Raw genomic sequence first — 57063 nt, 5'->3', positions numbered from 1 at the left:
GCCAGGACCGTGAGCCGTTCCACCTCCTTGACCCGGCGGAGCAGCCCCAGCTGCTCTTTCCCCGGTTCCGCCTGGGCCAGCGGCAGCGCGCCGTCGGGGGTCACCGTGCAGGGAAGTTCGACGACGGCGTCCGCCGGCGGCCCGGGAATGGCGGCCCGAGCGGGGGGTGCTTCAGCCGTAGCGGCGTTGGAAGCGGCGGGCAGGGAGTTGCGCGTGTTCAGGATCAGCTGGGTGTCCCCGGCGCCGGACAGGGCGCGCATTGCTGCCAGCGCAACGCGCTCATAGCCACCGCCGGCCAGGTCATCCTCGTCCCGCTGTTCGCCATTAGCCCGGGCCTCGGCCAGGTAGCCCTCCTCGCGCGAGCGGCGCGCCTCTTCCCACAGCCGGTACGCATCAGTGCCGGCGGCAGCCAGCCGCGGATACAGCTCCTGCTGCTGCAGGTGGATGGACTCCCCGCGCGTGACGGGCATGGCCCGCATCGCCCGCCGCGCGTCGTCCAGCCGGTAATAGTAGTAGAGGTACTCATTGGGAAGCGCGCCCAGCCCGGCCAGGAAGGGCTGCGGAAAAAGCCGGCCCTCCTCGAAGGACTGCAGCGCCCGGGGATCAGCGAGCAGGCCAGGCAGGACGTCGCGGCCGCCGGACTCCAGCCGGTACAGCCAGCCCAGGTGGTTCAGCCCGTAGTAGCCCACGCCGTCGAGCCGGCCATCCGGCAGCGCCACGCCAGCAGCCCGCGCCGCCCGCTGCACCAGCCCGCCCGCCGAATCGCAGATTCCGATGACCCTGGAACCGAGCACCGGAACCAGCGCTTCGGTGACCATGCCGGCCGGGTTGGTGAAGTTGATCAGCCAGGCCTCCGGGCTGTGTTCCCTCATCTGCCGGGCCAGCCCGAGCATGTGCGGAATGGTGCGCAGGGCGTAGGAAATGCCGCCGGCGCCCGTGGTCTCCTGGCCTAGCAGCCCGAGGTCCTGGGCCACCTTCTCATCCGCCACCCGGCCCGCGGTGCCGCCCGGCCGGACCGCCGCGAACACCATCTGCGTTCCGGCCAGCGCGTCCGGCAGGCTGGTGGTGGCACGGACCGGAGGGCCTGCCCCCGGTCCGGGCATGCTGCGGAGCACGGCGGTGACGGCGGCCAGGCGGGAGGGGTCGACGTCGTAGAGAACCAGTTCGCTGACCAGCCCGGCGAAACGGCCGGAAGCCAGTGCCCGGTAGACCAGCGGCACCCGGAACCCGCCGCCGCCGGCAATGAGGAGCCGCATACCCAGCAGTCTAGGCCTGCGCCCTCCCGCATCACCGCAGAAAGCCGGGCATCCCCTACCGGATGTCGGCGGCAGGGCGTATCGTGCCGGGCATGGACGCCATTCCTGCCCGCCCGTTCGACCCCCTGGCTGCCGTCCGGTCGCCCGATGAGCCGGGGTTCGACGTCCTCCTGGCCGGGACCGTCTTCCAGGACATCATCTTCACCGGGCTGCCGCACGGCCCGGAACCGGGCACCGAAATCTGGAGCGACGGCATGGGCAGCTGCCCCGGGGGCGTTGCCAACCAGGCCATCGCCGCGGCCCGGCTGGGACTCCGGACAGGCCTCGCGGCGGCATTCGGCGACGACGGCTACGGGGACTTCAACTGGAAGATCCTCTCCAGCCAGGAACACGTGGACCTCAGCCTGTCCCGGCGCGTCCCCGGCTGGCACTCGCCGGTGACGGTCTCGCTGTGCGTGGAAAAGGACCGGTCCATGGTGACGCACGGCCACGCCGCCCCGGTAACGTCCTCCGAACTGATCGGCACGCCGCCGCCGGCGCTCGCCGGCATCGCGGAGGTGGGCGTGGAGGTGGAGCCCTGGGCCAAGGCCGCGCACCAGGCGGGCGTCAAGCTCTTCGGTGACGTCGGCTGGGACCCCACCGGGGAATGGGCGCCGGTCCGGCTGGAGAACCTGCAGTATTTCCACGCGTTCCTGCCCAACCAGCGGGAGGCCATGGCTTTCACCGGCAAGGACGACCCGTGGACGGCGCTGTACGCGCTGGCGGACCGGGTCCCGGTTGCCGTGGTGACGCTCGGCCCGCAGGGTGCGATGGCGGTGGACTCGGAAACGGGGGAGGAGGAGTGGGTGCCGTCCCTCCCGGTCAAGGCCTACGATCCCACCGGCGCCGGTGACTGCTTTGACGCCGCGTTCATCGTGGGCAGCCTCGCCGGCTGGCCGCTGGGGAACCGGCTACGGTTTGCGAACCTGTGCGCCTCGCTGGCGGTGCAGGAAGTGGGCGGCTCGCTCGCCGCCCCCGGCTGGGGGGACATCGCCGACTGGTGGAAGCGTGCCAACGCGCGGCCGGAGCGGCAGATGAGCCAGTGGCTGCGCCGCTTCGGCTTCCTGGCGGAGATCGTCCAGGACGTCCCGCTCGCCGCCCAGCGCCGGGCCGCGGCCACCATCGCACACCTCTCGGACGCTTAGCGCCCGACGGCGGCGCACCGGCAGGTGCCCCGGCGCGCCAACGCGTTCCGGAAACCCTCGCGGTCCGCGTGATTATTCGGCCGGAACCGCCCGCACTAGAATCACTAAGGTGACTTACCCCGCAACAACCGGTGAATTCAGCGGTGCCCCCGGACCGGACCCGCACCACGAGCGGTCCGCCGTGATCGATCTGGACGCCATCCGGCACAACGTCCGCCGGCTCGCTGCCGCCGCCTCCCCCGCGAAGGTCATGGCAGTCGTCAAAGCCGACGCGTACGGCCACGGCGCCGTTCCCGTGGCCCGCGCAGCCATCGAAGCCGGCGCCTCCTGGCTGGGGGTGGCGCACATCTCCGAGGCCCTGGCGCTGCGGGCCGCCGGCATCGACGCCCCGCTGCTTGCCTGGCTGCACACGGTGGACAGCAACTTCGGCGCGGCGGTGGCCGCCGGCGTCGATATCGGCTGCTCCGGCTGGGAACTGGACCGCATTGTGGCGGCCGCCCGGGAGCAGGAACGCCCGGCCCGGGTGCATCTGAAAGTCGATACGGGCCTGGGCCGCAACGGCGCCACGCTCGACACCTGGGACCAGCTGGTGGGCGAGGCCATGGACTACCAGGACCAGGGCCTGCTGCGGGTGGTGGGCATCTTCTCCCACCTGGCCGTGGCCGATGAACCCGACCGGCCCGAAACGGACCAGCAACTGGCAGCCTTCCGCGAGGCCCTGGCCGTTGCCGAGGACGCCGGGGTGGACCCCGAGGTCCGCCACCTGGCCAACACCCCCGCCACGCTGTCCCGGCCGGACACCCACTTCGACCTGGTCCGCGCCGGCCTGGGCATTTACGGGCTCTCACCCTTTGAAGGCCAGACCTCCGCGGAACTCGGGCTCCGGCCGGCCATGACGTTCCGGACCCGCGTGTCCCAGTGCAAGGAGGTACCGGACGGCCAGGGTGTCTCCTACGGCCTCCGCTACCACACCACCGGCCGGAGCACCCTGGCCCTGATTCCGGTGGGCTACGCTGACGGCATTCCCCGCATCGCCACCGGCGGCCCCGTCCGCGTGGCAGGCCATACCTACCCCGTGGTGGGCAGGATCGCGATGGACCAGATGGTGATCGACCTTGGCGACACCGGTCCCGCCGGTGCCGCGCTGCTGGGCGCGGAAGCCGTCCTGTTCGGCAGCGGTGACGACGGCGGCCCCACCGCCGATGACTGGGCCCGCGCCGCCGGGACCATCAACTACGAGATCGTGACCCGGATCAGCCCCCGGGTGCCGCGGCGCTTCATCAACGAACAGGACACGTCCGGGGGCCGGCACGCGGCCGCCCTGCAGACCGGGGGAGCCGCGTGACCGCCGTCGAACAGGGCACTCTGCCCAACTGGGAGCAGACCTTCATCGCGGCGACGGCGGACCAGACCCATGAGCTAGGCGCCCGCCTTGCCGGGCTGCTGGAGGCCGGGGACCTGCTGGTGCTTTCCGGCGAGCTGGGTGCCGGCAAGACCACCTTCACGCAGGGCCTGGGAGAGGGGCTGGGCGTCCGCGCCGGCATCATCTCGCCCACGTTCGTCCTGGTCCGCATCCACCCCAACCTGCCCGAAGGCCCCCGGCCCGGCGGCCCGGACCTGGTCCACGTGGACGCCTACCGCCTCGGCTCGGCCGCGGAGATCGACGACATCGACCTGGAGAACACCATGGATTCGTCCGTGACGGTGGTGGAATGGGGGCACGACCGGGTGGAGCACCTGAGCGAAAGCCGGCTGGAAATAGACCTGCACCGCGCCATCGGGCTGGCTGCCCCGGGCCCCTCTACCGCGGAGGGCCTCGACTTCGACACAGACGACACGGACGAGCCGCGCACCATCGTCATGCGCGGATACGGCCCGCGCTGGCCGGCCCCGCCCGGGCTGGGCACCGCCGAAGGGAACAATTGATGCTGATCCTTGCGATCGATACCTCCGCCGTGGCCAGCGCCGCGCTCGTCTCCGATGACGCGCTGGAGGGCGTGGTGGCCAGTTTCTCCACCGAAGACACCCGCAGCCACGCCGAGGTGCTGGCGCCGGGGATCGAGGACATGCTTGCCACAGCCGGCGTCACCGGACAGGACATCGACGCCCTGGTAGTGGGTGTCGGGCCCGGTCCCTTCACCGGCCTCAGGTCCGGCATCGCGACGGCGCGCACACTCGCGTTCGTCTGGGGCAAGCCGCTGCACGGGCTGATGAGCCTGGACGCCGTTGCCCTGGAGGTGGCGGAATCCACCGCGGCCCCGGCCGAATTCCTGGTGGTGACGGACGCCCGCCGCAAGGAGGTCTACTGGGCCCGCTACACCCTGGTTGAGGGGCAACTGCCCCGGCTCGAGGACGGCCCGCACGTGGGCTTCGCCGCGGACCTGCCGGACCTGCCGGCCTTCGGCGCCGGGGCCGGCCTCTACGCGGACACCCTGCAGGCGGACCCGGATTTCGTGCACGAACAGCCGGACGCCCTGTACCTGGGCCAGTTCGCGCTGGCCCGGCTGGCTGCCGGCAACGGCCTCCTGGACTCCACGCCGCTGTACCTCCGGGAATCCGATGCCCAGGTCCCCGGACCCCGGAAGAGGGCCCTGTGAGCGCAGCCTCGGATCCCCGCTTGGACGGCATCGTCGTGCGTGACATGACGGTAGACGACGTGATCGCCGTCAGCGTCCTGGAACAGCGCCTCTTCCCGGTGGATGCGTGGCCGCTGCAGATGTTCTATGACGAGCTGGCCCAGCCGGAGACCCGCCGGTACTTCGTGGCCGAAAGCGAAGAGGGCATCGTGGGCTACGCCGGGCTCATGTGCATCGAGCCCATCGCGGACGTCCAGACCATCGCCGTCGTACCCGGCTACGAGGGGCGCGGCATCGGCAGCACACTGCTGACCGGCCTCATCGACGAGGCACGCCGCCGCAACGCGGCGGACGTCCTCCTGGAGGTGCGCGCGGACAATCCGCGGGCGCAGCGCCTGTACCTGCGCTTCGGATTCGAGCAGATCCACGTCCGCCCCCGCTACTACCGCGACGGCGTCGACGCCCTGATCATGCGGCTCCAGCTCATGGGCGACGAGGAAACACACGAAGGAAACCAGCCATGAACCGCACCCAGCCACTGGTCCTGGGCATCGAGTCGTCCTGCGACGAGACCGGCGTCGGCGTCGTCCGGGGCACCACCCTCCTGACCAACACCGTCTCCTCGTCCATGGACGAGCACGTCCGCTTCGGCGGCGTCATCCCCGAGATCGCCTCCCGGGCGCACCTGGACGCTTTCGTTCCGACGCTGGAACAGGCGCTGTCCGACGCCGGAGTCACCCTGCACGAGGTGGACGCCATCGCCGTCACCTCCGGGCCCGGCCTCGCCGGCGCCCTGATGGTGGGGGTCTGCGCCGCCAAGGCCCTGGCCGTGGCCACGGGCAAACCGCTGTACGCCATCAACCACCTGGTGGCGCACGTGGGTGTGGGACTGCTGGACGGCAAGGACGGCAAGGCGCCGCAGCTGCCGGAGAACCTTGGCGCGCTGCTGGTGTCCGGCGGCCACACCGAGATCCTGAAAATCAACAGCATCACCGACGACGTGGTCCTGCTGGGCTCCACCATCGATGACGCAGCGGGGGAGGCCTACGACAAGGTGGCCCGCATCCTGGGCCTGGGCTACCCCGGCGGCCCGGTCATCGACAAGGTGGCCCGCACCGGCAACCCCAAGGCGATCCGCTTCCCCCGCGGCCTCAGCCAGCCCAAGTACATGGGCACCGCGGACGAGCCGGGCCCGCACCGCTACGACTGGTCCTTCAGCGGCCTGAAAACCGCCGTGGCCCGCTGCGTCGAGCAGTTCGAGGCCCGCGGCGGGGAGATCCCGGTGGCGGACATCGCCGCAGCGTTCCAGGAAGCCGTGGTGGACATCATCTCGTCCAAGGCCGTGCTGGCCTGCCGGGAACACGGCATCAAGGACGTCCTGCTGGGCGGCGGGGTGGCGGCCAACTCACGGCTCCGGGAGCTGACCGGGCAGCGCTGTGCCTCGGCCGGCATCAGGCTCCACGTGCCGCCGCTGGATCTTTGCACGGACAACGGGGCCATGGTGGCCGCCCTTGGCGCGCAGCTAGTGATGGCGGGGATTGCCCCCAGCGGGATCGGCTTCGCCCCGGACTCGTCCCTGCCGGTGACCTCGGTGTCCCTCCCGGCCTAAAAGCATCACTTGCTCTATCAGTTGTGGTCCCTAAACCCGGGTTTTAGGGACCACAACTGATAGAGCAAGGGGTTTTGCCTGGGGCATCGGGTCAGGCGGTGGGGCCGTTCCGCATCTGCTTGACCAGGTCCAGGACCACGGCCTGGAGATCCCCGCCGTGTTCGGCTGCCACCCGGCGCTGGCGCTGGTAGCCGGCCCCGCGGCGGATGATCTTTTCAACGTCCGCCAGTTCATCCGAGCAGCGCAGCTTCGCTGCCACCGGTTCCAGCCGGTTCAGGGTTTCCAGCAGGTGGTCGGTCACCAGCTGCTCCTTGCCGGCGGCGTCCAGGATGATGATGGCGTCCATGCCGTAGCGGGCGGCCCGCCACTTGTTCTCCTGGACGTGCCACGGCGGCATGGTGGGAATGCTGCCGCCGTTGTCCAGGATGGTGGAAAATTCGTCCACCAGGCACTGGGTGAGCGCGGCGATCGCGCCCACTTCCTCCAGGGTTGCCAGGCCGTCGCAGATGCGCATTTCGATGGTGCCCAGGTTCGGCACGGGCCGGATATCCCAGCGGATCTCGGAGAGGGTGTCGATCACGCCCGTGGTGAACATGTCCTGGACGTAGGACTCGTATTTCTCCCAGGACGGGAACTGGAACGGCAGGCCGGCCGTGGGCAGCTGCTGGAACATCAGGGCACGCTGGGACGCATACCCGGTGTCCTCGCCGCCCCAGAACGGGCTGGACGCGGACAGTGCCTGGAAGTGCGGGAAGTAGTTGACCAGCCCGTCCAGCACCGGCAGGACTTTGCTCCGCCGGTCCAGCCCCACGTGCACATGCACGCCATAAATCACCATCTGCCGGCCCCACCACTGGGTGCGGTCGATCAGCTTGGCGTAGCGGGCCTTGTCCGTCACCGGCTGCAGCTGCGGCGGGCTGAACGGGTGGCTGCCGGCGCAGAACAGTTCCACGCCCATGGGATCGGTGATCTCCCGGACGGCGGCAAGGGACCGGCTCAGGTCCTCTTTCGCCTCGGCGGCCGTCTCGCAGATTCCGGTGACGAGTTCCACAGTGTTCAGCAGCAGTTCCTGCTTGATGTGCGGGTGCTCGTCGTCCTCGTTCAGTTCGGGATGGCGGTCCACCACACCGCGCAGCACCTCATTGGCGACGGATGCGAGCTCACCGGTTTTGCCGTCCACCAGCGCGAGTTCCCATTCGACACCGAGGGTTGACTGCCTCGATGAAGCGAAGTCAATCTTCACGCGTGTCCTTACTGTCCGGTGCGGGCGGGCGCCGCTCACGGCAGGCGAACGGGTGTTTCAAGTCTATAGCTCAGGGGTAGCCTAGTAATGATGTCCCCGTTTCAACGCCTGCGTGACAGTCCACACAAAATCCTCCCACTCTTAGCCGCAGTTTCTGTCGTAGCACTGGCCTCCTGCACCGCCGCACCCGGCCCTTTACCGTCGTCGGCACCTTCCACCTCGGCACCGTCCGCCACCGTGTCACCGTCGGCGCCAGCGGGTCCGACGACGGCGCCCGCCACGGCGTCCCCCGCACCCGACCCCGGTTCCCGGCCCCTGGGCTGGGGCCCGGAACAGCGCGACCAGGACGCCGCCGCCGCGGCTGTGGCGGGCATGACGCCTGAGGAAAAGGCCGGCCAGGTACTGATGCCGTTCTTCCAGGGCACCAATGCGGAGGCGCATGCCGGCACCATTGAGCGGCTGCACCTGGGCGGATCCATCATCATGGGTGACAACGTTCCCCGCGACCCGCAGGGGAAGGTGGACCTGGCCCGCATGGGCGCCATCAACCAGCGGCTGGCCCAGGCCACAGCGGCCGACGGCGACCCCTGGCCCGGGATGATCGGGGTAGACCAGGAAGGTGGCCTGGTGGCGCGGCTCGGCCCTCCCTTGACCGAGTGGCCCGCACCCATGAGCTACGGTGCCGCGGGCAGCGAAGGGCTGACCCGCGAGGCTGGGCAGGGACTGGCCGGGGAACTGGCGGGGCTGGGCTTCAACGTTGACTTCGCGCCGGACACGGATGTGACCATGGGGCCGACGGACCCCACCATCGGGGCGAGGTCCATGTCCGCGGACCCGGCGGCCGCCGCCGTGCACGGGACGGCGTTCTCGCAGGGCATGCTCGCCGCCGGAGTCCTGCCCGCGGTGAAGCACTTCCCCGGGCACGGATCCGTGACCGCGGACTCGCACCTGAGCCTGCCGGTCCAGCCCGCCGGCCTGGAGGAGCTCCGCGCGCGGGACTGGAAGCCCTTCCAGGCTGCCATCGCCGCCGGAACCCCGATGGTGATGACCGGGCACATTGCCGTGCCGGCGCTGGAACCGGGCGTCCCGGCGTCGCTCTCTGCCCCCACCTACGCAGCCCTGCGGGGGCTGGGCTTCGAGGGTGTGGCGGTGACGGACGCGCTGAACATGGGTGCGGTGACCAAACAGTATCCCGGCGGCAAAGCCGCCGTGATGGCGCTGGCCGCCGGCGCCGACCTGCTGCTGATGCCCGCCGACGTCGGACAGGCCCACGCCGCCATCGTCGAGGCCGTGAAGTCCGGGTCCCTTCCCGCGGAGCGGCTGGATGAGGCCGCCCGGCGCGTGGCCACCATGATGACCTGGCAGGGCCGGCGGGGTTCACCCGCAGCCGCGCCGGCGGGCAGCGCTGCACCGGTTTCGGCCCGGGTCTCGGCCTCGGCCGTAACAGTGGTGTCCGGTCCGTGCGGCGGGCCGCTTGTTCCGGGGGCTGTCCGGGTGGCCGGCGGAGGACCGGGGGACAAGGAACGGTTCGAGGCCGCCGCCGCCCGGGCAGGACTCAGCGTGGGAACCGGGCCGCTGGTCAACCTCATCGGGTACGGCGGGAAGCCCGCCGGCGGAGACATCGAGGTGGCGCTGGACGCCCCGTGGACGCTGCAGGCCTCCCCGGCGCCGGTCCGGCTGGCGCTCTACGGCCGCAGTGACGCCGCCTTCGACGCCCTCGCCGCCGTGCTGGCAGGAAAGGCGCCGGCACCCGGAAAGCTGCCCGCCGCCGTCGGGAATGTCCCTGCCGGAACCGGCTGCCCCGCCTGAGCGCGTTTAATAGTCAGGTGCCCATTCTGAATAAAGACATGACTCTCTGCATCTCGCTCTCGGCCCGTCCCAGCAACAACGGGACCAGGTTCCACAACCACCTGTATGACCAGCTCGAGCTCAATTGGATCTACAAGGCGTTCGCCCCCACCAACCTGGAGCAGGCCATCGCCGGGGTCCGCGGGCTGGGCATCCGCGGCTGCGCCATCTCCATGCCGTACAAGGAGGACGTCATCGCCCTTGTTGACGAGATGGACCCCTCCGCGAAGGCCATCGATTCGGTGAACACCATCGTGAACACGGACGGCCACCTCAAGGCCTACAACACCGACTACACCGCCATCGAGCAGCTGCTCGCCAGCAATTCCGTGCCCACAAAGTACTCCGTCCTGGTTCAGGGCGCCGGCGGCATGGCCAAGGCCACCGTGGCGGCACTCCGGGACGCCGGCTTCAAGGACGTCACGGTGATCGCGCGGAACGAGGCCACCGGGCGCGCGCTCGCCGGCCAGTACGGCTTCCAATGGCGGGCAGCGCTCGACGGCGGCACGGCGGACCTGATCATCAACGTCACCCCCCTTGGCATGGCCGGCGGGGCGGACGCCGAAACGCTGGCGTTCCCCGCCGAAGCCATCGACAGTGCCAGGATCGTCTTCGACGTGGTGGCGCTGCCCGCCGAAACCCCGCTGATCCGGGCGGCCCGCGCCGCAGGCAAGCCGGTGATCACCGGGGCGGAGGTGGCCACCATCCAGGCGCTGGAACAGTTCGTGCTCTATACGGGCGTGCGGCCCACCCCGGAACAAGTGCGGGCCGCCGAGGAGTTCATGCGGGCCCAGTAGCCCGCAGGGCTTGATAGCCGGCCGGCTCAGGTGCCGGTTGCCACCGGCTCCACCACGATGGCCACCCGGTCCTCCCCGATGCGGGTCAGGACCAGGGTGGCTGTTTTTCCGGCGCCCTTCTTACCGGCATTCCTGCCGCCGGGCAGCAGCTGCTTCCGCAGTTCCTCCGGGGTGACGGCAGTGCCGCGCTTCTTGATGTCCAGCACCGTGATGCCTTCCTGCTTGACCCAGGCCTTGAGCGCCTTGACGTTGTAGGGCATGACATCCAGCACTTTGTAGGCACGCGCGAACGGGGTGTCCGCCAGTGCGGGGGCGCAGATGTACGCGATGTGCTCGTCCACCAGGTGGCCGCCGAGCTCCTGCGCGACGTCGGCCACGAGGCCCGCCCGGATCACGGCGCCGTCCGGTTCGTAAAGGTAGCCCGCCACGGGACCCACCGGTGCCGCCGGTCCGGCACCGAAATCCGCGGCGCTGGCCAGCTCGGCTGCTCCGTTTGGCCCCAGCACCAGTGCTGAGCGGCGGACGTCGGCGCGGCGCACGGCATTGAACCACAGCGCCACCTCGGTGACGTCCCCGTTCACGGACACCCACTGGGCTTCGCAGCCCTGCGGCACGGATTCATGCGGCATGCCCGGGCCCATCTTCACGCCCACGGCCATGCCCGACTCCGCAAGGGACTCCACGAAGGACAGCGGCGGCGAAAAGGCCTCGGGGTCCCAGATGCGCGTGGTGCCGGAGGTGGAGGTGACCCGGCGGGCGGGGTCCAGCCACACGCCGTCGATCCCGTCCAGCGGGACGGCGGTGGCGTCCGCGTGGACCACGGTGGCGTTCGGGAAGGGGATGAGGTTTACGGTGGCGCAGGCGGCAGTTGTCTCGTCCTGTTCCACCGCGGTGACCGTGAGGTCAAGCGACGCCAGTGCAAGGGAATCAGCGCCGAGCCCGCAGCCCAGGTCTGCCACGTGGCTGACGCCCGCTTCGGCGAACCGCTGCGCGTGGCGGGCTGCAACGTTCAGGCGGGTGGCCTGCTCCAGCCCGGCCTGGGTGAACAGCATCTGGCTGGCAAACTCGCCGAACTTGGCCTCGGCCCTGGTGCGGAGCCGCGACTGGGTTAGGACGGCGGACACCAGCTCGGGGGAGTGCCCCGCCTTGCGCAGCGCGGAATTCAGCTCGAACGACGCGTCCTCCCGGTATGGACCCAGTGAGGCCAGCAGGTCCCAGCCTTCCGGGGTGAGCAGCGGCGCGATCTGGTCCTGGGGAGCGTTGGGCATGCGTTCCAGCCTAGTGGAGGAGCGTCCTGCGGGATGCCGATAGGGTTGAAAGCATGGAAGACAGCGCAGGCCCCCAGCAGTCCGGAGAACAGCAGCCCACGGACCGGGGTCCTGCCAGGTACGCCCGCCCGGCGCTGATCGCGGCGTCGGTGGTGGCCGTTGTTTGCCTGGCGCTGCTGGTGATCATCTTTTTCCTGGACACGTTCAACGCCACCGTCTACTCGGTAGGCGGCAACAACATCGAGGACGATACCCAGGAGGCCCGAGATATCCGCGGGCTGTATACCGGGGCACGGACCGGAAGCATCGTGTTCCTGGTCGCCTCGCTGTTGGCCGCGGCCGGCGCTGCCGCGGTGCTGTACCGGGGCAGGAATCAGGGGACGCGGGATTCCGACGGCGGCGAGGAAGTGGATTTCGAGGACCTGGGCCGCTGAGGCTGCTGCCCGGCGCTGGTGAGCAGTACGCCTGATATCACCAGGATGCCGCCCGTTACCTGCGCGAGGGTGATGGGCTGGCCCAGCAGCACCGTGATGACCGCGGTGAAGACGGCGATCAGGTTCAGGTAGTTGCCCGCGTTCGCGGCGGTGGTCCGTTTCAGGGCCAGGTTCCACAGCAGGTAGGAGCCCAGCGACGGGAACACCGCGATGAACGCCAGCGACCAGCTTTCCGCGGGAGTGGACGGCAGCCCCGCGCCTGCCACCGCGGCCACGGGGGCGAGGACCACGGCGGCCAGTGCAACCTGCACCGCGGTGGACGTGATGGCCGGCAGGGACAGCCTGCGGGCGATGATCGTGTAGAAGCCCCAGACCGTGATGGCAGCCAGGATCAGCAGTTCCCCGGTGTTGATGGAGAAGGTCAGCAACCGCTGCAGGTCACCGCCGGTGAGCACCAGGACGACCCCCGCCAGGCCCAGGCCGATGCCCAGCCAGCTCACCGGGCGGGGCCGGTCGCGAAGGAAGACGACAGCCAGCACCATGATCAGTGCCGGGTTGGCGGCGGTGACCAGGGACGCGTTCAGGGCCGAGGTGTGCTGCAGCGCGCTGTACAGCAGCAGGGTGTAGCCGCTCATCCCCAGCACGCTCAGCAGCAGCAGGACCGGCCAGCGGCGCAGCACCCCTTTCCAGTCCGGCCTGTCCACGAAGTGCGCCAGGAGGAGCAGCGGTGCGGCGGCCAGGACCCAGCGCCAGAACGTCAGCTGGAGCGGGTCCATCGTCTTCATGGCCGACTGCCCCACGACGAAGTTTCCGGCCCAGAACAGGTTCGCAAGGATCAGGTACACGGCGGCTCGCACCGCTTCAATGTACAGGGCGGATGTGTCCGCTGAAGACGAAACGCTGGCACTCGCCTTGACCGAGTGCTAACCCGGACATAGAGTCTTCATTAGCACTCTCCCTAGGAGGGTGCTAATACATGAAGAGCTGCCAGCCAGGCTGCTGCCGGCACCGCGACGACGGTTGCCAGCCAGGGCGGAAAGCTTTCCAAGTCCACGAATTTGCTGACGAAAAGGAGAGGTCCGAGTGTCGGTCTCTATTAAGCCTCTTGAGGATCGTATTGTTGTCCGCCCGCTCGAAGCCGAGCAGACCACGGCTTCCGGCCTGGTGATCCCGGACTCCGCACAGGAGAAGCCGCAGGAAGGCGAAGTTGTTGCAGTTGGCCCCGGCCGCTTCGAAGACGGCAACCGCGTACCGGTCGACGTAGCCGTGGGCGACGTCGTGATCTACTCCAAGTACGGTGGAACCGAAGTCAAGACCGGCGGCACCGAGTACCTCGTGCTGTCCGCCCGCGACGTCCTGGCGATCGTCGTAAAGTAACTTCCCGGATCCCCGTGCCGCTGGTCATGCCTTCTGCTGGCCAGCTGCGCGGGGTTCTGTCTTGAAAGGACAAAACCATGGCAAAGCAGCTTGCGTTTAACGACGCTGCCCGCCGGTCTCTTGAAGCCGGCATCGATAAGCTCGCCAACACCGTCAAGGTAACGCTCGGCCCCCGCGGCCGCAACGTTGTCCTGGACAAGAAGTGGGGAGCGCCCACCATCACGAACGACGGCGTCACCATCGCCCGCGAAGTGGAACTGGACGACCCGTACGAGAACCTTGGCGCCCAGCTGGCCAAGGAAGTCGCCACCAAGACCAACGACGTTGCCGGTGACGGCACCACCACCGCAACGGTCCTGGCCCAGGCACTGGTCAAGGAAGGCCTGCGCAACGTAGCTGCCGGCGCTGCTCCCGGCCAGATCAAGCGCGGCATCGAGGTTTCGGTTGAAGCCGTCGCCGCCCGCCTGCTGGAGAACGCCCGCCCCGTCGAGGGCACCCAGGTTGCCAGCGTCGCTGCCATCTCGGCACAGAGCGAAGAAATCGGCGAGCTCCTGGCTGAGGCCTTCGGCAAGGTGGGCAAGGATGGTGTGATCACCATCGAGGAATCCTCCACCACGCAGACCGAACTGGTCCTGACCGAGGGCATGCAGTTCGACAAGGGCTACCTGTCCCCGTACTTCATCACGGACGCGGACCGCCAGGAAGCCGTCCTCGAGGACGCCCTCATCCTGATCAACCAGGGCAAGATCTCCTCGCTGCAGGACTTCCTGCCGCTGCTGGAGAAGGCGCTGCAGGCTTCCAAGCCGCTGTTCATCATCGCCGAGGACGTCGACGGCGAGGCCCTGTCCACGCTGATCGTCAACCGCATCCGCGGCACCCTGAACGTCGTTGCCGTCAAGGCTCCGGGCTTCGGTGACCGCCGCAAGGCCATGCTGCAGGACATCGCCACCCTCACCGGTGCACAGGTTGTCTCCCCGGAGCTGGGCCTGAGCCTGGACACGGTTGGCCTGGAGGTGCTGGGTACTGCCCGCCGCATCACGGTCACCAAGGACAACACCACCATCGTGGACGGCGCAGGTTCAGCCGAGGACGTGTCCGCACGCGTTGCGCAGCTGCGTGCCGAGCTGGCCCGCACCGACTCCGACTGGGACCGCGAAAAGCTCCAGGAGCGCCTGGCCAAGCTGGCCGGCGGCATCGGCGTCATCAAGGTGGGTGCTGCCACCGAGGTTGAGCTGAAGGAAAAGAAGCACCGCATCGAAGATGCTGTGTCCTCCACCCGCGCTGCCCTCGAAGAAGGCATCGTGGCTGGTGGCGGTTCCGCCCTGATCCACGCCCTCAAGGCACTGGATGAGGACCCCGCCGTGAAGGCGCTGGAAGGCGACGCCGCCGCTGCTGTGGGCATCGTCCGCCGCGCACTGGTGCAGCCGCTGCGCTGGATCGCCCAGAACGCCGGCTTCGACGGCTACGTCATCACCTCCAAGGTCGCCGAGCTCGAAACCAACAACGGCTTCAACGCCAAGTCGGGCGAGTACGAGGACCTGATCGCTGCCGGAGTCATCGACCCCGTCAAGGTCACCCGCGCCGCCCTGCGCAACGCAGCCTCCATTGCTGCCCTGGTCCTCACCACCGAGACCCTGGTTGTGGAGAAGGCCGCTGAGGAAGACGAGCACGCAGGCCACAGCCACTAAATCCCCACCGGCTCCCAAATCCCGCTTCGCTCGACTTGGGTCCCTCGCCGGTGTGGGCCCTTGGCCCGCGCACACAAAAACCGGCCCGGCATCTGCTGGGCCGGTTTTTTCTCGCCTATTTCCGTACCGCGTAGCGCACGTGCGTGGCGAACGGCGAGCTGACGGTCTGCAGGATCTCAAGATTGACGTCCCGGTCGAAGCCGTCGAACAGCCGCTTTCCTGCGCCGAGGAGCACCGGGGCGGTGGAGAGCACCAGCTCATCCACCCGGCCGGCTGCCAGAGCCTGCCGGATCACGTCAGCGCCGCCGCCAACAGAGACGTCCTTGCCTCCGGACGCAGCGGCCGCCCGCTCCAGTGCCTCGTCCAGCCCCGCAACGAACGTGAACCCGGACTCCGGTGGAGGTTGGTCCGCCAGGCGGTGCGTGAGCACGACGAGCGGCCCCGGGAAGGGGTTGGTCCCGCCCCAGGCGCCTGCGGCGTCGTACATGCCCCTGCCAACGATTCCCGCTCCGGTGCCTGCCACGAGTTCGTCGTAGAACTCCTTGTCCGGCCCGTGCATGGCAAACTCGTGCCCGCCGTCGTAGGTCCAGGGGCCGCCCATCACCCAGTAGTGCAGGCGTTCGCCGCCCCTGCCCAGGCCGTAGCGCGGCCCGTCGTCAGGACCGGTGATGAAGCCGTCCACTGAGGTGGTGATGGATGCGATAACCCTTCCCATCAGGTTCCCGGCATGTCCTGGGTCTCGACTCCGCCCGCACGCTCGTAGACCAGCGACACCGCCCCTTTCGGAAAGGAGCGTGCCGGTTCGGCGAGGCGGAAGGTGGCGGGAATGGTCCCGGCGTCGAAGAGCCGCTTGCCCTGCCCGAGGGTGAGCGGATAGAGCCAGATGCGGAGTCGGTCCAGCACGTCCGCCTGCAGCAGGGAACGGATGAGGACGCCGCTGCCGAACATGTGCACCTCCCCGTACTCCTCGCGGAGCCTGCCCGCTGCCGCCGCGTCCGGCAGGACGGTGGTGCCGGCCCAGCCGGGGTCGGTCAGCGATCCGGAGACCACGAATTTGGGCACCCGGTTCAGCGCGCCGCCGATGTCGCCTGACTGGTGCGGCCAGTACGCGGCAAAGATGTCGTAGGTCTTCCGGCCAAGCAGGAGGGCGTCCATGCGGCCGATCCCGGCCTCGATGTCCGCTTCAGACTCGTCATCGGACACCGGCAACTGCCAGCCGCCGAAGGCGAAACCGGCCTCGGTGTCCTCCTCGCGGCCGCCGGGAGCCTGGTAGACGCCGTCGAGGGTCATGAACAGGTTTGCGACGATGATGCCCACCCGCCCATTGTGGAACTCCGCCCGGACCCTGTCCAGAGCCGGGAAGGTACCCTGTCCAGAGCCGGGAAGGTACCCTGTCCAGAACCGGGACGGCGCCTCGGCGGACAGCCGCCGGACGCCCGGAAGGGCCCGTGGCAGACTGGTGCCATGCTGCTCGACGAGCTCGTGAAAACCACTGATGCTGTCGCATCCACACGCTCCCGGCTCGCCAAGGTCGAGGCACTCGCCGGCCTGCTGCGCCGGCTTGAACCCGGGGAGATTGCCACTGCAGTCGGCCTGCTCATCGCAAAACCGCGGCAGGGACGGGTGGGAGTGGGCTGGAGCGGGATGCGGTCGGCCATGGGGGACCCGGCCGACGAACCCACCCTGACGGTCGCCGACGTCGACGCCGCCCTGGACCGCCTCCTCGGCACGGCCGGCACCGGGTCCGCAGCGGAGCGTGCCGCCACCCTCCGCACACTTCTGTCCACCGCCACCGAACGGGAGCAGGCGTTCATCGCCGGAGTCCTCCTGGGTGAGTTGCGCACCGGCGCCCTGGAAGGCGTCCTGACTGACGCCGTCGCCCGCGCCGGCGGGCGGCCGGTGGAGTCCGTCCGGCGGGCGGCGATGCTCTCCGGCGACCTCGGCGGCACCGCCCTGGTGGCGATCACCGGGACGGAGGAAGAGTTGGACGCGGTGGGCCTCGTCGTCGGCCGCCCCGTGCAGCCCATGCTCGCGGCAACGGCGTCCAGTGTTAGTGCGGCGCTGGAGACCACGGGGGAGGCCTCAGTGGAATACAAGCTCGACGGCGCCCGCATCCAGGTGCACCGCTCCGGCGAGCAGGTGCGCATCTACACGCGGACGCTGGCCGAGGTGACACACCGGCTCCCCGAGGTGGTGGATCTGGTGCGCACCCTCCCGGTACGCGACGTGATCCTCGACGGCGAGACCCTCGCCCTGGGCGAGGACGGCGCCCCGCGGCCGTTCCAGGAGACCATGTCACGGTTCGGGGCCGACCAGGCGCGCTCCACGCTGCTGCATCCGTGGTTCTTTGACGTGCTGCACCTTGACGGCCGCGACCTGCTGGATGAGCCGCTGGCCACGCGCCTCGACGTGCTCGAACGGATCGCTCCCGGCCACCGAATACCCGGCGAGATCACCGCGGACCCGGCGGTTGCCGAGAACGTCTCGCGGCAGGCGCTCGCCGCCGGGCATGAGGGTGTGGTGGTGAAGGCGGTGGGCTCGCTCTACGCTGCCGGCCGGCGCGGGTCCAACTGGATCAAGGTCAAGCCGGTGCTGACGTACGACCTGGTGGTGCTCGCGTGCGAATGGGGGTCCGGGCGGCGGACGGGGATGTTGTCGAACCTGCACCTCGGAGCCCTGGACCCGGCCGGCGAGTTCGGCGAACCCGGCAACTACGTGATGGTCGGGAAGACCTTCAAGGGCCTCACGGACGAACTTCTGCGCTGGCAGACGGAGCGGTTCCAGGAGATCGAGGTGCGGCGGACGGCAAACACGGTCTGGGTGGAGCCTGTCACGGTCGTGGAAATTGCGATCGACGGCGTGCAGCAGTCTTCGCGCTATCCCGGCGGCATCGCCCTCCGGTTCGCCCGCGTCAAGCGCTACCGGGACGACAAAACGCCCGCCGAAGCCGACACCATCCAGACGCTGCGCGCCCTGCTGCGTTCCTGACGAAGGCCGCTTGTGCCCGTGCCCCGGCGGGCGTACGGTGACGCTTAAGGACCGCCACTGCAGAAGCACGACGAGGGCGGGCCGGCTGGGCGGGGTATCCGAAAGGAGGCCAGGTGTCCACTGAAGCAGGTATTGACCAGGGCCGGGCTGCCTTCCGCGAGCACCGCTGGACAGATGCCTTCGAGAACTTCCTCGATGCCGACCGGCGGGGCGGACTTCCGGCCGCGGACCTGGAAAGGCTTGCCACCGCGGAGATCCTCACGGGCAACACCACCGCAGGCCTTGAGACGCTCACCAGGGCGCACGAGGAATTCCTGGAAGTTGGAGACGTGGCCGGCGCAGCCCGCTGCGCCGGCTGGATGGGCATCCAGCTGAGCAACCTCGGTGAGATGGCGCGTGCGGGCGGCTGGCTGGCGCGCGGGCAGCGGCTGGCGACGGAGCTTGACGAACTCCATGCGGTACAAGGGCTCCTGCTCATGCCCCAGGGGCTGGGAAAGCTCTATGGCGGTGACCCCGCGGGAGCCCTGGAGGTATTTACCCGGGCCGCCGAGATTGCCCGCCTGGCGCAGGACAGGGACGTGGCAGCCCTGGCACTCCTTGGCACCGGGCAAGCCAACCTCATGCTCGGCCGGCCAAACGAGGGCCTGAAGATCCTCGACGAGGTCATGGTGGCTGTCACCTCGGGCGAGCTGTCCCCGATACCCTCCGGCATCGGCTACTGCGCCGTCATCGGCAACTGCCATCTGGCCTATGACCTGGCGAGGGCCATGGAATGGACTATCGCGCTGGACCGCTGGTGCCAGGCCAGGCCCGACATGGTGGCGTTCAGCGGGCAGTGCCAGTCCCACCGGGCAGAGCTCTTCCGGCTGCACGGCGCCTGGGCGGAGGCTCTGAAAGCGGCCGCCGCTGCCCAGGACAGGTCAACCAGGGGTGATCCACAGGCGCTGTTCGGCGGCTGGTACGAGCAGGGCGAAGTGCACCGTCAGGCGGGCAACATCGCCGCCGCGGAGGTGTCCTACCGGAAAGCGGCAGAAAGCGGCTATGAACCCCAGCCCGGTCTGGCGCTGCTGACACTGGCACGCGGAGACGCTGTCCAGGCGCATTCGATGATCCGCAGGGCAGCAGGTGTTGCCGACACTGCCACCCGGCGGCACCTGCTGCCTGCCCTGGTGGAAATCGAGCTGGCCGCCGGGGACCTGGCAGCGGCACGCGGGGGAGCCGATGAGTTGGACGCCTTCGCCGGCGAATGCCCCATGCCCATGGTCACAGCCGTGGCCCGCCAGGCAAGGGGGACCGTCAATCTGGCAGAGGGCGAAGCGGCGGCGGCGTCACGCTTGCTGCGGCAGGCCTGGCGCCTCTGGTTCGAACTCGGGGTGCCGCACGAGGCCGCGCGCTGCCGGGTGCTGATCGCGTGCGCCTGCCGCGAACTGGGGGACGAGTCGTCCGCCGCGATGGACTTGGAGGCCGCCCACGCCGAATTCCTTGAACTTGGTGCAGCCCCCGCAGCGGCCTGGGCAGCGTCCTTGATGCAGCACCCGGCCAGTACTCAGGAGGGTCCCCTGACGGCGCGGGAGCGCGAGGTGCTCCGGCTCGTGGCGTCCGGAAAGGGAAACCGTGCCATTGCCGCCGAGCTGTACCTGAGCGAGAAGACGGTAGCCCGGCACCTGAGCAATATCTTCCTCAAGCTCGGCGTGACCTCCAGGGCGGCGGCCACCAGCTACGCCTACGAACACGGCCTGGCGGGATAAGCCCGCACCCCGGTATGGGCAAAAAGACCCATGCCGGCGGGCGTGAAGGTTGCATGATTTGGCCGACGCGGAGGCCCCGGGCGCGCCAATAGCCTCAGGACATGAACCTTCCCATGCTGGCCGGCACCCTCTCCACGGTGCTGTTTGCCGTTGGCATGCTGCCAATGCTGGTCAAGGCTGCCCGCACCCGGGACCTGGCGTCCTACAGCCCGGGCAACCTGGTGCTGAGCAACGTGGCGAACGCCGTCCATTCCGTCTACGTCTTCAACCTTCCCGCCGGTCCCATCTGGGTACTCCACCTGGCCTACGTCCTCGCGTCAGCGCTGATGCTCGTCTGGTGGATCCTCTACGGCCACGGCGGTCCGGTGACAGGACAGGCGCAGATGGGCGGAGCTGGGGGAGGTTCAGTCCAGGAAACCGCAACCAAGCAGGGAGTGAAACAGCCATGAACAACGAAGACAGCAGCACGAACGGGACCGGCACAGTGCTGGACACGCTGGTGATCGGGGGAGGGCAGGCAGGCCTCGCGATGGGCTACTTCTTGAAAGCGCAGAAGCGGAAGTTCCTGATTCTGGATGCAAGCCAGAGGGCCGGCGAGGCCTGGCGGCAACGATGGGACTCACTCCGGGTGTTCACCCCTGCCAAATATGACGGGCTGCCCGGCGCACCGTTCCCGGCGGACCGGCTGTCCTTCCCCACCAAAGATGAATTGGCGGACTACCTCGAATGGTATGCCGAGGAATTTGAACTGCCCGTGAACCACGGCGTCCGCGTGGAGCGCCTCTGGCGGGAAGCGGACCGCTACGTCGCCACCGCCAACGGCCACCGATGGGAAGCACGCAACGTGGTGGTCGCCACAGGCTCCACGCAGACACCCGAGGTGCCGGCCTTCGCAGCGGGACTGGCACCTTCCGTGAAGCAACTGCATTCCAGCCAGTACCGGAACCCGCAACAGCTCCAGGCGGGACCGGTTCTGGTTGTGGGGCTGGGGAACTCGGGGGCGGAGATCGGCCTCGAAGTTTCCAGGACCCGGCCGTCCCTGGTGGCGGGCAAGCCGACAGGCGAGATGCCGGTGAAGCATGGCAAAACCGCGGCACGCTACGCTTTCCCGATTGTGCGCTTCCTTGGCCTGCACGTACTCACGCTTGGCACACCGATAGGCCGCAAAGTGGCGCCGGCGCTTAAGGCGCACGCCGAACCTCTGATCCGGACGAAGACGAAGGACCTCGCCGCAGCCGGCGTGCGCGTCGTGCCGAGGGTCGCCGGAGTGGTTGACGGGATGCCTGTACTGGCGGACGGAACGCGCCTTGAGGTCTCGAGCGTGATCTGGTGCACCGGTTTCCGGGAGGATTTCAGCTGGATCGATCCGGCCCTGCTCGACGGCGGTGCTATGCCCCGGCAGTGGCGCGGTGTGGCTTTGGATTGCCGCGGGCTGTTTTTCCTGGGGCAACGGTTCCTGTACGCGGAAGCTTCGGACACCCTTCCGGGCCTCAGCCGCGACGCGCGCTACCTGGCCGCCAAAATTCCGGCTCCCGCCGTTCTCGGATCCGCTGTGGCTGCGGCCTGAGCTGACCCAACGCTTCGCCGAGAGGGCCGTGATGCCTGTTACCTTTCCCGGAAAATCCCCCGCGCCTCGGTAGAATTGATGCTTTGTCCGCCGCCGGAAGGTCTTTTTGTGTCGATAGCGAGAACCGCGGCTGCCTCCGGCCCGGAGCCGAAAGCAGCCGCCAAGAGCCGGAAACCGACATTCCGTCCCGAAGTCCAGGGCCTGCGCGCACTGGCCGTCCTGATGGTGGTGGCCTACCACGTGTGGCTTGGCCGGGTGTCCGGCGGCGTCGACATCTTCCTGCTGATCTCCGCGTTCCTGCTGACGCTCTCCTTCGTACGGAAGGCCGAATCGGGCAGGCCCTTCGGGCTGTTGGGGCACTGGCTGCACCTGTTCAAGCGGCTGCTGCCTGCCGCCGTCGTGGTCATCCTCGGCGTCCTGGCCGGCACCTGGCTCCTCCTCCCGCAGGGCCGGTGGCCGCAGGTGCTGGACCAGGCGTGGGCATCACTGCTCTACAGCCAGAACTGGCTGCTCGCCGACACCGCCGTGGACTACTACGCGCAGGACCACGCTGGCGCCAGCCCCCTCCAGCACTTCTGGTCCCTGTCCATCCAGGGGCAGGTCTTCATCCTGTGGCCACTTATTTTTGCCGGAAGCGCGGCACTGCTGGCGCTGCTGCACCGCATCACCGCGCTCCATGGATTGACCTACCGCGGACTGCTTGCCCTGGTGTTCGGTGCGGTGTTCGCCATCTCGCTGGCGTTCTCGGTGGAACAGACCGCCACCAACCAGGCGTACGCCTACTTCGACACCAGGGCCCGGCTCTGGGAATTCGCCCTGGGGTCCCTGCTCGCACTTGCCCTGCCCTACGTCAAACCCCGCCGGGCCCTGCGCCTGGTGCTGGGCTGGGCAGGCCTGGCGGGCATGGTTTCCGTGGGCCTGCTGCTGACGGTGGACCGCTCCTTTCCCGGCTTCGTCGCCCTGTGGCCCACGCTTTCCGCCTCAGCCATCATCGTGGCCGGGCAGACCGGGAGCCGGTTCGGGGTGGACCGTTTCCTGAGCAGCAAGCCCGCCGTGGCCCTGGGTGACAATTCCTACGCCCTCTACCTGTGGCACTGGCCCGTGCTGGTGCTGGCGCTCGCCGCCACCGGCGTGGAGGAGCCCAACCTTGTCCAGGGCCTTGCCATTGTGGGCGCCTCGATCGTGCTCGCCGTCCTCACCACCCGCTTCGTGGAAAAACCGCTGCGCGACTGGCACTGGCCGAAGCTGCGGGCCTGGCGCACCGCCGTCGTGATTGCCGCCTGCGGTGCGGTGCTTGCCGGTCCGGTGGCCATCTGGCAGACCACGCTCACAGCCGAGGAAGCCGCGACGGCGGCGCAGCCGCGGGAACTTACACCCGGGGCCGCGGCGCTCAGCCCGGAAAATGCCGGGGTGCCGGCACCCGAGGCCAAATTCATTCCCGGCCCTTCCGCCCTGGACCAGGACTGGGCTGGCATCCACGCCCCCTGCACCGGAGCAAACGCCACGGAGGACCCCATCCTGGAAGGGTGCCGGCAGGCCGTTCCCGCCGAGGGTGCCAGCAAGCGGATCGTGGTGCTGGGCGACTCGCACTCCCAGCAGTACCTCGGGGCGCTGGCACCGATCGCCGAGGCGAGAGGCTGGGAACTGGTCACCCTGCTGATGCCGGCCTGCCGGTTCGGCGCCGCGTCGGACACCCGCAACGCGGAATGCAATGCGTACAACAGCGCAGCCTCCGCCTACGTCCTGGAGCACCGCCCGGACGCCGTCTTCACTGTCGCATCACTGACGCACGAGGAGGCCCCCTTCGAGACCGAAGTGCCGGGCTACCTGGACGGCGTGCGCCCGTTTACCGAGGCCGGCATCGAAGTGGTGGGCATCCGGGACAACCCGCGCTTCACGTTCAACATGCCCGAGTGCGTGCAGCGGCACGGCGCCGAGGCCCCGGAATGCAACCCGTCGCTCAGCGAATCACTCGTTGATCCCTCACCCCTGGAGGGTTACCGGGGCAAGCTGGACGGGCTGCACCTGATGGACATGAGCGATTTCATCTGTGCCCGCGGGGTCTGCCCCGCCGTGGTGGGCAACGTCTACGTGTACAAGGACGACAACCACCTGACCAGGACCTATGTGGAGAGCATGATCCCCATGTTCGAACAACGGCTGCTGGCCGCCACCGGCTGGCGCTGACTCGGGCCGGGGGCAGTTCGTGCAGTTGCTCACATTGCACGCGTGGAATAGGGGGATCGGCGCAGAGGTTCTAATATTTACTCAATACTTCCTGCCCCCGGAACGCCGCATGCGGCGGTCCTGATCCCCTGCACAGGCCAGACCCGTAATGACGGGCTGGTCATCGGCTGCAACCCCTACCCGCCCAGCAACCAAGGTAAGAGGCGCACTCATGACCGAGCCCGAACACAACCCCTTTGGCTTCATCGGCCTGACCTACGACGACGTCCTGCTCCTGCCCGGACACACCGACGTCATCCCGTCCGACGCCGACACCTCCTCCCGGATCTCCAAGCGGATCACCGTCCACACGCCGCTGCTGTCCGCAGCGATGGACACGGTCACCGAATCCCGGATGGCCATTGCGATGGCGCGCCAGGGCGGCCTGGGTGTCATCCACCGCAACCTGTCCATCGCCGACCAGGCTGACCAGGTGGACCGGGTGAAGCGCAGCGAATCCGGCATGATCACCAACCCGCTGACCATCCGGCCGGAAGCGACGCTGCTTGAGCTGGACAACCTGTGCGCCCAGTACAGGGTCTCCGGCCTGCCCGTGGTGGACGAGGAAAACCGCCTCCTGGGCATCGTCACCAACCGCGACACCCGCTTCGTGCCGGAGTCCGATTACCCCATCCGGCTGGTCAGCGACGTCATGACCAAGATGCCGCTGGTCACCGGGCACGTGGGCATCAGCCGCGAGGAGGCCTCGCACAAGCTGGCCACCAACAAGATCGAAAAGCTTCCCCTCGTGGACGAGCAGGGCCGCCTCAAGGGCCTCATCACCACCAAGGACTTCACCAAGGCGGAGCAGTACCCGTTGGCCACCAAGGATGACGAAGGCCGCCTGCGCGTTGGCGCCGCCATCGGCTTCTTCGGGGACGGCTGGGAGCGGGCCATGGCACTCATTGATGCCGGCGTCGACGCCCTGTTCGTGGACACCGCCAACGGCCACTCCCAGGGCGTGCTGGACATGATCCGCCGGCTCAAGTCCGATCCGGTTGCTGCGCATGTGGATGTCATTGGCGGCCAGGCTGCCACCCGCGAAGGTGCCCAGGCCCTCATCGACGCCGGCGCCGACGGCATCAAGGTGGGCGTGGGTCCCGGCTCCATCTGCACCACCCGCGTGGTGGCAGGCGTGGGTGTCCCGCAGATCACCGCGATCTACGAATCGGCGAAGGCTGCGATCCCGGCCGGCGTGCCGCTGATCGCCGACGGCGGCCTGCAGTACTCCGGCGACATCGGCAAGGCACTGGTTGCCGGTGCCGACACCGTGATGCTGGGCTCGCTGCTGGCCGGCTGTGACGAGTCCCCAGGCGAGCTGATCTTCGTCAACGGCAAGCAGTTCAAGTCCTACCGCGGCATGGGTTCCCTCGGTGCCATGCAGTCCCGCGGCAAGAACACGTCCTACTCGAAGGACCGCTACTTCCAGGCTGACGTCTCCGGTGACGACAAGCTGATTCCGGAGGGCATTGAGGGCCGGGTGGCCTACCGCGGCCCGCTGGCCTCCGTGGCCTACCAGCTGGTGGGCGGCCTGCGCCAGACCATGTTCTACACCGGAGCGCCGACCATCCCCGAGCTCAAGGCCCGCGGCAAGTTCGTCCGCATCACCCCGGCCGGGCTGAAGGAATCGCACCCGCACGACATCCAGATGACGGTCGAGGCGCCGAACTACGGTTCCCGCTAAGGCACATAAAGCCGGGATGGGCACATCTGCCCATCCCGGCTTTTTGCTCCCATAAGTACACTTGTTTTACAAATTAGTTTTCCACGCTTTATGGGGGCCATGACGTTGGGCGATTTCTATGGTGCGGACGTGGCCCAGCTTCGGCAGCTTGCCTCGAGTCTGCGGTCAGCAGGACGGAATCTTGACGGGCAGCGGCAGGCCTTGAGCGCAGGCGTTGCGGGTACCCGTTGGCCCGGGCCGGACGCCCAAAGGTTTCGCCAGGCGTGGGACGCGAACCACAGCCGCTCACTGTCCGCCGCTGTGTCGTTCCTTGATGTTGCTGCCAAAGCCATCCTCCGCCATGCAGAGGAACAGGAGGCTGCGAGTTCGGCCGCCGCCACCCCCGGTTCACTATCCAGGCAGCACCCTCCCTCCCGCGGCGGGAGGCCGCACCCGGCTGACGTTGCCGGAAGGACCCCGGAAGAGATCCGGACCTGGTGGCTGGGCCTTACCGGCGCCCAGCAGCAAGACTTCATCCGCGAGCATCCGGGATTTGCCGGAAATACCAACGGGATTCCTTTCGGCGCGCGGATCGAGGCAAACCGGATCAACGCCCAGGCCCGGATTGACTGGCTGCGCACCAGCGACCCGGAACCCCAGTTGAATCCGTGGATCCTGGATTCGGGTTATCCCGCCCGCCACGCCGCCGAGCATGAGGCATGGCGAACGCGTCAGGACGGGCTGAAATACCTTCAGAAGGTTGTTGAGGGGAGGGTGCAGTTGGCAGCCTACGACCCCGCCGGACATTCCATCGTGGAGCTTCTTGGAACCTATGACGTGAACACCGCAACTGTCATCACCTACGTTCCCGGAACCACCACTAATGAGGCATCGTTCTATCAAGGCGGTCCGCAGGCTGTGGCGAGCCGCCTTGTCCAGGCGGACACATCGGGAAGCACAGCTGCTTTCGTCTACAGGGGTTCGGAGTTCCCGGATGGCGACTTCGTGGAGGCGTTCCTTGTCGAAGCCAAGAGCGATGAATTCGTAGCCGGCTCGGCCCCTGTTCTGGCCGGATTCCAGGCTGCGGTCGATCTCGAACGGTCCCGCGATACCCAGTCAGTTGGGATCGGCCACAGCTGGGGACTGCGAAATCTGACCGGAGCCGAAATAGAAGGTGCCCGGTTCAACAAGCTGATCGCACTCTCGGGTGCTGCCATGCCGCCGGGATGGCAGCCCTCGCCGGCGACTGACTACACGAGCTACACCTATCCGGATATCCTGCTGACGGCCGAGGCCAACGGGCTGGTGGGGGAGAACTATCCCATGCGGGAACCTGCGTTTGACAGGCATGTCTATGAACCGCCCGGCGGAATCTCACTTCCGGACCTGTACAGCATCGACAACCACACATTGATTGCCACCACGACCCCGGAGAACGAGAGAGCTCTTGAAGACATCCAATCGGAAATTCTTGAACGATAAACCCAGGCATCCGCAGGCCCTGCGCTTAGCGGCGATAGCAGCACTTACGGCAATGGTGGCCGCCTGCGGGCAGGCCGGAGAAGGAACGCATATGGACGGCAGCCTGGAATCAGCCAAGGACAAGGTCATGTCCATAGAGCAGGAGATCATTGGGCTGCTGCCTGCAGACAAAATAGTCTCCCGTTTCGCCCATGACACCTCTCCGCTGATGCTCTGCTCCGGCGAGCAGCGGAAATGGACCGGTGACGCCGAAGCTGAACTGGAGCCGGGCGTTGACCGTGATGCCTTCCTGGATGCCGTGGTGAAGTCCATGCAGTCCAAGGATGGTTGGCAGATTAAAGACGGCACGGCTGCGGGCGGCGAGCGGAGAGTGGATCTGCTGCACGGCGACGGCACCCACCTGCTGGTGTCTTTCCAGTCGGGTTCGGAGACCCTCCGGGTAGCCGGGTACAGTGCTTGCTTTGATTTCCCCGAGTACGAGTACGGTGAGGAATACTAGCTCCGCCCCTTCCGCCGGGCGGTAATAGGCTGGGGGCATGCCTCCGACTGGCCATCCGGCCGAACTGCAACCCAAACGCGATCCGCAGCGCCGGCTGGCCCTGCGCCCCTACGCCCGGGCTGTAGCCCAGGTCCTGCGGGTCAGCTTCCGCGCCTCTCCGGGCGCGGTCATCATGAAGGTGCTCGGCTCGCTGATCTCAGCGGTGCTGCCCCTGGTCACCACGTACTTCGCGGCCCTGACGACCACCGCTCTCGCGGCCGCCTACACGGGTGACGCCGGTGCCGGCCAGATGGCCATCGTCTACGTCATCATCACCGCCGCGCTGGGCCTCTTCTGGGGCGCCTTCACCAGCGTCGACCGCTACATCCAGCAGCTCATGAGCTTCAAAGTAGGCGCCATCGTGGGCGACCAGATGTACGAACGCTTCCTGGCCCTTGAGTTCTGGCGGTACGACGACAAAGAGACCGTTGACCTCTATGACCGTGCCAAGCGGTTCTCCGATTCCCATGCCCGGGTCCTTGACCGCATCGCCGGCATCTTCACCCAGCTCGTCTCGGTGATCCTGGCCGTAGGAGCCCTGCTGCTGGTCAGCTGGTGGATCGCGGTCATCGTCCTGGTGGCGATCGTGCCCAGCGTTTATTTGCAGTTCAAGCTCTCCCGCGAACAGATCGCGCACTGGAACACGCAGGTGGACTCCCGGCGGCAGCGCCGGATGATCGAGACCAACCTCCTGCGGCCCCAGCACATCGCGGAAATGCGGCTGTACGGAATCGTCGGTTTCCTAATGGATCTCCGGTCGAGGCTGCGGGACGCGGACGAGCGCCGCCGGCTCGATTTCCAGCGGCGGTACATCCCCAAGCAACTGGCTGCCGACGCCCTCCAGTACGGCGCCGAGGTGGTATCGCTGATCTGGGTGGTGGGGCAAATCATCGCCCGCGCCCAGCCCGTCGGCCAGTTCCTCTACGTCCAGCAGATCGTCAGCCGGGCCCTGTCCACCGCGAACAACCTGGTCTCCTCCCTCAGTTCCATCGATGAGGACCTGGCAAACCTCAAGGACTACGAGCTGTTCATGGTCCTTCCCGTGCACTCCGAGCACGCGCCGCCGCTGCTGGCCGCGCCCCGCGAAGTGGAGCTCAGGGACATCCGCTTCACCTACACCGGCAGCGACATCGAAGTCATCCGCGGGATCAGCATGACCATCCGTGAGGGCCAGCACATCGCCATTGTGGGGGAGAACGGGGCCGGAAAGTCCACCCTGATCCGGATCCTTGCCGGCCTCTACCGGCCGGACTCCGGGCAGGTAATGCTCGACGGCGTGGACCTCGCCGCCGTCGACGTCACCTCCTGGCACCGGCACCTGGCGGTGCTGAGCCAGGAGTTCCTCAAGTACGAGTTCGCCACTGCCGCCGAGAACATCTGGTTCGGCGACGTCGACTCACCCAGGGACGACGCCAGGATCCGCCGGGCCGCTGCCGACGCTGAGGCGCTCGACTTCATCAACAAGCTGCCCAACGGCCTGGACAACCACGTCAGCAACTGGATGGAGGACCCCCGAGGCCGCAAAGGCAGCGGACTGTCCGGCGGCCAGTGGCAGCGCCTCGCGATGGCACGCAACTTCTACCGCGACGCCTCGTTCATGGTCATGGACGAACCCACGTCAGCCATCGACGCGCTCGCCGAACACCGGATTTTCACCCGGCTTTTTGCGGACCGCAGCAGCACAATCATTGCCATCAGCCACCGGCTGGCCACCATCGAGAAGGCGGACATCGTCTACATGCTCGAGGACGGTCGGATCGTGGAGCAGGGCACCCACCGCGAACTGGTGGCTCTCCGCGGCCGCTACTTCCGCATGTTCGAATCCCAACTCCCGGTTGAGGAGGCAGGCGGAATCTAGGACTCCACCACCGTGGTCCGCACCCGCGCCAGGCTGGGCCGCGGCGGTACGCTGCTGAACCCGAACGTCACCGGCGGCTTGATGTCAGCCAGCGCCCCGGCGTCGTGCCCTTCCCAGCGCACGACGGCGGAGGTGACGTGGTGCAGGTCGCTCACCCCGTAGTACTCAAGGCGGCCGTTGCCCGCCGTTCCGAACGTCCGGGCGCCCGGCGCGGCGAAGGACGCCAGCGGGCTCACCGCACTCAGCCAGCGGGGATGCACCGCAAGCGGCCGGGGAACGGCCCGCAGCCCCTTCCCAAGCAGTGTCCGGGCACCGACGCGGGCGCGCAGGTGGAGGGGCCCGGCGTCAACGGCCAGGGCCCGGCGGGCAAGCACCACGGACACGTCCTGGACGCGGACCTCGTCAAAGCTGTAGGTGGCGGAGATGAAGCCGGCCACCTCGTCACTGGGAGCGAGCAGCAGCCGGTGGCCGGACTTTTGCTGGACCATGACATCCGCAAACGGCCCGAAAGGGGAGTGCTGCCAGACCCCCACGACGGCACGGAGCCCGGATGCGGTGCCAATACCGGCAATATGCCCCTCAAAAATCCACCGCCTGCCCATAAGGCCACTCTAGCCAAGGGCGGCACGCGGGCTGGGATAACCTAGAGCAGTGACTTATGAGATCGAGATCGGCCGTGGCAAGCGTGGGCGTCGTGCCTACTCCCTGGATGACATAGCAATCGTCCCCAACCGTCGCACCCGCGACCCCAAGGACGTCTCCGTCTCCTGGCAGATCGATGCCTACCAGTTCAGCATGCCCGTCATCGCAGCGCCCATGGATTCGGCCATGTCCCCGGCAACGGCCATCACCCTGGGCAAGCTCGGCGGCCTTGGCGTGCTCGACCTTGAAGGCCTCTGGACCCGCTACGAGGACCCGCAGGCCATCCTGGACGAGATCGGCGCCCTGCAGGACGAGACCAACAGCCCCGCCGTGACGCGGCGGATGCAGGAGCTGTACCAGGCACCTATCCAGCCCGAACTCATCACCACCCGCCTGGCCGAAATGCGCGACGCCGGCGTCACTGTTGCCGGCTCCCTGACCCCGCAGCGCACGCAGGAACACTACAAGACCGTGGTGGCCGCGGGCGTCGACATCTTCGTCATCCGCGGAACCACCGTATCGGCAGAGCACGTGTCCAAGGACCACGAGCCGCTGAACCTGAAGCAGTTCATCTACGAGCTTGACGTCCCCGTCATCGTGGGCGGTGCGGCCGGCTACACCCCCGCCCTGCACCTCATGCGCACCGGCGCGGCCGGCGTCCTGGTCGGCTTCGGCGGCGGCGCCACCACCACCACGCGCCGCGCACTGGGCATCCACTCGCCCATGGCCTCCGCCATCTCCGACGTCGCCGCAGCCCGCCGCGACTACATGGATGAGTCCGGCGGCCGGTACGTGCACGTGATCGCCGACGGCGGCATGGGAACCTCCGGCGACATCGTCAAGGCCATTGCCATGGGCGCCGACGCCGTCATGCTGGGCAGCGCGCTGGCACGTGCCGAGGAGGCACCCGGCAAGGGCTGGCACTGGGGGCAGGAAGCGCACCACCTGGAGCTCCCGCGCGGCGACCGGGTCAACGTGGGAACGGTCGGCCCGCTGGAGGAAGTCCTCTTCGGACCGGGTCACCACACCAACGGGACGTCCAACCTGATCGGGGCCCTCCGCCGTTCGATGGCAACCACGGGCTACTCGGACCTCAAGGAATTCCAGCGCGTCGACGTCGTCGTTTCACCCTACGAAGGGAACTGACCCGTCGGGGAAGGCCGGGGGCGGCGTCCGCCCCCGGCCTTCCTGCCAAGTGGGCGTCCAGCAAGTAGGGTGGTTCTACTACCGGCACTAGCGGCACTGGAGGCGTTCGATGAAGACTGTTCCTGCTCATGGCGGGGCGCTCGGTCCGGCGGCCAGGGAAGCAGCCATCCAGCGGCTTCGTGACACCTCACGGCCAGGCCAGGAACTGGACATCCTCATTGTTGGCGGCGGCATCGTCGGCACCGGAGCAGCCCTAGACGCCGTCACGCGGGGACTGAGCGTCGGCATCGTCGAAGCCAGTGACTGGGCGGCCGGGACCTCGTCCCGGTCCTCCAAGCTCATCCACGGCGGCCTGCGGTATCTCGAGATGCTCGACTTCGCGCTGGTCAAGGAAGCCCTGCAGGAACGCGGGCTGCTGCTCTCCGAGCTGGCCCCGCACCTGGCCCGGCCGGTGCCCTTCCTCTACCCGCTCACCAAACCCTTCATCGAGCGCCCCTATGTGGGCGCCGGCATCGCACTGTACGATGCCATGTCCATCTCCAGCGGACACAGCCGCGGTGTTCCGTTCCACAAGCACCTGTCGAAGCGGGGCACCCTGCGGGCCGCCCCGAGCCTCAAGAATGACGCGTTCGTCGGTTCCATCAGGTACTACGACGGGCAGGTGGATGACGCCAAATACGTCGCCAACCTTGTCCGCACCGCCGCCTACTACGGCGCCCATGCCGTCAACCAGATGGCGGTGGTGGACTTCCTCCGCGAAGGCGAACGCGTGGTGGGCGCCAAGGTGGTCAACCGTGAGGACGGCACGCAGTTCAACGTCCGCGCGAAGCAGGTCATCAACGCCACTGGTGTCTGGACCGACGAAACCCAGGCGATGGTGACCGAACGCGGCCAGCTGAAGGTGCGCGCCTCGAAGGGGATCCATCTGGTGGTGCCACGCGACCGTTTCCAGTCCACCGTGGGACTGATCCTGCGCACCGAGAAATCTGTGCTGTTCGTTATCCCGTGGGGCCGGCACTGGATCATCGGCACCACTGACACCGAATGGAACCTGGACAAGGCCCATCCGGCGGCCTCCAGCAAGGACATCGACTACATCCTTGAGCAGGTCAACAGGGTCCTCAAGCGGCCGCTGACCCGCGAAGACGTTGAAGGCGTCTACGCCGGACTGCGGCCCCTCCTTGCCGGCGAAAACGACTCCACGGCCAAGCTGTCCCGCGAACACGTGGTGGCGCACCCGGTTCCCGGCCTTGTCGTCGTCGCGGGCGGAAAATGGACCACCTACCGCGTGATGGCCAAGGACGCCGTGGACGAGGCCACCCGGACCATGGACGAGCGGGTACCGCCCAGCTGCACGGAAACCATCCCGCTGCTCGGGGCCAACGGTTTCCGTGCGGCCTGGAACCGGAGGAACCGGACCGCCGAGGAATCCGGCGTGCACGTGGCCCGCATCGAACACCTGCTCAACCGGTACGGGTCCCTGACTCCGGAGGTGCTGGCGCTCATTGAAGAGAACCCGGCGCTGGCCGAGCCGATCCCCGGCGCCGACGACTACCTCCAGGCCGAAGCCGTCTATGCGGCAACACATGAGGGGGCGCGGCACGTGCACGATGTACTCACCCGGCGGACGCGGATCTCGATCGAAGCGTGGGACCGCGGTGTGTCCGCGGTCCCGGTTGTCGCTAAACTGATGGGTGACGTCCTCGGCTGGAGCGACGCGCAGCGCGAAAATGAGGTGCGGCACTACATTGCGCGCGTGGAGGCCGAACGCCTCAGCCAGCAACAGCCGGACGACAAATCCGCAGACGCCGCCCGCCTGGGCGTGGAAGACATCGTGCCCTTGCGCTGAGGGGCCGGATGCCCCGTACTGCCGACTGAAGGGAAACGCCTTGGCGGAAGCACTTGACCCGTATGATGCCGACCTCACCACCCCAGAGATGGTCATCCTCGAAATGGAGGCATCGGACAAGGCCGACGCCGCAACCCAGCTTGCGGAACGGCTCTACGCCGCCGGACGCGTCTCGAACCTTGAAGGGTTCCTGCAGCACGTCAACGCCCGCGAGCACCAGCTGGCCACCGGACTTCCGGGCGGCATCGGGCTGCCGCACGCGCGCAGCGAGTACGTGACCCGCACGTCCATCGCGGTGGGCGTCGCCAAGTACGGCCACGCCCTGGACTTCGGCGCCGCCGACGGGCCCGCCACGCTGATCCTCCTGATCGCCACCCCCGCCAGCTCCTTCTCCGACCACCTTGAAGTCCTGGCGACCCTGGCCAGGTCCCTGTCCAAGGAATCATTCCGCGAATCGCTGCGGCGCGCCTACGACGCCGACATCATTGCCGAACTGATCAACTCCAGCCTGGTCTTCTTCGACCACTGATCCGGCGCACTCCGCAGATGCCGCCGGCGTCCGCGTTTAGTTGTTCTACAAAGGTACGAAGTACGGTTAAGACGTGTGGAAAACTGCCCTTAAACCCCGCTGGATCGCTGGATTTGTTTTTGCGATCGCCATTTCCGGGGTCTTCGTGCTGCTCAGCCAGTGGCAGTTCGGGCGCTCCACGCAGCCCGAAGCACCGGTCAACCCCGCCACCGAAAAGGTCCAGCCGCTGACCGGCACCCTCCAGCCGGGCGAGTTCTTCCACGGTACCGACGCCGACCAGATGGTCAGTGCCCGCGGCACCTATGATCCGGAGAAGCAGGTCCTGGTCCCGGACCGCCTGCATGACGGCAAACCCGGCTACTGGGTGGTTTCCGCCTTCGCCGTCGACGGCGCCCCGGCGCTGGCCGGCGCCGCGGCCTCGCCGCAAACCTGGATCCCCGTGGCCCGCGGATGGGTTGCCGACCCCGAAGACGCGCCGGCGCCGCCGTCGGGCGCTGTTGAACTGACCGGGCGGCTGCTGCCGTCCGAAGCCCCGCTCCCCAAAACTGCACCGCAACCGGGCCAGGCCACCGCCGTTTCCGTGGCCGAGCTCATCAACTACTGGGAAGTCAGCAGCTACCCCGGCTTCGTGGCTGCCACCGCCGAAGTGGCAGGGGGAGCTGATGTCAGCCCTGCGGCCGTGCCCGGCGACCTGCTGCCCCTGGAAATCGGGCCGCAGCCGCCCGGGCAGCAGATCAACTGGCTCAACCTCTTCTACTCGCTCGAATGGGTGGTCTTCGCCGGGTTCGCCCTGTTCATCTGGTGGCGGCTGGTGAAGGACGACTACCACCGCGACCTGGAAGAGGCCCTGGACGACGAACACCACGAGGCCGCTCCGGACCCCGGACAGCGGCCTGACCAGAACCAGCACCCGGAACCGAACCAGCAAAAGGTACAGCCATGATTGAACCGAAACCCGCCACCTCCGCAGCAGGCGGCAACACAGCCGGCAAGGCCGCAGGCAAGAAGCGGCGCTTCGGCGGCACCGAGGCGCAGATCCGCTCGGCCCTGAAGTTCTACAAGGTGCTGGCCTACCTCACCGGCGCCATGCTGCTGCTGCTCTGCGCCGAACTGATCGCCCGGTACGGCTTCGGGCAGTACCTGTTCGCCGGCGGCACCAATGCCGTCACGGGGCAGCCGTTCGGCTTCGGGTTCGCCGACGCCGAGCCTCCGGGAGTGCTGGACGGGGTCAACCTGTCCGTCACCGTCCTGATCGTGCACGGCTGGATGTACGTGGTGTACCTGATGTCCAACTTCCGGCTCTGGTCGCTCATGCGCTGGCCGTTCCTCAAGCTGATCCTGCTCGCCCTCGGCGGCGTCATCCCGTTCCTGTCCTTCATTGTGGAGAAGAAGTTCCACGCCGAGGTGGAGGCCGAGCTGGCCGCCAACCCGCAGGCGCCGCAGCGGTACTGACTTCCATGTTCGACGGCGGCCCGGCGCCCGGGCCGCCCGTCCGCCGTCGGACGTCTGCTGCGTCACAGCACCCCCTCTCAAGGTGCGCCGGTGCAACGGCGCAAAGTAGGCTATTACGGTGACTACTCCCACTGCATCCCAGACTTCCCAGAAGCCGGTGCTGGTAGTTGACTACGGTGCCCAGTACGCGCAGCTGATTGCCCGCCGCGTCCGGGAAGCGAATGTGTATTCGGAAGTGGTTCCGCATACCTACTCCACCGAGCAGCTCCTCGCCAAGAATCCGGCCGCCATCATCCTGTCCGGCGGGCCCTCCAGCGTCTACGCGGACGGCGCCCCGACCGTCGGTGCCGACCTCTTCGAGGCCGGTGTTCCGGTCTTCGGCATCTGCTACGGCTTCCAGGCCATGGCGAACGCCCTGGGCGGCAAGGTGGACAAGACCGGGCTGCGGGAGTACGGCTCCACGGAAACCACCATCCTGGGCGAGGGACGCTCCGTCCTGGAGGGCATGCCCCAGCACCAGAAGACCTGGATGAGCCACGGCGACTCCGTCCACCGGGCCCCGGAGGGCTTCGAGGTCCTGGCGACGACGGCGGGCGCCGAAGTGGCTGCCTTCGCCAACGAGGAAAAGGGCCTCTTCGGCGTGCAGTGGCACCCCGAAGTCAAGCACTCCGCCTACGGCCAGCAGGTGCTGGAGAACTTCCTGTTCAACTGCGCCAAGATCGAGCCCAACTGGACCACCGGCAACATCCTGGAAGAGCAGGTGGAGCGCATCCGCCAGCAGGTGGGGGACGCCCGCGTGATCTGCGGCCTCTCCGGCGGCGTGGACTCAGCCGTCGCCGCCGCCCTGGTCCAGCGCGCGGTGGGCGACCAGCTCACCTGTGTCTTCGTGGACCACGGCCTGCTGCGTGAAGGCGAAGCCGAACAGGTGGAGCGGGACTTTGTCGCCGCCACCGGCGTGAAGCTCTACGTCGCCAACGAGCAGGAGCGCTTCCTGTCCGCCCTCGCCGGCGTCAGCGATCCCGAGACCAAGCGCAAGATCATCGGCCGCGAGTTCATCCGTGCCTTCGAAGAGGCCGAACTGGCCATCATCGCCGAGGCCGCCGCGCACGGCGAGAAGATCAAGTTCCTGGTCCAGGGCACCCTGTACCCGGACGTCGTCGAATCCGGCGGAGGCGAAGGCGCTGCGAACATCAAGAGCCACCACAACGTGGGCGGGCTCCCCGAGGACCTGCAGTTCGAACTCGTTGAACCGCTGCGGGCACTGTTCAAGGACGAGGTCCGCGCCGTCGGCGCCCAGCTGGGGCTGCCGCAGGAGATCGTGGGCCGCCAGCCGTTCCCCGGACCCGGCCTGGGCATCCGGATCGTCGGCGAAGTCACCAAGGAACGACTGGACCTGCTGCGCAAGGCCGACGCCATCGCCCGCGCTGAGCTGACCGCCGCCGGACTGGACAACGACGTATGGCAGATGCCCGTGGTGCTGCTGGCCGATGTCCGCAGCGTGGGTGTCATGGGTGACGGCCGCACCTACGGCCACCCCATCGTGCTCCGCCCCGTCTCGTCCGAGGACGCCATGACCGCTGACTGGTCGCGGCTTCCGTACGACCTCCTGGCCAGGATTTCCAACCGGATCACCAACGAGGTGGACGGCGTCAACCGCGTGGTGCTGGACGTCACCAGCAAGCCGCCGGGAACCATCGAGTGGGAATAGCATCCTAAGTGGCCGGCCTCCTTCAACGGAGGCCGGCCACTCCTGTTTCCGGATCAAATCTCCGCAATTTCGGGCTCTCCAGTGTTGCGGTCTCTCGAGTCCGGCGCCGGAGCGGCTACGCTCGAACGTATGCCGGTATGGTCCAGGGCGTCACGCGCAAGCGCAGAAAAGAAGGCAGTAGTGTCAGTTGGTCAAGGCCACCCGGAAGGCTCGGAAGAGCTTCGCAAATGGCTGTCCGGGCTCAAACCCGTCACGGGTGCAGACACGATGCTGCGCTTCACCAAGACCCCTGAAGGCTCCATCGACCTGACCCACGCGCATCCGTCCGGCCTTGCCCAGCTCATGGCCGGGCGCCGCACCCGCCTCTCCACCCTGATCCGGGACCGGCAGCAGTACCTCGTGGCGGCACGGGCCTCGCGCAACATCCGCTCCAAGATCTTCGAGCTCGCCAACGACCGCGGGATCGACGCCGGCTACCTCTCGGCCGGCACCGTGGTGTGGACATCCGCCGTCGGGGGCAAGCCGCAGCGCATCTCGGCGCCCGTCATGCTCACCGCGATTTCCCTGACCGTCCGTCCGGGCGAAGACGACTACGAGCTTCAGTTGACCGAGCAGGCGCACATCAACCCGGCGCTGGTCCGGCACCTGAAAAACATCCACGGCATCGTGTTCGACGTCAATGCCGTCACCCGGCTGGCCTACAGCACCGCCCGCTTCGACCCGCAGCCGGTACTGGACCGGCTGGGCACCCTGATCCGGCCCATCCACGGCGCCGAGGCCCAGCACAACCTGCTTGTGTCCACCTTTGCTGACCTGTCCGGCAACCTGGATGACCCCTGGATCAACGATTCCAATCCCATCGTCTCTGCTCTGGCTACCGCTGCCGGGGGAGAAGTGGTGGACGTGGAGGAGCCGGATCCGTCCCGTTTCCCGCCGCTGGACAGCCGGCACCCCAAGGACGAACTGCTCCTGCTGGATGCTGACACGGACCAGCAGTACGTCATCGATGCTGCGCGTGCCGGCGATTCCCTGGTGGTCAGCAGCCCGCCCGGGACAGGACAGACGCAGACGGCGATCAACACCATCGGCGCCCTGGTGGATGCCGGCAAGACCGTCCTGGTGGTGGGGGACCGCCGCGCCAGCCTCAACGAGGTATCCGGCCAGCTGGAGTCCCTGGGCCTTGAATCCATCCTGTTCCAGCTCTCCGGGAACGTGACGGCCCAGCAGCTCAAAGGCCAGCTGGTCCGGGCCATCGTCCGCAACGAGAAGTCGCTCGAACCACAGCTCGGCAACCTCCACACCACCCTGACCGAACACCGCCACGCGCTGATGGACCACGTGGCCTCGCTGCACAACGTCCGGCAGCGCTGGGGATGCTCGCCCTACCAGGCCATGCAGTCGCTGGCGGAACTGACCTCCATCCACCCTGCCCCGGCCACCACCGTCAGGCTCAAGCGGAGCGTCCTGGACAGCATCCGCGACCGCGACGAACTGGCCGGAAGGCTCCGCCGTGCGGCCGAACTGGGCAGCTTCAGCAAGGCCGCCACCACCAGCCCCTGGCACGGCGCCCGGCTCCTCACCCGGAAGGAAACCGAGGAAGCCCAGGAACTGGTCCGCTCCGTGGCGAAGAGCCTGCCTGCCCTGCGGGAGCGCATGAACGCCGTGGCAGAGCACGCCGAGATCCGCCTCGGTGCATCCTTCGCCGAATGGGGCGAGCAGCTGGAACTGCTGGTGGCTGTCCGCGGCAGCCTGGACAAGTTCACCCCGGACATCTTCGACCGGCCGGTCACCGACCTCATCTCCGCCACCGCCCCCTCCTCCTGGCGGCGGGAACGCGGCATCGAGATGACCTCCATGCAGCGGTCCCGGCTGCGCAGGGTGGCCAAGGAATACGTCCGGCCCGGCGTCCACATCGCCGACCTGCACAGCTCGCTGGTGCTGGTCCAGGAACAGCGGGCCCTGTGGGCCGGCTACGCCACCACCCAGCGGCACCCTGCTGTTCCGTCCGGGCTTGCCGAGATGAACGCCATGTACCGGGAACTGGACCGTGAGCTCACCCAGCTGGGCGAGGCCCTGAAGCATACCGCGGCGGGCGGCGCGCTCTCCACCGTCAGGTACGAGGAGCTTATGGAGCGCCTCGAGCGGCTGGTGGCGGATACGGACACGCTCAAGACCCTCCCGGAACGGACGCTGCTGGTGGAGAACATGCGCGAGCACGGGCTGGGGGAGCTTCTGGCGGACCTGGCCGAGCGGGAAGTACCCGCCGCTTCCGTGGCCGCCGAACTGGAACTCGCCTGGTGGCAGTCGGCGCTTGAAGCGATGATCAGCGGCGACGACTACCTGGCAATGTCCGACGGCGACGCCCTCCGGCAGCTCGAAGCGGAGTACAGGCTCGCGGACAATGCGCACATCGCCAGCGGCGCGGCCCGGCTCCGCTGGGACCTTGCCGAGCGCTGGCGCGCCGCGATCGCAGACCAGCCGCGCCAGGCAGACCTCCTCCGCAGCCTGCTCAAGGACGGCCGCGTGTCCCTGCCTGCGCTGACCGCCCAGGCCCCGGACCTGATCGGGACCCTGGTGCCGGTGTGGTCCGTGAGCCCCTACCTGATGACCGGGCTGCTGCCCGCGGAGCAGCACTTCGACGCCGTGGTCATCCTCGACGCCGAAGCCACCTCGCTGCAGGCGGTACTGCCCTCCATCGCGCGGGCCCGCCAGGTCATTGCCTTCGGCGACGCCCGCATCGCCAGCCCGCGCACCTTCACCGTGGGTGTGGAGCGGCTGGCGCCCGGTGAATCGGCGCACCAGCGGGTGGAGAGTGCCTTCACCGCCCTGTCCGCCGTGCTGCCGGTGTGGCGGCTGAACTTCGTCTACCGCGCGGTGGACGAGGACCTCGTCCTGCAACTGAGCAAGAACTTTTACGACGGCGGGCTCCGCCGCCTGCCTGAAGGCCAGTCGGCCACGGGGCTGGACAGGTCCCTGCTGGTGGAGTACCTGCCGGATGGAACCGGTCTGCCCAGCGCCGACCACGAGGGCGTTGAATCCGTGGTCGCCGAGGTTAACCGGGTGGTGGAGCTGGTCTTCGAACACGCCCGCCTCCGTCCGCGCACTTCCCTGGCCGTGGTCACCGCAAGCCTGCGTCACGCTGCCCGGATCGGGGAGGCCATCAGGCTCCAGCTGCCCAACCATCCCGGACTCGCCGGGTTCTTCGGCGCGGGCCCGGAATCGTTCCGGGTGGTGGACCTGGAACGGGCCCAGGGCCTGGTGCGCGACCATGTCATTTTCTCGCCGGGCTTCGGCCGCACCCCGCATGGGCGTGCCCTGCACAGTTTCGGGCCGCTTTCTGCAGAGGGCGGGCGCGAGAAGTTCGCCCTCGCCATGACCCGCGCCCGGCGCTCGATGCACGTGCTGACGTGCTTCCGGCCTGAGGACCTGGACCATACGCGGCTGACGCACGGGGCAGTGGACCTGTATGCCCTCCTGGACCGGGAAATCTCGGGCAACACTGATCTCGGTACGCCGGCGTCCCGCGCTGCCGCCAGCGAACAGGCGCTCGGCGCCGACCCGCTCGTCGCTGACCTGGGCGACCGGCTGCGGGCGCGCGGGGCACGGGTGTGGCACCAGTACGACGGCGCCATCGACGTCGTGGCCGCCGCCGATCCGCTGAACACCATGGGCCAGGACGACGCCGATCTTCCGTGGCCCGTGGCTATCGAGTCCGACGGCACCGAACAGTACCGGACGATGAGCGTCCGGGAGCGGAGCAGGCTGCGTCCCCAGCTGCTCGAGCGGCTCGGCTGGCGGTACATGCCGCTGTGGACCATCGAGGTTTTCACCGACCCGTCCGCCTGCGCAGACCGGATCGCCAAGTACCTGGGACTGGAAAAGGTTGTCCTTCCGGGACGCGTGGCTTCCCCCGGATTCCTTGACGACGACGTCGATCAGGCGCTGAATGATATCGATGCCGCCGCGGACTCCGCCCCGGCATCGAACGTTACGCATTTCCCGGGCCCGGCCTCCGGACGTCGGGCCGGCATCGCGGGAGCACGTGCCGGCCATCAGGCAGTACCCGCCGCGGACCGGAAGGACAGCAAGGAGGCGGCCCAGGTGGGCAGCGACGAAAAGACCAACAGCACCAACAGCCAAGCACGGTCCACGGACGGTGGCGAGGCGGCGGAATCGCCTGCTCCGGACACGCGTGCAGGCCAGAAGCCGGCGGAGGCCATCCTGCCCGCCCGGGCTGCCGAGGATGATCCGCGGGCGTGGGGCGACCGCGAGGATGACCACGATGCATGGCTGAAGGAACAGAAGCCGCCGCACTGGGGCTGACATCCTGGCTTGCACTGGCGCTGCCTGAAGGAGGCAGCGGTCACGGCGGCCCCACCAGGACAAAGAACAGTTTGCCCTGCGTGGATGCCCCGGCCAGCCGGGCCGCCTGCTCAGGGCTGGCGGCGACGACGATCAGGCCGTCAGTCTCCTGCGTGCCAAGCCATTGCCCGCCCTGGCCGCCCGTTGCGGAGGTCCACAGCACGGGCACCGCTGTGGCCAGGACTTCGGACGGAGTTTGCTGGTCGAAACCGTTCGCCGCGGTCAGCACCACGTTGACCAGCTGCCCGGGGGATACCAGTTGGATGGACGAGGGGTCCGCCATCCGAAGGGGCACTGCAGCCGAGCCGGCGGGACTGCCGGTGAGGAGGCCGGGTCCCAGCAACTGGGCGTCCGCCAGCAGTTGGCCTTTACGCAACGGGGCCGCGAGCTGCCTGCCGGACGCTGCGCCGGGTTCGCGCAGGACCCCGTCTGCGAGCATGCCGGGCGGAACCTGGATGGGGGTTATGTCGGTGGCCGCGAGGGCAGACCCGGCAGGAAGGTCCCGGGCGGCGGCCAGTGCTGTGACGGTGTGGACCGGTGCCGGCGTGAGCTGGTGGACGGTGAGTGCCGCCGCCGCGCACAGCAACAGGGCAACGGCAAGCCGCCTGTTACGGATCAGCCAAGCGCGCAGCCTGGCGCCGGGACGTGCCGCTACGGAACGGCCGGCAGGAACCGGAGGGCGGGGACGCCGAAAAAATCCGTAAGCTTCCCGGCGGGCACTGAAGGAATAAGCAGGCATGCCGCCACGCTAAGCGCCCCGGATATGCAAAAGACAGCGGCCCCGCGCCTATGTGGACAACGTCCCATCGGCTGCAGGGCCGCCGTCGTAACGGCGAACGCCGGAAATCAGCTGGCGGCGGCCGCAGCTGCCGGAGCGGGAGCGGAAGGTGCCGCCGGAGCGGGCGTGGAAGACGCCGGCGCTGCGGAGACGGTGCTGCCCTTGGAGTCCCGGGAATCGGTCCGGTAGAAGCCGGAACCCTTGAACACGACGCCCACGCTGTTGAACTTCTTGCGCAGCGCGCCCTGGCATTCAGGGCACGACGTCAGTGAGCTGTCCGAGAACGACTGGACGATGTCGAAGGCGTGGCCGCAATCCTTGCAGGCGTAAGCATATGTTGGCACTGGTGCTCCTCCTCTTGGGCAAACGAGAGGTCCCGTGCTGCCACCTGGTAATCCATTAGCAGTCGCAGGGCCTGAGTGCTAATTCTATCATCCCGCTGCGGCCACCCCGCCTGACCCTAGGCGATCTTGCCCAACGGCCTTAGCCCGGACGGGACAAGGACGGCGGGGACAGGACGGTCGAACTCCTCGGCAGGAATCCGGCCCGCCGGGAGAAGTTCATCGTCATAGATAACAGCGGCCAGCGGGATTTCCTTCCCGGCGGTGGCGAGGTGGCCCAGGAACTTGTCGTAGTAGCCGCCGCCCTGGCCCACCCTGTTGCCGTCGAGATCCACGGCGGTGGCCGGGATGAACAATGCCGTGGCTTCCCCCGCAACATCGGGTCCATGGCGGGGCCCTGCCGGTTCCATGATGGGTGCGAACCTGCTGCGCTCAAGCGGGCTGTCCGGGTTCCAGAAAACCCAGCTCAGCTCGCGGCCCGGCTCGCAGACGGGCAGCAGGACCTTGTGGCCGTTGCCGTGGAGGGCCGCGATGAGCGGCAGCGTGGGCGGCTCCACGCCGGTGCCGAGATACACGCAGAACGTGGCGTGCTTTCCACCGGACATGGATTCGGCCCATGCGGCACCGTGCATCGCCAGGGCCGCGCCGGCGGCTTCCAGTTCGGCAGGGGTCAGTTCGGCCCGCCGCCGGCGGTGGGCTGTCCGGATGTCGTCCTTCACGGTGGCTTGCTGCTGGGCCATTGTGTCTCCTTATTACCCGCGTTGTGGCGGTTGATGGGCCGGTTCCGGGGCGGCTGCCCGCCGGTCCGTTGATTACTGAATGCTTGACGCTGACGTTAGATTAGTCCGGTGAGTACCAGTAACCCGAGAGTTCGCAAAGCCGTCATCCCCGCTGCCGGACTGGGCACCAGGTTCCTTCCTGCCACCAAGGCTATGCCCAAGGAAATGCTGCCCGTGGTGGACAAGCCTGCCATCCAGTATGTGGTGGAGGAGGCCGTGCAGGTGGGCCTGAATGATCTCCTGATGATCACCGGACGGAACAAGCGGGCCCTCGAGGACCACTTTGACCGGGTCCCGGCGCTGGAGTCCATGCTTGCGGACAAGGGGGACACCGAGAAGCTGGAATCCATCCAGGCGGCCAGTAACCTGGGGGACATCCACTATGTGCGCCAGGGCGACCCCTACGGGCTGGGTCACGCCGTCCTCCGGGCCAAGCAGCACGTGGGCGATGAAGCTTTCGCCGTGCTGCTGGGAGACGACCTCATTGATGCCCGCGACGAACTGCTCAGCACCATGATCGACGTCCAAGCAAAGACCGGAGGGTCCGTCGTCGCCCTCATCGAGGTGGAACCGTCCCAGATCAGCGCCTATGGCTGCGCGGACATCCAGGAGATCGACGGCGAAGGGTACGTGCGCGTCAACGGCCTGGTGGAGAAGCCGACCGCGGATGAAGCGCCGTCAAACCTGGCCATCATCGGCCGCTATGTGCTGCACCCGGCCGTCTTCGAGGTCCTGGAGCGCACCGCCCCTGGCCGCGGCGGCGAGATCCAGCTGACGGACGCCCTGCAGGAGCTTGCCACCGGGGAAGGCGAAGGCCGCGGCGTTTACGGTGTTGTATTCCGGGGACGCCGCTACGATACCGGCGACAAGCTCAGCTACCTCAAGGCATGCGTCCAGCTGGCCATCGACAGCGAGGACCTCGGCCCGGGCCTGCGGGAGTGGCTGCCGGGGTTCACCAGCGGCCTGTCCAAGTAGCAGCCGTGCGATTCGGCCCCATCTGGCCCGTAACTCTGGAGTGCGGTGACCTTGTCCTGCGGCCCATCAGGTACCGGGACAAAAAGGAGTGGACGGAGGTCAGGTCCCGCAACAGCGAGTGGCTTGCGCCGTGGGAGGCGTCCAACCCGGACCCCCGCGGAGGGCTTCCCGACTACCGGCAGATGGTCCGTTCGCTGAACGCGCAGGCTGCGCAGGCTACCGCCCTGCCCTTCGTCATCACGGAGAGGACTGCGGGCCTGCGGAATCCGCCGATCATCGGCCAGTTGACGGTCTCCTCGATCGTGTGGGGTTCGGCCATGATGGCCACTTTGGGGTATTGGGTGGACCAGGCCAGGGCAGGGCGCGGGATTGCCCCCACTGCGGTGGCCCTCGTGACGGACCATTGCTTCCAGACCCTCGGGCTGCACCGGATGGAAATCAACATCCGGCCTGAAAACGGGCCGAGCCTGCGGGTGGTGGAGAAGCTGGGCTTCCGGGACGAGGGCTACCGGCCCCGTTACCTGCACATCAACGGAGAATGGGCGGACCACCGGTCGTTCGCCCTCACGTCGGAAGAGGTTCCGGAAGGCCTGCTGACGCGCTGGCTTGCCGCCAGGCCGTCATAAATCCACTCATTTGCTGTCCGGGCTGCGACACACCGCGGCTAATGCGGCGGCAGGAGGCGTGATGCTCATACGGTTTTGAGTGTGGACTTCCCCCTTAGCAGCTCAGTGATCCTCGTGGTTGCCGTCGTGCTCTGGATTGTGTGGGTTGCCCCCTACGTCCTCCGGAACCGCCGGCACCAGTTCCAGCCAGCCGGCGATTTCCCGTCGGACGGCCCAGCCGAGGAAAAACCGGATCAGCCAGCCGGTCTGGTACTGAACGTCGCCGCCCAGCAGGAGAAGCCCATGGAAGCCAGGAAGAGCGCCGGACCCTCCGCCACGTCTGCCGGCCCGGCCCCCGCAGGCCGCCTTCGGATCCGTTACGGACGTACGGCACTGGCGCTTGCCGGACTCCTGGCTTTAATGACGGCGCTGGTGTCGGCGCTTCTGCTGCCTTTTGGCCTCGGCTCGCCATTCCTGCCGCCGGCCTGCGCTGCCCTGACGGCGGTGTCCGTGGCCATCCTGCGCTGGCTGGCAGTCCGCGACCGCAAGGCCAAGGTGAACGCGGCCTTTCGTGCGGCCATGAGCGCACCGCCGGTTAAGCACGTGTCCGAGCGGATTCCGCCGAAGCCGGAGTCCGCCCCCGTCCGCCGGGAAAGCCCGCTCTTTGACGCCGAGGCCCACCAGCCGAAAGTCCAGCAGCTGACAGCCCAGGAACTTCGCGAGGCAGCCCTGGCCGTTGCTGTGGCTGCGGGTGATCCGAGCGCAGCGGCTGCGGCGCAGGGCAAACCCGCCGGCACCCCTTGGGAGCCGGTAGAGGTTCCCAAGCCTGTATACGTTGACGCCGCCAAGGCCGAACGCCCCGAGCCTGAGCCGCTTGAGCTGCCGGCCGCCCCGAAGGCAGTGGGCAAGCCCTCGCTGAAGCAGGGTGCAGCAGGGGCGCCCGCCGCCGCGCCGGCTGCCGAAGCCCAGCAGCTCAGCAAGGCACAGAGCGCGTTGAGCAACCTCGACGACGTCCTGCAGCGCCGCCGCGCATAGCCTGGCCGGCGTACGACGGCGGCGCCCGCCTGCTGCTGGCCCCTCACCAGGGTGCCGATTGGCATTGGGGCGGGAAAATTTGTAGCCTAGGGTCACCGGTCCAGCACCTGCACCAGGCGGCCGTTCCGGGGCTATAGCTCAGATGGTAGAGCGCTTCGTTCGCATCGAAGAGGTCAGGGGTTCAAATCCCCTTAGCTCCACAATTGTGGCGGGTTTTAGATTCATGAATGATTCAGCTCATCGTCAACACCCCGGTCTTCGGACCGGGTGTTGTTCTTTCCGGGAAGCCAGGCCTACAGCCAGCCCTTCTTCTTGAAAATGCCGTACATCCCCGCGCCCACTGCCGCCATGAGGCCGATCGCCATCGGGTAGCCAAAGGCCCAGTGCAGCTCGGGCATGTGGTCAAAGTTCATGCCGTAGATCCCGGCCACGAATGAGGGCGCAAACAAGATGGCTGCCCACGACGAGATCTTCTTGACCTGCTCGTTCTGCGCGGCGCTGGCCTCATTCTGCCGGTTGGCCGTCAGGGTGCCGTCAAGCGTCAGGGCATTCTGGAGCAGGTCCCGGAAGGAATCTGCCCGGGAGATCACCCGTTCAACATGGTCCTCCACGTCGCGCAGGCTGTGCTGGAGTTCGCTTTCCACGCCGTACTTCGCGAAGCCGCGCTTGAGCTGGTGCATCATGTCCGGCAGGGGGTGGATGGCGCGCTGGAACTGGATCACTTCCCGGGCCAGTTCGTAGATCCGGCGGGAGACGGTGGAATCGCCGCTGAAGAGCTGGTCCTCAATCTCGTCGATGTCGTTCTCGAGCCCCGCCACCACTGGCGCGTAGTCGTCCACCACTGCGTCCAGGAGGGCGTACAGCACCGCCTCCGGGCCGTGCCGGAGAAGGTCAGGCCTGCCTTCAAGCCGCTTCCTGACGCGGGCCACACCGGCTGTCTCGGCATGCCGCACGGTGACCACGAAGTTCTTCCCGGTGAAGATATGGAGTTCCCCGAACTCCACTGTTTCACTGGCGTCCAGGTAGCGTGCCGGCCGGAGGACGGTGAAGAGGTTGTCCTCGTAGCGCTCCATCTTGGGGCGCTGGTGGGCCGAGATGGCGTCCTCCACTGCGAGGGCGTGGAGCCCGAACTCCGCGGCCACTGCGGTCATCTCCTCCGCGGTGGGACGGTAGAGCCCGATCCACGCCATCCCGCCGTGGTGGGCCAGCGTCTCGAACGTCTGCTCCAGGTTTTCCGGCTCGGCATGGCGGACGCCGTCAACGTAGACGGCATTGTCGATGATGGTCATGGGCGGGCGCCTTCGCTGTACGTGCTCACAATGGTCAGGACATCGCTCCAATAATGGCGCCGGACACGGCCATTGCCACCAGGTCGTGACCGGCGTCGATCACTGTCACAGCAGCCGGACGCCCTGCAAATCCGTTGTGGATTACGTGGCCTCCGGCACGGAAGACAAGTCCCAGCACCAGCGCGAACCAGGCTCCGGCCAGGGCATTGTCAAGCCCCAGCTTGCTGATGAGGACGGCCAGGAGGATGGCGGTCAGGGCCGAGGCCAGCATCATGGGAAGCCAGATCCCCGCCCCGCCTCCGATGTTCTTCAGGTCCTCCTCGGTCTTGCCGATGGCGGCCATCCACCGGTTGCCCAGCACGGCCGGCATGTACCACACGAAGCCGATGGCCATGCTGGCCACGAAAGCCAGCAGGACCGCGAGCCAGTTGATCTGTGAGACGTAAGAGAGCCAATCCATTCAAGAAATCCTAGCCGTCCGGGCCCGGCAGGCAGGGGAGGCCGGCCCCGGTACTCCGGGAGGGAATCCGGGGTCAGCCGGCGGTCGCCTTCGTGAGGCCGCTGATGAGGGGCTCGGTCCGGTAGGGAATATGGGTGTGCAGTGCCAGCACCGTTTCGGTCCGGATGACCCCCTTGATCCGGAGGACCTGCCGGAGCGATGCCTGCAAATTGTGGGTGTCCGTGGCCACCACCCGGCACCAGACGTCGCCGCGTCCCGAAATTTCATGGACTTCCAGGACCTGGGGGATCAGCCGCAGCGCGGCGATCACACCGTCGAGTTCCCGGTGTGTGACCTCGATGGTCACAAACGCCACCACGTCGTAGCCCACGGCCTCAAGGTCCACTTCCCGGCCGCCCGGGCGCAACACACCCGCCCGGATGAGCCGCCGGACCCGGGACTGGGCGGTGTTGCGGGCCACGCCAACCGATTCGCTGAGATCGCCGATCTGGATCCGGGGGTCGCGGATCAGCGCCAGGAGGATCTTGAGGTCGGTGGGGTCCAAATTATTCAAATGATCACTCTCCATCACTTGGGCATGAAACTTTTGATGAACTTGCTCAATTCTTTCACTGATTTCGCATCAAACGATCAGCCATGCCCCAATCTGGAACCATCGCACATCCACGCCGCGCCGGGCTCCCACAAGGATCACCTGCCGCGGCAAAACCAAAGGCGGCACCATGACGGTCTTCAGCGAGCTTCGGATGCGCCCGGCCCCTGCCACATCTGCCGGGTGGGACGCATCCACAACGGCACGGCTTGTGATGGCCGGTGCAGTCATTTTCGTCCTGCTGGTAGGCGCCAATCTCGCTACGCCGCTGTATCCGCTCCTGCAGGCGGAGCTGGGACTCACGCCGCTGGATGTGTCCGCAGCGTTTGCCAGCTACGTCCTCTCCCTGGTGGCCACCCTGATGCTGGCCGGGCACTGGTCGGACCACATAGGACGCCGCGCCGCGCTGCTGCTTGCCGTGCTGACCGGACTGGTGGGCGGCTGGGTGTTCGCCGGTGCGGACTCTCTCGCCGCACTCTGCACGGGGCGGGCACTGCAGGGCGTTGCCGTGGCACTCGCCACGGGCGCCAGTGCTGCCGCCCTGCGGGAGCTGCTGCCCTCGCGGCCGGAGTGGGCATCACGGTTCACGCTGCTGGCCTCCGCCGGCGGAGTAGCGGCCGGCCCTGTTCTGGGCGGGCTGCTGTCCCTGCTGCCTGGCGCCACCAGCGCCCCCTACACCGTGTACTCCGTGGTCCTCGCGGCGCTCCTGGTGCCGCTCTACCTGATCCGGGCGCGGCCGGCCATCATGCTTCCGGCCGTGTCCCGCCCGCTGCAGGTGCTGGCGCCGCGGCCCCTCGCCGTGCCGGGGAATGCCAGGGGCGCTTTTTGGCTGGCATCGGCCGTGGGCTTCCTCAGTTTCGCTGTGTTCGGCTTCTGCCTCTCCCTGGCGCCCGGCTACTTCGCCCAGGTCCTGGAGACGCAGTCCCGGCCGTTGATCGGCCTGCTGGCCGCCCTTCCGCTCGGTGCCTCCGCACTGAGCCAGCTGGTGACCCTCCGCGGGCGCTACACGGTCTCCGCGGGGCTGGCAGTGCTGGGCGGGTCCGTCTTCCTGCTGGGGGCAGCCGGCGCGTGGCATAGTCCGCTGCTGCTCGTGGTGGCCGCCGTCGCTGCCGGGGCCGGGCAGGGGCTGGCCTTCAGGACCACGTTCAACGAGGTCGCCGCCATGGTGGAACCCGTCCGCCACGCCCAGACTGTCAGCACGGTCTACGTCATCACCTATCTGGGCAGCGCCGTCCCGGTCCTTGGCCTCGGCTGGCTGGCCGGACTTGCCGGACAGGAGGCTGCGGTGGCCGGCTTCGTCCTTGCCTGCGGTACCGCCGCGCTTGTGCTGGCCGTCCTGACGCTGGTCCGGGCAGAGCGCCGGCACGGCCGGTCCCGTTAGTCCGGTACGCCGCCTTACTCCGGGAGCGGCCCGTGGTTGCCCTGGATGTGTTCGAACACCAGGGTGGTTTCGGTGTGCCCCACCACCGGGTCCGTGGCGAGGTTGTCCAGCACCCAGTCCCGTAGGTCCTCCGTGCTTCCGACGGCGATATGCAGCAGGTAGTCCACGGAACCCGAGGTGTGGAACGTGGACAGCACCGCCGGCAGGTGCGGAACGCGGGAAGTGAACCGGTCGATCTGGTCACGGTCGTGGGCGCGGAGCCGCACCGCAACAAGTGCCTGGACTGACCGGCCGATGGCGGACAGGTTGAGCTTCGCCTCGTAGCCCTGCACGATGCCCCGTTCGGACAAGGCGCGGGTCCGCATCAGGGCGGTGGATGGGGCGATCCCCACCAGTTCGGCGAGCTGCTTGTTGGAGATCCTGGCGTCGTTCACCAGGGCTTCGAGCAGCCGCTCGTCAATGGCATCCAGCGGCTCCAGGTGCGCTCCCGGCCTGATGTTCCTGGGATTGGTGGTCACTGCTGTTCCTTCCAACGGTCCTGCATTCATCCTAGACCGCTGAATCTGCGCCAAGATGCCCTTTCCTGCGGGTCCCGCCGAATATCAGCATCCGTAGCACGGCCGTCCCGAGCGGTTAATTCGCTGCCCCTTGAACCGGGCGCCGCGCATCCCGGCCGGTCAGCCGCCTGCACCTTGCGCGCGGGGATGTACGACGGCGACGGCGGCTGCGGTCAGGCAGGCAAGGACCATGACCCCTGCCGCGAGGGCCTGCCAGCCCAAGGACTGGAAAACGAGCCCGCCGGCCCACCCGATGACGCTTGACCCCAGGTAATAGGCCAGGTTGTACAGGGACGCCGCCTGCGCACGGCCGCTGCTGGCGATGGCTCCGGTCCAGCCGGCCCCGATGCTGTGCGCGGCGAAGAAGCCGCCCGTGAACACCACCAGGCCGGCGAGGATGAGCGGAAGGTAGGGAACAAGCGTCAGGGCGAGTCCCGCCGTCGAAAGGGCCAGCCCGGCCAGCAGGACGTTCCGCCGCCCAAAGCGTGTGGTCAGCCCGGCGGCCCAGCGTGAAGACACGGTTCCGGACAGGTAGGCCAGGAAGATGAGGCTGATCAGTGTGGCTGGCAGGCTGAAGGGGGCACCGGACAGCCGGAAGCCGAGGTAGTTGTAGACGGCCACGAAACCGCCCATCATCAGGAACGCCTGGACGTACAGGGCTAGCAGCCTGATGTTGCCAAGGTGCCCGCCGAGGGTCCTGAACGCACTGCCCAGTCCTGCCGCCGGTGACGAGACGAAGCCCCGGGCCCTTGGCACCAGGACCAGGAAGGCAACGGCGGCAAGGGTGGCCAGGATGGAAACGGCCAGCGCCGCGGCACGCCAGCCCCACAGCTCACCGGCCGGTCCCGCCACCAGGCGGCCGGCGAGGCCGCCGAGGGTGGTGCCGGCGACGTAGCTGCCCGCAGCCAGGGCGGCATGTGCCTTGGTCACTTCCTCGTTGAGGTAGGCGATGGCGATGGCAGGGATCCCGCCCAGGGCCATTCCTTCCAGCAGCCGCAGTGCAAGGAGCATTCCAAAGCTCGTGGACAGCGGCACCAGCAGGCCAAGAACCGTGGCGATGGAGATGCCCCAGGTCATGGCCTTGACCCGTCCGATCCGGTCGGCGAGGAAGGACCAGGGGATCACGGTGACGGCGAGGCCCACGGTGGCCAGCGAGATGGTGAGCGCGGCCTCGGCCGCGGTGATGCGCAGGTCGGCCGCCAGCAGGGGAAGGACGGCCTGGGTGGAGTAGAGCTGTGCAAAGGTCGCTACTCCGGCGAAGGACAATCCGGCCAGGATCCGGCCGTAGGCCCGGGACCCCTTGGCGTGCCCGTCCCAGCAGGGGAGTGGTGGGTTGCCGGTCACGCGTGCTTCACAGGCCATTTCCTAAGCCTAGGCCCGGCCCCATACATGCCTCCAATGCATAATTCGTGGGAAACTAATAGCAGAATCAGATTGAATTACGGTGGGTAGCGAGGGAGCCAGGGACATGCAGGCAGACCACAGGCAGCTGGTGCAGCTGCTTCCCCTCCTGCCCGTGCTCGCCGAGCTGGGCCGGACGGAGCACGTGACTGAAACGGCGGAACTTCTCGGAGTGCCCCAGTCCACGGTGAGCAGGGCACTGGCACGGGCCAGCGCCGCCGTCGGTACGGAACTGTTGGTGCGGGACGGCAGGGGAGTCCGGCTCACCCCTGCCGCCCGGACGCTCCTCCCGTATATCGAACAGGCACTCACCGAATTCCAGACCGGACTGGATCTGGTGCGGGAGGAATCGTCGGTGGTCCGGGGCAGGATCTCCGTGGCGTTCCAGCACACCTTCGGCGAGGCCACGCTGCCGCTGCTCATCAGCGCCTTCCGGAGCCGGCATCCCGGCGCTGTGTTCACCTTGAGCCAGGGTTCAAGGAATGCCTGCCTCGAGGAGCTGGCGGCCGGGGAGGCAGACCTGGCCCTCACGGCCCCGGTGGGTGCTGACGGCACGCACCTGCAGTCCGCGCCGCTGTATCGGGAACCGCTGCGCCTCGTGGTGCATCACAGCCATCCGCTCGCCGGCCGGCAGTCGGCGGCGTTGCCGGACATCAGGACGGAACCCTTTGTGGCACTCGAGCCCGGTTACGGCATGCGTTCGCTGACGGATGCACTGTTCCGTGAGGCGGGGTACCGGCCGCGCATTGCCTTTGAAAGCCAGGATTCGCACACAGTCCGCGGCCTCGTGTCCGCCGGGCTTGGCGTGAGCATCCTGCCCCCGGGAGGGGATGCGCCGGGCAGGACCGTCAGCCCGGAGACCGGAAACCTTGGCTGGGCGGAGGTTCCCCTCGATTCACCCCTGGCCTTCCGGGAAGTGGGCTTGAGCTGGCGCCGCAGGAAGACCGGCGCCGAACCGGTGCCGGTGCGGCTTTTCCGGGACATGGTGGTCGGCGAGGGACCCCAGCTGCTGGCAGGACTCGTCAGGCAGCGCACCGGCTGAGCCGGAGGGAGCGGGCACACCCACGACGCCCGGGCCAGTCCCGGCAGGATGGCAGCTGCGCCGGCCAGTAACCTTGTGACGTGACCAACACCGAAAACCCCTCCGCACTGCCCACCGACAAGACTGTGGCGTACGCACCCAACCCGCTCGCCGGCGTCGTGATTGGCCTGGATATCGGTGGAACCAAGACCCACGGCATCAGGTTCGAGGACGGGGTGCCTGTTGCGGACGAGTCCGCAGGCAGCTCGAACGTGCAGAACGTCAGCCGGGAGGAGGCCGCCCGCAACATCGCGGACCTCTTCGGCCGGATTGGCGGCGGAACCGTATCGCGGGTGTATGCCGGATCAGGCGGGATCGACACGGAAGAGGATGCGGCCGCCCTGGCATCGCTGATCCAGCCGCACGTCCCGGATGCCCTGGTCACAGTGGTGCACGACTCGCGGCTCCTGCTCGCAGCAGGCCATGCCAGCGCCGGGGTGGCAGTGATCGCCGGGACCGGTTCGGCAGCCTGGGGAAGGAACGCCGACGGCGGCGAGGCCCGGGCAGGAGGCTGGGGCTACCTGCTGGGTGATGAAGGCAGCGGGTACTGGCTGGGCCGCGAAGCCGTGCGGCACAGCCTCCGGCGGATGAACCAGGGACTCCCCGCGGACGAACTCACCACCGCCCTGCTGCAGTCCTGCGGAGTGGATCATCCCAACCGGCTCATCGCACTGTTCCACTCCCCGGAGACCGGACGCCGCTTTTGGGCCCAGCAGGCACGGCACGTGGTGGCGGCAGCAGCCGCCGGGCACCCGGGCAGCCAGGCCATGCTGGACCAGGCCGGCCGGGACCTTGGGGACCTGGCCCTGCAGGTGCTCCATCAGATCGGACTCGGCGGCCCGGTCATCCTGGGCGGCGGGCTGGGAATGAACGTGGAACCACTGCAGGATTCCTTCCGCCGGCACCTTTCCAGTGCCGGCGCCACAGATGTACGGGTCCTGGACCAGGAACCCGTATTCGGGGTGCTGCAGCTGCTGGCGGAGCCGGCCTGAGGCGGCTCGGCCGAATCAGACGGCCCGCTTCCGGGGAGTGAGCCGCACCGCCGGCAGCGGGGGTGCGGGGATGCGCCCGGCTTCGGCGCCCGCACCGGGTCCGTGGCCGGGCACCAGGCCGTACCTGGCGGACTGCGCGTCAGCTACAGACAATTCGGCCTGGGCTTCCCAGTCCTCCCGTGCCTGTTCCACCTCGTCGTGTGTCCGGCCCACGAAGTTCCACCACATCAGCAGTTCCTCCTCGAACGGCTCGCCGCCGATGAGCAGGAAGCGGGTGCCCGGCAGGGCCTGCAGCCGCAGTTCCTCCCGGCCCGTGCCCAGGTAGCCCAGCGGCCCGGAACGAAGTTCCTGCCCGTCCAGCGTCAGCCCGCCGTCGAGCACCAGGATGCCATGCTCAAAGTCCGCATTCAGCGGGAGCACCGCGGCACCTTCACAGGACACGTCGGCTCCCACGATGGGCGAGTACATGGTGGCGGGGGAGGCCACGCCGGCCAGTTCTCCCACCATGACTGTTGCAGTAAAACCGGCGCCGCTGGCCTTGGGCAGTTCCCGGTGCTGCTCGAACGACGGCCCGCGGTGCCGCTCGCCGTCGGGCAGCGCCACCCACAGCTGGAGGCCGCGCTGCAGCGGCAATTCCCCGCCGGCAGGCGGGAGCACGGCAAACTCGGAGTGGGAGACACCGTGCCCTGCGGTCATGATGTTCAGCTCTCCGGGCCGGACCACAACGTCGCTGCCCACGCTGTCCCGGTGCCGGATATGCCCGGCCAGCGGCCAGGTGACTGTCTGAAGCCCGATGTGCGGATGCGGCAGCACGGACATCGCCGTCCGGTCAGGACCGAAACTGTCCAGGAAGCACCACGCCCCGATGGTGGGAAGGCCGCGCTGGGGCAGGGTCCGCTGGACATTCATGGCCCGCACCCCGCCCAGCGGGACTTCACGCTCCGGCCACAGCTGCAGGCAGGGTCCTGGACTCCCCTCGGCGCTCGCCGGCGGACAGATTTCCTGCTGGGGTGAAATCTCCAAGTTGGTCACCCTCCAACTCTAGGCCGGTGCAGGCGGGCCGGTCAGTGCTTCCCCCAACGCCCCGTGATCAGGATCTGCGCCAGTCCGCATCACGTGCGGCTCCGAATGGTCACAGTAGGGAATCCTTTGCGCGGATTAGGTGCCGCCACCGGTGATGCCGGCCCCGGATTGGGTTACCGTAACTATCAGCGTGCTGATGACAATGTCGCGTGCATTCAGATGCCGTCCAACAGAACAGGTAAGTCCGCACCATGGACCAGGCGATGATCGAGTTCCAGAGCGTTACCAAGCAGTACCAGGGCGGGCAGCCGGCCGTGGACAACCTCTCGCTGTCCATCGCCAAAGGCACCATCACGGTCTTCGTCGGACCATCAGGCTGCGGCAAGACCACCTCGCTGCGCATGATCAACCGGATGGTGGAACCCACCAGCGGCACCATCACGGTGGGCGGCCGGGATGTCACCTCCGTGCCGGCCTCCGAGCTGCGGCGCTCCATGGGGTACGTCATGCAGTCCGCCGGCTTGCTGCCGCACCGCACGGTGCTGGACAACATCGCCACCGTTCCCCGGCTGAACGGGGTGTCCAAGGCGGACGCCCGCAGGCGCGCCGAGGAACTCCTGGACGTGGTGGGCCTGGCCCGACCCCTGGCCAAGCGGTACCCCTCGCAGCTTTCCGGCGGCCAGCAGCAGCGCGTCGGGGTGGCCCGCGCCCTCGCCGCGGATCCGCCGGTCCTGCTCATGGATGAACCCTTCAGCGCCGTGGACCCGGTGGTCCGCGACGAACTGCAGCAGGAGCTGCTGCGGCTGCAGAAGGACCTGGCCAAGACCATCGTCTTCGTCACCCACGATATTGACGAGGCCACCACGCTGGGGGACAGGGTGGCGGTCTTCGCCGTGGGCGGCAGGCTCGCCCAGTACGCCACGCCGGAGGAGATCCTGCGGGCACCGGCCAACGATTTCGTTGCCTCCTTCGTGGGCCGGGACCGGGGCTTCCGGCATCTGGGCTTCACCCCGTCCGACGGCGTCACGCTCCACCCGGTGCCGACCATCGTCCGCGGCCCGTCCGGCCCGGAGTCCGACCCGGCAGCAGCCGGCGGCTGGCAGTTGGTGGTGGACCAGGACATGCGCCCGCTCGGCTGGTCGACCCCCGGCACCGACACCGGGCTGATTCCCGGCGGTTCCCTGTTCCGGCCCGGCGAAAGCCTGCGGAAGGCGCTCGACGCGGCCCTGTCGTCGCCGTCGGGCCTGGGCGTGGCAGTGGATTCGGAAGGCAAGGTGCTGGGCGCCGTCCGGGGCGGCGAAGTCCTGGCGCTGATCGAGGAAGCACGCCAGCTGCGGCAGGCCGCACTCTGATGGAGTGGTTCCTCGCCAACAGCGGCATGGTCTTTGAACGCGCAGGCCAGCACATGGTGCTGGCCATTGTGCCCATGGTCCTGGGCCTGCTGATTTCCATCCCGCTGGCCCAGCTCGCCCGGCAGCACCGCGCACTCCGCTCCGTGGTGCTGACCGCATCCTCGCTGCTGTACACCATTCCGTCGCTGGCCCTCTTCATCATCCTGCCCACCATCCTGGGCACCCGGATCCTGGATCCGCTCAACGTGGTGGTGGCCCTGACCATCTACGCCATTGCGCTGCTGGTCCGCGCCGCCCTGGACGCCTTCGATTCCGTGGACGCCGAGATCAGCCAGGCCGCTGTGGCCATGGGCTACAAGCCGCTGGCACGGTTCCTGCAGGTTGACCTGCCGCTGTCCCTCCCGGTCCTGTTCGCCGGCCTGCGGGTGGTCTCCGTCAGCAACATCTCCCTGGTCAGCGTCGCCGCCCTGCTGGGCATCGGAAACCTGGGCATGCTGTTCACCTCGGGCCTGCAGCGGGACTTCGTGACCGAGGTGGTGGTGGGAATCATCGCCATCCTGGTCCTGGCGCTGGTCATGGACGCGTTGCTGGTCCTGCTGGAGCGCATCCTGACCCCGTGGGAGCGCGCCGGGAAGGGACGTGGCCCGCAGGGCCTGGCCGCAGGCAGGCTCGAGCCTGCATCCGCGGAGGCAAGGCTCGCCGCTCCGGGGACTGGGGGTGGAAGCGCGTGAGCGTCTTCAGCGATACCTTTGCCTGGCTGGCCGACCCGGAAAACTGGACCGGCGCCGCCGGCATCCCGGCGAGGCTGGGCGAGCACCTCCAGTACACGGGCCTGGTGATGCTGATTGCCGTGGCCATCGCGGTCCCCGTGGGCATGTATGTCGGACATACCGGCAGGGGCCGGGTGGCGATCGTGGCGCTGGCAGGGGCCTTGCGGGCCCTGCCCACACTCGGCCTGCTGACGCTCTTCGTCCTGCTCGCCGGGATCGGCCTCATGCCGCCGGTCTGGGCGCTGGTGATCCTGACCGTGCCGCCGCTCCTGGCCGGGACCTATGCAGGGATTTCCAGCGTGGACCGGAACGTGGTGGACGCCGCCCGCGCCATGGGGATGACTGAGCTCCAGGTCCTGTTCCGCGCGGAGCTTCCCAACGCCCTGACGGTAATGTTCGGAGGTTTCCGGACCGGCGTGCTGCAGGTGATCGCCACCGTCTCTGTGGTTGCCTACATCAACCTCGGCGGCCTGGGCCGGTACCTCTTCGACGGGCTGGTCCTCAGCGACTTCCCGCAGATGCTGGGAGGGTCACTGCTCATCGCAGCGCTGGCCATCGCCGTCGACCTTGTTTTGTCCCTGTTCCAGCGGCTGTTCCTGACACCAGGGGCAGCA

At 68.0% G+C, this 57063-nt stretch carries 52 protein-coding genes and 1 tRNA gene (2 of these 53 cut by a window edge); 37 read left to right on the top strand and 16 right to left on the bottom strand.

Translation table 11 applies throughout. The features are described from left to right. Positions 1–1256, bottom strand: the 5' portion of a protein-coding gene (locus tag ACJJV6_RS01550; protein ID WP_407709766.1) for a 6-phospho-beta-glucosidase. 148 nt of this gene lie to the left of the window's left edge; the window shows 1256 of its 1404 coding nt (coding positions 1–1256); its start codon is at positions 1254–1256; the stop codon falls past the left edge of the window. Positions 1257–1348: 92 nt separating this feature from the next. Here ACJJV6_RS01550 and ACJJV6_RS01545 point away from each other — a divergent pair, with 92 nt between their 5' ends. From ACJJV6_RS01545 to tsaD, 6 genes are all read left to right on the top strand, one after another. Then, positions 1349–2440: a carbohydrate kinase family protein gene (locus ACJJV6_RS01545; RefSeq protein ID WP_035752135.1), complete on the top strand. Its 1092-nt coding sequence runs from the start codon at positions 1349–1351 to the stop codon at positions 2438–2440. A gap of 109 nt (positions 2441–2549) precedes the next feature. Next, positions 2550–3785, top strand: coding sequence for an alanine racemase (alr, locus tag ACJJV6_RS01540; protein ID WP_009357029.1), 1236 nt, complete (start codon positions 2550–2552; stop codon positions 3783–3785). Further along, entirely contained in the window at positions 3782–4366 is a 585-nt protein-coding gene (tsaE, locus tag ACJJV6_RS01535) for a tRNA (adenosine(37)-N6)-threonylcarbamoyltransferase complex ATPase subunit type 1 TsaE (RefSeq protein WP_407709765.1), read from the top strand. The genes alr and tsaE overlap by 4 nt, the downstream gene beginning before the upstream one ends. Beyond that, positions 4366–5037: a tRNA (adenosine(37)-N6)-threonylcarbamoyltransferase complex dimerization subunit type 1 TsaB gene (tsaB, locus tag ACJJV6_RS01530; RefSeq protein ID WP_407709764.1), complete on the top strand. Its 672-nt coding sequence runs from the start codon at positions 4366–4368 to the stop codon at positions 5035–5037. The genes tsaE and tsaB overlap by 1 nt, the downstream gene beginning before the upstream one ends. A gap of 44 nt (positions 5038–5081) precedes the next feature. After that, positions 5082–5540: a ribosomal protein S18-alanine N-acetyltransferase gene (gene rimI / locus ACJJV6_RS01525; RefSeq protein WP_052014048.1), complete on the top strand. Its 459-nt coding sequence runs from the start codon at positions 5082–5084 to the stop codon at positions 5538–5540. Continuing rightward, positions 5537–6625, top strand: coding sequence for a tRNA (adenosine(37)-N6)-threonylcarbamoyltransferase complex transferase subunit TsaD (gene tsaD, locus ACJJV6_RS01520; protein ID WP_407709763.1), 1089 nt, complete (start codon positions 5537–5539; stop codon positions 6623–6625). The genes rimI and tsaD overlap by 4 nt, the downstream gene beginning before the upstream one ends. A gap of 91 nt (positions 6626–6716) precedes the next feature. Here the strand turns inward: tsaD and ACJJV6_RS01515 are convergent, their stop codons facing one another. Continuing rightward, positions 6717–7868 carry a glutamate--cysteine ligase gene (locus ACJJV6_RS01515; RefSeq protein WP_407709762.1) on the bottom strand — a complete coding sequence of 384 codons (1152 nt, stop codon included), beginning with the start codon at positions 7866–7868 and terminating at the stop codon, positions 6717–6719. Between the two features lie 372 nt (positions 7869–8240). Between ACJJV6_RS01515 and ACJJV6_RS01510 the strand changes: the two genes are divergently transcribed. Further along, positions 8241–9677, top strand: a complete 1437-nt coding sequence (locus ACJJV6_RS01510) for a glycoside hydrolase family 3 N-terminal domain-containing protein (RefSeq protein ID WP_354175372.1) — start codon at positions 8241–8243, stop codon at positions 9675–9677. Positions 9678–9694: 17 nt separating this feature from the next. Beyond that, complete coding sequence (locus tag ACJJV6_RS01505) at positions 9695–10513, top strand: shikimate 5-dehydrogenase (protein WP_268743659.1); 819 nt, start codon at positions 9695–9697, stop codon at positions 10511–10513. 26 nt (positions 10514–10539) lie between these two features. Here ACJJV6_RS01505 and ACJJV6_RS01500 read toward each other — a convergent pair whose 3' ends face one another. Continuing rightward, complete coding sequence (locus ACJJV6_RS01500; RefSeq protein WP_354175223.1) at positions 10540–11781, bottom strand: class I SAM-dependent methyltransferase; 1242 nt, start codon at positions 11779–11781, stop codon at positions 10540–10542. Positions 11782–11834: 53 nt separating this feature from the next. Between ACJJV6_RS01500 and ACJJV6_RS01495 the strand changes: the two genes are divergently transcribed. Then, complete coding sequence (locus ACJJV6_RS01495) at positions 11835–12215, top strand: hypothetical protein (protein WP_009357024.1); 381 nt, start codon at positions 11835–11837, stop codon at positions 12213–12215. On the opposite strand, the gene ACJJV6_RS01490 is transcribed toward ACJJV6_RS01495, so the two are convergent. Next, positions 12155–13072, bottom strand: a complete 918-nt coding sequence (locus ACJJV6_RS01490) for a DMT family transporter (RefSeq protein ID WP_035752113.1) — start codon at positions 13070–13072, stop codon at positions 12155–12157. The two genes, ACJJV6_RS01495 and ACJJV6_RS01490, sit on opposite strands and share 61 nt — an antisense overlap. A 226-nt stretch (positions 13073–13298) precedes the next feature. Between ACJJV6_RS01490 and groES the strand changes: the two genes are divergently transcribed. After that, on the top strand, positions 13299–13592 hold the full coding sequence (gene groES, locus ACJJV6_RS01485) for a co-chaperone GroES (protein ID WP_003805290.1): 294 nt from the start codon (positions 13299–13301) through the stop codon (positions 13590–13592). Between the two features lie 77 nt (positions 13593–13669). Next, complete coding sequence (groL, locus tag ACJJV6_RS01480; RefSeq protein ID WP_009357022.1) at positions 13670–15280, top strand: chaperonin GroEL; 1611 nt, start codon at positions 13670–13672, stop codon at positions 15278–15280. A gap of 115 nt (positions 15281–15395) precedes the next feature. On the opposite strand, the gene ACJJV6_RS01475 is transcribed toward groL, so the two are convergent. Together ACJJV6_RS01475 and ACJJV6_RS01470 are read right to left on the bottom strand one after the other, a co-directional pair. Beyond that, a complete protein-coding gene (locus ACJJV6_RS01475) occupies positions 15396–15995 on the bottom strand; it encodes a dihydrofolate reductase family protein (RefSeq protein ID WP_009357021.1) in 600 nt (199 codons plus the stop codon). Then, entirely contained in the window at positions 15995–16597 is a 603-nt protein-coding gene (locus tag ACJJV6_RS01470) for a dihydrofolate reductase family protein (protein WP_009357020.1), read from the bottom strand. The genes ACJJV6_RS01475 and ACJJV6_RS01470 overlap by 1 nt, the downstream gene beginning before the upstream one ends. Before the next feature lie 147 nt (positions 16598–16744). On the opposite strand from ACJJV6_RS01470, the gene ACJJV6_RS01465 reads away from it, so the two are divergent. From ACJJV6_RS01465 to ACJJV6_RS01425, 9 genes are all read left to right on the top strand, one after another. Then, entirely contained in the window at positions 16745–18268 is a 1524-nt protein-coding gene (locus tag ACJJV6_RS01465; RefSeq protein ID WP_407709761.1) for an ATP-dependent DNA ligase, read from the top strand. A 113-nt stretch (positions 18269–18381) separates the two neighbouring features. Further along, the gene (locus ACJJV6_RS01460) at positions 18382–20016 is read left to right on the top strand and encodes a LuxR C-terminal-related transcriptional regulator (RefSeq protein WP_407709760.1); all 1635 of its coding nucleotides are present in this window, start codon (positions 18382–18384) and stop codon (positions 20014–20016) included. Positions 20017–20117: 101 nt separating this feature from the next. Beyond that, positions 20118–20465: a hypothetical protein gene (locus ACJJV6_RS01455; protein ID WP_407709759.1), complete on the top strand. Its 348-nt coding sequence runs from the start codon at positions 20118–20120 to the stop codon at positions 20463–20465. Beyond that, positions 20462–21583: an NAD(P)/FAD-dependent oxidoreductase gene (locus tag ACJJV6_RS01450; protein WP_009357017.1), complete on the top strand. Its 1122-nt coding sequence runs from the start codon at positions 20462–20464 to the stop codon at positions 21581–21583. The genes ACJJV6_RS01455 and ACJJV6_RS01450 overlap by 4 nt, the downstream gene beginning before the upstream one ends. 78 nt (positions 21584–21661) lie before the next feature. After that, a complete protein-coding gene (locus ACJJV6_RS01445; protein WP_407709758.1) occupies positions 21662–23770 on the top strand; it encodes an acyltransferase family protein in 2109 nt (702 codons plus the stop codon). Positions 23771–23981: 211 nt separating this feature from the next. After that, positions 23982–25493: an IMP dehydrogenase gene (gene guaB / locus ACJJV6_RS01440; RefSeq protein WP_133345911.1), complete on the top strand. Its 1512-nt coding sequence runs from the start codon at positions 23982–23984 to the stop codon at positions 25491–25493. Positions 25494–25592: 99 nt separating this feature from the next. Beyond that, positions 25593–26954, top strand: coding sequence for a hypothetical protein (locus ACJJV6_RS01435; protein WP_407709757.1), 1362 nt, complete (start codon positions 25593–25595; stop codon positions 26952–26954). A gap of 91 nt (positions 26955–27045) precedes the next feature. Beyond that, complete coding sequence (locus ACJJV6_RS01430; RefSeq protein ID WP_407709756.1) at positions 27046–27453, top strand: hypothetical protein; 408 nt, start codon at positions 27046–27048, stop codon at positions 27451–27453. Between the two features lie 37 nt (positions 27454–27490). Then, positions 27491–29350 carry an ABC transporter ATP-binding protein gene (locus ACJJV6_RS01425; protein WP_407709755.1) on the top strand — a complete coding sequence of 620 codons (1860 nt, stop codon included), beginning with the start codon at positions 27491–27493 and terminating at the stop codon, positions 29348–29350. Here ACJJV6_RS01425 and ACJJV6_RS01420 read toward each other — a convergent pair. Next, a complete protein-coding gene (locus ACJJV6_RS01420; protein ID WP_407709754.1) occupies positions 29347–29952 on the bottom strand; it encodes a hypothetical protein in 606 nt (201 codons plus the stop codon). The genes ACJJV6_RS01425 and ACJJV6_RS01420 overlap by 4 nt on opposite strands. 49 nt (positions 29953–30001) lie before the next feature. Here ACJJV6_RS01420 and ACJJV6_RS01415 point away from each other — a divergent pair, with 49 nt between their 5' ends. The 7 genes from ACJJV6_RS01415 to ACJJV6_RS01385 all read left to right on the top strand — a co-directional run bounded on the left by ACJJV6_RS01415 (position 30002) and on the right by ACJJV6_RS01385 (position 40999). Beyond that, a complete protein-coding gene (locus ACJJV6_RS01415; protein ID WP_009357013.1) occupies positions 30002–31138 on the top strand; it encodes a GuaB3 family IMP dehydrogenase-related protein in 1137 nt (378 codons plus the stop codon). Between the two features lie 109 nt (positions 31139–31247). Further along, on the top strand, positions 31248–32987 hold the full coding sequence (locus ACJJV6_RS01410; protein WP_407709753.1) for a glycerol-3-phosphate dehydrogenase/oxidase: 1740 nt from the start codon (positions 31248–31250) through the stop codon (positions 32985–32987). 40 nt (positions 32988–33027) lie between these two features. Next, on the top strand, positions 33028–33516 hold the full coding sequence (locus ACJJV6_RS01405) for a PTS sugar transporter subunit IIA (protein ID WP_009357011.1): 489 nt from the start codon (positions 33028–33030) through the stop codon (positions 33514–33516). Positions 33517–33589: 73 nt separating this feature from the next. After that, entirely contained in the window at positions 33590–34459 is an 870-nt protein-coding gene (locus ACJJV6_RS01400) for an SURF1 family protein (RefSeq protein ID WP_407709752.1), read from the top strand. Beyond that, complete coding sequence (locus ACJJV6_RS01395) at positions 34456–34968, top strand: DUF3817 domain-containing protein (protein ID WP_009357009.1); 513 nt, start codon at positions 34456–34458, stop codon at positions 34966–34968. Before ACJJV6_RS01400 ends, ACJJV6_RS01395 begins: the two co-directional genes overlap by 4 nt. Positions 34969–35086: 118 nt before the next feature. After that, positions 35087–36676: a glutamine-hydrolyzing GMP synthase gene (gene guaA, locus ACJJV6_RS01390; protein WP_407709751.1), complete on the top strand. Its 1590-nt coding sequence runs from the start codon at positions 35087–35089 to the stop codon at positions 36674–36676. A gap of 129 nt (positions 36677–36805) precedes the next feature. Next, the gene (locus ACJJV6_RS01385; protein WP_407709750.1) at positions 36806–40999 is read left to right on the top strand and encodes an AAA family ATPase; all 4194 of its coding nucleotides are present in this window, start codon (positions 36806–36808) and stop codon (positions 40997–40999) included. Positions 41000–41039: 40 nt separating this feature from the next. Here ACJJV6_RS01385 and ACJJV6_RS01380 read toward each other — a convergent pair whose 3' ends face one another. From ACJJV6_RS01380 to ACJJV6_RS01370, 3 genes are all read right to left on the bottom strand, one after another. Continuing rightward, positions 41040–41777, bottom strand: coding sequence for an RcpC/CpaB family pilus assembly protein (locus tag ACJJV6_RS01380; protein ID WP_407709749.1), 738 nt, complete (start codon positions 41775–41777; stop codon positions 41040–41042). Between the two features lie 107 nt (positions 41778–41884). Next, positions 41885–42160, bottom strand: a complete 276-nt coding sequence (locus tag ACJJV6_RS01375; RefSeq protein ID WP_009357005.1) for an FmdB family zinc ribbon protein — start codon at positions 42158–42160, stop codon at positions 41885–41887. Between the two features lie 116 nt (positions 42161–42276). Continuing rightward, positions 42277–42897: a 5-formyltetrahydrofolate cyclo-ligase gene (locus tag ACJJV6_RS01370; protein WP_407709748.1), complete on the bottom strand. Its 621-nt coding sequence runs from the start codon at positions 42895–42897 to the stop codon at positions 42277–42279. Between the two features lie 108 nt (positions 42898–43005). Here ACJJV6_RS01370 and galU point away from each other — a divergent pair, with 108 nt between their 5' ends. From galU to ACJJV6_RS01350, 4 genes are all read left to right on the top strand, one after another. Then, positions 43006–43911 (top strand): UTP--glucose-1-phosphate uridylyltransferase GalU, encoded by a 906-nt coding sequence (gene galU / locus ACJJV6_RS01365; protein WP_407709747.1) that lies wholly within the window; start codon positions 43006–43008, stop codon positions 43909–43911. 5 nt (positions 43912–43916) lie between these two features. After that, entirely contained in the window at positions 43917–44537 is a 621-nt protein-coding gene (locus ACJJV6_RS01360; protein WP_009357002.1) for a GNAT family N-acetyltransferase, read from the top strand. A gap of 105 nt (positions 44538–44642) precedes the next feature. Continuing rightward, positions 44643–45551 (top strand): hypothetical protein, encoded by a 909-nt coding sequence (locus ACJJV6_RS01355; RefSeq protein WP_407710452.1) that lies wholly within the window; start codon positions 44643–44645, stop codon positions 45549–45551. Between the two features lie 127 nt (positions 45552–45678). Beyond that, a tRNA-Ala gene (locus tag ACJJV6_RS01350) sits at positions 45679–45751 on the top strand. 93 nt (positions 45752–45844) lie between these two features. Here ACJJV6_RS01350 and corA read toward each other — a convergent pair. From corA to ACJJV6_RS01335, 3 genes are all read right to left on the bottom strand, one after another. Beyond that, positions 45845–46840, bottom strand: a complete 996-nt coding sequence (gene corA, locus ACJJV6_RS01345; protein WP_009357000.1) for a magnesium/cobalt transporter CorA — start codon at positions 46838–46840, stop codon at positions 45845–45847. A gap of 34 nt (positions 46841–46874) precedes the next feature. Further along, positions 46875–47300: a DUF1761 domain-containing protein gene (locus ACJJV6_RS01340; protein WP_407709746.1), complete on the bottom strand. Its 426-nt coding sequence runs from the start codon at positions 47298–47300 to the stop codon at positions 46875–46877. Between the two features lie 73 nt (positions 47301–47373). Continuing rightward, positions 47374–47853 carry an Lrp/AsnC family transcriptional regulator gene (locus ACJJV6_RS01335; RefSeq protein ID WP_200859134.1) on the bottom strand — a complete coding sequence of 160 codons (480 nt, stop codon included), beginning with the start codon at positions 47851–47853 and terminating at the stop codon, positions 47374–47376. A gap of 169 nt (positions 47854–48022) precedes the next feature. Here ACJJV6_RS01335 and ACJJV6_RS01330 point away from each other — a divergent pair, with 169 nt between their 5' ends. Further along, positions 48023–49273 (top strand): MFS transporter, encoded by a 1251-nt coding sequence (locus ACJJV6_RS01330; protein WP_407709745.1) that lies wholly within the window; start codon positions 48023–48025, stop codon positions 49271–49273. Positions 49274–49287: 14 nt separating this feature from the next. Here the strand turns inward: ACJJV6_RS01330 and ACJJV6_RS01325 are convergent, their stop codons facing one another. Together ACJJV6_RS01325 and ACJJV6_RS01320 are read right to left on the bottom strand one after the other, a co-directional pair. Next, on the bottom strand, positions 49288–49791 hold the full coding sequence (locus tag ACJJV6_RS01325; protein ID WP_009356995.1) for an Lrp/AsnC family transcriptional regulator: 504 nt from the start codon (positions 49789–49791) through the stop codon (positions 49288–49290). A gap of 159 nt (positions 49792–49950) precedes the next feature. Further along, the gene (locus ACJJV6_RS01320; protein ID WP_407709744.1) at positions 49951–51192 is read right to left on the bottom strand and encodes an MFS transporter; all 1242 of its coding nucleotides are present in this window, start codon (positions 51190–51192) and stop codon (positions 49951–49953) included. A gap of 106 nt (positions 51193–51298) precedes the next feature. Between ACJJV6_RS01320 and ACJJV6_RS01315 the strand changes: the two genes are divergently transcribed. After that, positions 51299–52273: a LysR family transcriptional regulator gene (locus ACJJV6_RS01315; RefSeq protein WP_407709743.1), complete on the top strand. Its 975-nt coding sequence runs from the start codon at positions 51299–51301 to the stop codon at positions 52271–52273. 80 nt (positions 52274–52353) lie between these two features. Beyond that, complete coding sequence (locus ACJJV6_RS01310) at positions 52354–53304, top strand: N-acetylglucosamine kinase (RefSeq protein ID WP_009356992.1); 951 nt, start codon at positions 52354–52356, stop codon at positions 53302–53304. A gap of 15 nt (positions 53305–53319) precedes the next feature. Here the strand turns inward: ACJJV6_RS01310 and ACJJV6_RS01305 are convergent, their stop codons facing one another. Then, positions 53320–54336: a pirin family protein gene (locus tag ACJJV6_RS01305; protein WP_407709742.1), complete on the bottom strand. Its 1017-nt coding sequence runs from the start codon at positions 54334–54336 to the stop codon at positions 53320–53322. Positions 54337–54578: 242 nt separating this feature from the next. On the opposite strand from ACJJV6_RS01305, the gene ACJJV6_RS01300 reads away from it, so the two are divergent. The 3 genes in view from ACJJV6_RS01300 to ACJJV6_RS01290 are tightly spaced (each overlapping or abutting the next) and all read left to right on the top strand, a layout consistent with a single transcriptional unit that may run on beyond the window. After that, the gene (locus ACJJV6_RS01300) at positions 54579–55679 is read left to right on the top strand and encodes an ABC transporter ATP-binding protein (protein ID WP_009356991.1); all 1101 of its coding nucleotides are present in this window, start codon (positions 54579–54581) and stop codon (positions 55677–55679) included. Then, entirely contained in the window at positions 55679–56410 is a 732-nt protein-coding gene (locus tag ACJJV6_RS01295; RefSeq protein ID WP_009356990.1) for an ABC transporter permease, read from the top strand. The genes ACJJV6_RS01300 and ACJJV6_RS01295 overlap by 1 nt, the downstream gene beginning before the upstream one ends. Then, on the top strand, positions 56407–57063 hold the 5' portion of the coding sequence (locus ACJJV6_RS01290) for an ABC transporter permease (protein ID WP_009356989.1). Its footprint extends 87 nt past the window's final position; 657 of the gene's 744 nt are visible here — the first part of the coding sequence; its start codon is at positions 56407–56409; its stop codon lies off the right edge, out of view. The genes ACJJV6_RS01295 and ACJJV6_RS01290 overlap by 4 nt, the downstream gene beginning before the upstream one ends.

It is taken from the genome of Arthrobacter nitrophenolicus (genome assembly GCF_045833485.1).
In the GTDB taxonomy this organism is placed as follows: domain Bacteria; phylum Actinomycetota; class Actinomycetes; order Actinomycetales; family Micrococcaceae; genus Arthrobacter; species Arthrobacter nitrophenolicus.
Note: the sequence above shows the minus strand (reverse complement) of the source record. Positions and strands in the feature narration are given on the sequence as shown.

What these genes read in the sequence shown, in the direction of transcription:
- ACJJV6_RS01545 (WP_035752135.1), top strand. Translation starts at nt 1,349, where the DNA reads ATGGACGCCATTCCTGCCCGCCCGTTCGACCCCCTGGCTGCCGTCCGG.
- tsaB (WP_407709764.1), top strand. Translation starts at nt 4,366, where the DNA reads ATGCTGATCCTTGCGATCGATACCTCCGCCGTGGCCAGCGCCGCGCTC.
- rimI (WP_052014048.1), top strand. Translation starts at nt 5,082, where the DNA reads ATGACGGTAGACGACGTGATCGCCGTCAGCGTCCTGGAACAGCGCCTC.
- tsaD (WP_407709763.1), top strand. Translation starts at nt 5,537, where the DNA reads ATGAACCGCACCCAGCCACTGGTCCTGGGCATCGAGTCGTCCTGCGAC.
- ACJJV6_RS01510 (WP_354175372.1), top strand. Translation starts at nt 8,241, where the DNA reads ATGACGCCTGAGGAAAAGGCCGGCCAGGTACTGATGCCGTTCTTCCAG.
- ACJJV6_RS01500 (WP_354175223.1), bottom strand. Translation starts at nt 11,781, where the DNA reads ATGCCCAACGCTCCCCAGGACCAGATCGCGCCGCTGCTCACCCCGGAA.
- ACJJV6_RS01495 (WP_009357024.1), top strand. Translation starts at nt 11,835, where the DNA reads ATGGAAGACAGCGCAGGCCCCCAGCAGTCCGGAGAACAGCAGCCCACG.
- groL (WP_009357022.1), top strand. Translation starts at nt 13,670, where the DNA reads ATGGCAAAGCAGCTTGCGTTTAACGACGCTGCCCGCCGGTCTCTTGAA.
- ACJJV6_RS01475 (WP_009357021.1), bottom strand. Translation starts at nt 15,995, where the DNA reads ATGGGAAGGGTTATCGCATCCATCACCACCTCAGTGGACGGCTTCATC.
- ACJJV6_RS01465 (WP_407709761.1), top strand. Translation starts at nt 16,745, where the DNA reads ATGCTGCTCGACGAGCTCGTGAAAACCACTGATGCTGTCGCATCCACA.
- ACJJV6_RS01455 (WP_407709759.1), top strand. Translation starts at nt 20,118, where the DNA reads ATGAACCTTCCCATGCTGGCCGGCACCCTCTCCACGGTGCTGTTTGCC.
- ACJJV6_RS01450 (WP_009357017.1), top strand. Translation starts at nt 20,462, where the DNA reads ATGAACAACGAAGACAGCAGCACGAACGGGACCGGCACAGTGCTGGAC.
- ACJJV6_RS01445 (WP_407709758.1), top strand. Translation starts at nt 21,662, where the DNA reads ATGCTTTGTCCGCCGCCGGAAGGTCTTTTTGTGTCGATAGCGAGAACC.
- guaB (WP_133345911.1), top strand. Translation starts at nt 23,982, where the DNA reads ATGACCGAGCCCGAACACAACCCCTTTGGCTTCATCGGCCTGACCTAC.
- ACJJV6_RS01435 (WP_407709757.1), top strand. Translation starts at nt 25,593, where the DNA reads ATGACGTTGGGCGATTTCTATGGTGCGGACGTGGCCCAGCTTCGGCAG.
- ACJJV6_RS01430 (WP_407709756.1), top strand. Translation starts at nt 27,046, where the DNA reads ATGGACGGCAGCCTGGAATCAGCCAAGGACAAGGTCATGTCCATAGAG.
- ACJJV6_RS01425 (WP_407709755.1), top strand. Translation starts at nt 27,491, where the DNA reads ATGCCTCCGACTGGCCATCCGGCCGAACTGCAACCCAAACGCGATCCG.
- ACJJV6_RS01420 (WP_407709754.1), bottom strand. Translation starts at nt 29,952, where the DNA reads ATGGGCAGGCGGTGGATTTTTGAGGGGCATATTGCCGGTATTGGCACC.
- ACJJV6_RS01410 (WP_407709753.1), top strand. Translation starts at nt 31,248, where the DNA reads ATGAAGACTGTTCCTGCTCATGGCGGGGCGCTCGGTCCGGCGGCCAGG.
- ACJJV6_RS01395 (WP_009357009.1), top strand. Translation starts at nt 34,456, where the DNA reads ATGATTGAACCGAAACCCGCCACCTCCGCAGCAGGCGGCAACACAGCC.
- ACJJV6_RS01385 (WP_407709750.1), top strand. Translation starts at nt 36,806, where the DNA reads ATGCCGGTATGGTCCAGGGCGTCACGCGCAAGCGCAGAAAAGAAGGCA.
- ACJJV6_RS01380 (WP_407709749.1), bottom strand. Translation starts at nt 41,777, where the DNA reads ATGCCTGCTTATTCCTTCAGTGCCCGCCGGGAAGCTTACGGATTTTTT.
- ACJJV6_RS01370 (WP_407709748.1), bottom strand. Translation starts at nt 42,897, where the DNA reads ATGGCCCAGCAGCAAGCCACCGTGAAGGACGACATCCGGACAGCCCAC.
- corA (WP_009357000.1), bottom strand. Translation starts at nt 46,840, where the DNA reads ATGACCATCATCGACAATGCCGTCTACGTTGACGGCGTCCGCCATGCC.
- ACJJV6_RS01340 (WP_407709746.1), bottom strand. Translation starts at nt 47,300, where the DNA reads ATGGATTGGCTCTCTTACGTCTCACAGATCAACTGGCTCGCGGTCCTG.
- ACJJV6_RS01330 (WP_407709745.1), top strand. Translation starts at nt 48,023, where the DNA reads ATGACGGTCTTCAGCGAGCTTCGGATGCGCCCGGCCCCTGCCACATCT.
- ACJJV6_RS01320 (WP_407709744.1), bottom strand. Translation starts at nt 51,192, where the DNA reads ATGGCCTGTGAAGCACGCGTGACCGGCAACCCACCACTCCCCTGCTGG.
- ACJJV6_RS01315 (WP_407709743.1), top strand. Translation starts at nt 51,299, where the DNA reads ATGCAGGCAGACCACAGGCAGCTGGTGCAGCTGCTTCCCCTCCTGCCC.
- ACJJV6_RS01300 (WP_009356991.1), top strand. Translation starts at nt 54,579, where the DNA reads ATGGACCAGGCGATGATCGAGTTCCAGAGCGTTACCAAGCAGTACCAG.
- ACJJV6_RS01295 (WP_009356990.1), top strand. Translation starts at nt 55,679, where the DNA reads ATGGAGTGGTTCCTCGCCAACAGCGGCATGGTCTTTGAACGCGCAGGC.